This window comes from Caloranaerobacter azorensis DSM 13643 (assembly GCF_900129995.1).
Classification (GTDB): Bacteria; Bacillota; Clostridia; order Tissierellales; family Thermohalobacteraceae; genus Caloranaerobacter; species Caloranaerobacter azorensis.
In genome coordinates this window covers 1-57,671 of sequence record NZ_FQXO01000008.1, presented here as the reverse complement: position 1 = coordinate 57,671, position 57,671 = coordinate 1, and the positions used below count along the sequence as shown (strand labels likewise).

General features: G+C 29.7%; 59 protein-coding genes and 1 other annotated feature (1 of these 60 running past the window's edge). Of the genes, 5 read left to right on the top strand and 54 right to left on the bottom strand.

What is annotated here, in order from left to right; all coding sequences use genetic code 11:
* The 13 genes from BUB51_RS01860 to BUB51_RS01800 all read right to left on the bottom strand — a co-directional run.
* A protein-coding gene (locus BUB51_RS01860; RefSeq protein ID WP_073194965.1) for a pilus assembly PilX N-terminal domain-containing protein crosses the window boundary here: on the bottom strand, positions 1-283 show its 5' end (the start). The gene continues 1,745 nt to the left of window position 1, outside the view; the window shows 283 of its 2,028 coding nt (coding positions 1-283); the start codon lies at positions 281-283; the stop codon falls past the left edge of the window.
* A 12-nt stretch (positions 284-295) separates the two neighbouring features.
* Positions 296-1,090, bottom strand: a complete 795-nt coding sequence (locus tag BUB51_RS01855; RefSeq protein ID WP_073194963.1) for a type IV pilus modification PilV family protein — start codon at positions 1,088-1,090, stop codon at positions 296-298.
* Between the two features lies 1 nt (position 1,091).
* On the bottom strand, positions 1,092-2,309 hold the full coding sequence (locus tag BUB51_RS01850; RefSeq protein WP_073194961.1) for a hypothetical protein: 1,218 nt from the start codon (positions 2,307-2,309) through the stop codon (positions 1,092-1,094).
* Positions 2,309-2,866 (bottom strand): PilN domain-containing protein, encoded by a 558-nt coding sequence (locus BUB51_RS01845; RefSeq protein ID WP_073194959.1) that lies wholly within the window; start codon positions 2,864-2,866, stop codon positions 2,309-2,311. The genes BUB51_RS01850 and BUB51_RS01845 overlap by 1 nt, the downstream gene beginning before the upstream one ends.
* An 11-nt stretch (positions 2,867-2,877) precedes the next feature.
* Positions 2,878-3,936 (bottom strand): type IV pilus assembly protein PilM, encoded by a 1,059-nt coding sequence (gene pilM / locus BUB51_RS01840; protein WP_159430370.1) that lies wholly within the window; start codon positions 3,934-3,936, stop codon positions 2,878-2,880.
* A 5-nt stretch (positions 3,937-3,941) separates the two neighbouring features.
* Entirely contained in the window at positions 3,942-4,694 is a 753-nt protein-coding gene (locus BUB51_RS01835) for a prepilin peptidase (RefSeq protein ID WP_073194956.1), read from the bottom strand.
* A gap of 19 nt (positions 4,695-4,713) precedes the next feature.
* Positions 4,714-5,070: a type II secretion system protein gene (locus BUB51_RS01830; RefSeq protein ID WP_159430369.1), complete on the bottom strand. Its 357-nt coding sequence runs from the start codon at positions 5,068-5,070 to the stop codon at positions 4,714-4,716.
* A gap of 18 nt (positions 5,071-5,088) precedes the next feature.
* Positions 5,089-6,300 carry a type II secretion system F family protein gene (locus tag BUB51_RS01825; protein ID WP_035161214.1) on the bottom strand — a complete coding sequence of 404 codons (1,212 nt, stop codon included), beginning with the start codon at positions 6,298-6,300 and terminating at the stop codon, positions 5,089-5,091.
* Positions 6,301-6,325: 25 nt separating this feature from the next.
* Positions 6,326-7,381, bottom strand: coding sequence for a type IV pilus twitching motility protein PilT (locus tag BUB51_RS01820; protein WP_073194953.1), 1,056 nt, complete (start codon positions 7,379-7,381; stop codon positions 6,326-6,328).
* A gap of 8 nt (positions 7,382-7,389) precedes the next feature.
* Positions 7,390-9,069, bottom strand: coding sequence for a type II secretion system ATPase GspE (gene gspE, locus BUB51_RS01815; protein WP_073194951.1), 1,680 nt, complete (start codon positions 9,067-9,069; stop codon positions 7,390-7,392).
* A gap of 62 nt (positions 9,070-9,131) precedes the next feature.
* Positions 9,132-10,007 carry a shikimate dehydrogenase gene (aroE, locus tag BUB51_RS01810; RefSeq protein WP_200791869.1) on the bottom strand — a complete coding sequence of 292 codons (876 nt, stop codon included), beginning with the start codon at positions 10,005-10,007 and terminating at the stop codon, positions 9,132-9,134.
* Positions 10,007-10,501: a YqeG family HAD IIIA-type phosphatase gene (locus BUB51_RS01805; RefSeq protein ID WP_035161222.1), complete on the bottom strand. Its 495-nt coding sequence runs from the start codon at positions 10,499-10,501 to the stop codon at positions 10,007-10,009. Before BUB51_RS01805 ends, aroE begins: the two co-directional genes overlap by 1 nt.
* A gap of 107 nt (positions 10,502-10,608) precedes the next feature.
* On the bottom strand, positions 10,609-11,889 hold the full coding sequence (locus BUB51_RS01800) for an aminotransferase class I/II-fold pyridoxal phosphate-dependent enzyme (RefSeq protein ID WP_073194948.1): 1,281 nt from the start codon (positions 11,887-11,889) through the stop codon (positions 10,609-10,611).
* Positions 11,890-12,047: 158 nt separating this feature from the next.
* On the opposite strand from BUB51_RS01800, the gene BUB51_RS01795 reads away from it, so the two are divergent.
* Positions 12,048-12,875, top strand: coding sequence for an SDR family oxidoreductase (locus BUB51_RS01795; protein ID WP_083599466.1), 828 nt, complete (start codon positions 12,048-12,050; stop codon positions 12,873-12,875).
* Positions 12,876-12,912: 37 nt separating this feature from the next.
* Here BUB51_RS01795 and sigK read toward each other — a convergent pair whose 3' ends face one another.
* The 24 genes from sigK to BUB51_RS01680 form a co-directional block, all read right to left on the bottom strand.
* Positions 12,913-13,617 carry an RNA polymerase sporulation sigma factor SigK gene (gene sigK, locus BUB51_RS01790; RefSeq protein ID WP_035161226.1) on the bottom strand — a complete coding sequence of 235 codons (705 nt, stop codon included), beginning with the start codon at positions 13,615-13,617 and terminating at the stop codon, positions 12,913-12,915.
* Positions 13,618-13,687: 70 nt separating this feature from the next.
* Positions 13,688-15,334 (bottom strand): peptidoglycan D,D-transpeptidase FtsI family protein, encoded by a 1,647-nt coding sequence (locus BUB51_RS01785; protein WP_073194946.1) that lies wholly within the window; start codon positions 15,332-15,334, stop codon positions 13,688-13,690.
* A 62-nt stretch (positions 15,335-15,396) separates the two neighbouring features.
* Positions 15,397-16,035, bottom strand: coding sequence for a uridine kinase (udk, locus tag BUB51_RS01780; RefSeq protein ID WP_276716890.1), 639 nt, complete (start codon positions 16,033-16,035; stop codon positions 15,397-15,399).
* Positions 16,032-17,261 carry a peptidase U32 family protein gene (locus BUB51_RS01775; protein ID WP_073194944.1) on the bottom strand — a complete coding sequence of 410 codons (1,230 nt, stop codon included), beginning with the start codon at positions 17,259-17,261 and terminating at the stop codon, positions 16,032-16,034. The genes udk and BUB51_RS01775 overlap by 4 nt, the downstream gene beginning before the upstream one ends.
* 4 nt (positions 17,262-17,265) lie before the next feature.
* Positions 17,266-17,919, bottom strand: a complete 654-nt coding sequence (locus BUB51_RS01770) for an O-methyltransferase (RefSeq protein WP_143153538.1) — start codon at positions 17,917-17,919, stop codon at positions 17,266-17,268.
* A gap of 83 nt (positions 17,920-18,002) precedes the next feature.
* Positions 18,003-19,043, bottom strand: coding sequence for an endolytic transglycosylase MltG (mltG, locus tag BUB51_RS01765; protein WP_073194942.1), 1,041 nt, complete (start codon positions 19,041-19,043; stop codon positions 18,003-18,005).
* A 184-nt stretch (positions 19,044-19,227) separates the two neighbouring features.
* Positions 19,228-19,698 (bottom strand): QueT transporter family protein, encoded by a 471-nt coding sequence (locus tag BUB51_RS01760; RefSeq protein WP_035161235.1) that lies wholly within the window; start codon positions 19,696-19,698, stop codon positions 19,228-19,230.
* Between the two features lie 47 nt (positions 19,699-19,745).
* Positions 19,746-20,099 (bottom strand): YlbF/YmcA family competence regulator, encoded by a 354-nt coding sequence (locus BUB51_RS01755; protein ID WP_035161238.1) that lies wholly within the window; start codon positions 20,097-20,099, stop codon positions 19,746-19,748.
* Between the two features lie 58 nt (positions 20,100-20,157).
* Positions 20,158-21,828: a ribonuclease J gene (locus tag BUB51_RS01750; RefSeq protein WP_073194940.1), complete on the bottom strand. Its 1,671-nt coding sequence runs from the start codon at positions 21,826-21,828 to the stop codon at positions 20,158-20,160.
* Positions 21,829-21,958: 130 nt separating this feature from the next.
* Positions 21,959-22,396: a Fur family transcriptional regulator gene (locus tag BUB51_RS01745; RefSeq protein WP_035161243.1), complete on the bottom strand. Its 438-nt coding sequence runs from the start codon at positions 22,394-22,396 to the stop codon at positions 21,959-21,961.
* Between the two features lie 100 nt (positions 22,397-22,496).
* Complete coding sequence (locus BUB51_RS01740; RefSeq protein ID WP_073194938.1) at positions 22,497-22,754, bottom strand: DUF1292 domain-containing protein; 258 nt, start codon at positions 22,752-22,754, stop codon at positions 22,497-22,499.
* Positions 22,751-23,179, bottom strand: coding sequence for a Holliday junction resolvase RuvX (ruvX, locus tag BUB51_RS01735; protein WP_073194936.1), 429 nt, complete (start codon positions 23,177-23,179; stop codon positions 22,751-22,753). The genes BUB51_RS01740 and ruvX overlap by 4 nt, the downstream gene beginning before the upstream one ends.
* A gap of 12 nt (positions 23,180-23,191) precedes the next feature.
* A complete protein-coding gene (locus BUB51_RS01730) occupies positions 23,192-24,142 on the bottom strand; it encodes an aldo/keto reductase (RefSeq protein WP_073194935.1) in 951 nt (316 codons plus the stop codon).
* The gene (locus BUB51_RS01725) at positions 24,114-26,309 is read right to left on the bottom strand and encodes a hypothetical protein (RefSeq protein WP_073194933.1); all 2,196 of its coding nucleotides are present in this window, start codon (positions 26,307-26,309) and stop codon (positions 24,114-24,116) included. The genes BUB51_RS01730 and BUB51_RS01725 overlap by 29 nt, the downstream gene beginning before the upstream one ends.
* Positions 26,310-26,325: 16 nt before the next feature.
* Positions 26,326-26,556 (bottom strand): IreB family regulatory phosphoprotein, encoded by a 231-nt coding sequence (locus tag BUB51_RS01720; protein WP_431188439.1) that lies wholly within the window; start codon positions 26,554-26,556, stop codon positions 26,326-26,328.
* 414 nt (positions 26,557-26,970) lie between these two features.
* A complete protein-coding gene (alaS, locus tag BUB51_RS01715; RefSeq protein WP_073194932.1) occupies positions 26,971-29,607 on the bottom strand; it encodes an alanine--tRNA ligase in 2,637 nt (878 codons plus the stop codon).
* Between the two features lie 81 nt (positions 29,608-29,688).
* Positions 29,689-29,894, bottom strand: a binding site (T-box leader).
* A 55-nt stretch (positions 29,895-29,949) separates the two neighbouring features.
* Positions 29,950-31,128, bottom strand: coding sequence for an AI-2E family transporter (locus BUB51_RS01710; RefSeq protein WP_073194930.1), 1,179 nt, complete (start codon positions 31,126-31,128; stop codon positions 29,950-29,952).
* A 40-nt stretch (positions 31,129-31,168) separates the two neighbouring features.
* Positions 31,169-31,330 (bottom strand): YtxH domain-containing protein, encoded by a 162-nt coding sequence (locus tag BUB51_RS12825; RefSeq protein WP_143153537.1) that lies wholly within the window; start codon positions 31,328-31,330, stop codon positions 31,169-31,171.
* Between the two features lie 44 nt (positions 31,331-31,374).
* A complete protein-coding gene (locus tag BUB51_RS01705; RefSeq protein WP_073194928.1) occupies positions 31,375-31,914 on the bottom strand; it encodes a PRC-barrel domain-containing protein in 540 nt (179 codons plus the stop codon).
* Between the two features lie 57 nt (positions 31,915-31,971).
* A complete protein-coding gene (gene mnmA, locus BUB51_RS01700; protein ID WP_073194926.1) occupies positions 31,972-33,066 on the bottom strand; it encodes a tRNA 2-thiouridine(34) synthase MnmA in 1,095 nt (364 codons plus the stop codon).
* 116 nt (positions 33,067-33,182) lie between these two features.
* Positions 33,183-33,605 carry a Fe-S cluster assembly scaffold protein NifU gene (gene nifU, locus BUB51_RS01695; RefSeq protein ID WP_035161262.1) on the bottom strand — a complete coding sequence of 141 codons (423 nt, stop codon included), beginning with the start codon at positions 33,603-33,605 and terminating at the stop codon, positions 33,183-33,185.
* Complete coding sequence (gene nifS / locus BUB51_RS01690; RefSeq protein ID WP_073194924.1) at positions 33,605-34,783, bottom strand: cysteine desulfurase NifS; 1,179 nt, start codon at positions 34,781-34,783, stop codon at positions 33,605-33,607. The genes nifU and nifS overlap by 1 nt, the downstream gene beginning before the upstream one ends.
* A gap of 110 nt (positions 34,784-34,893) precedes the next feature.
* The gene (locus BUB51_RS01685; protein WP_073194923.1) at positions 34,894-35,343 is read right to left on the bottom strand and encodes an RrF2 family transcriptional regulator; all 450 of its coding nucleotides are present in this window, start codon (positions 35,341-35,343) and stop codon (positions 34,894-34,896) included.
* Between the two features lie 169 nt (positions 35,344-35,512).
* Positions 35,513-36,151 carry a hypothetical protein gene (locus tag BUB51_RS01680; RefSeq protein ID WP_073194921.1) on the bottom strand — a complete coding sequence of 213 codons (639 nt, stop codon included), beginning with the start codon at positions 36,149-36,151 and terminating at the stop codon, positions 35,513-35,515.
* A gap of 111 nt (positions 36,152-36,262) precedes the next feature.
* Between BUB51_RS01680 and BUB51_RS01675 the strand changes: the two genes are divergently transcribed.
* On the top strand, positions 36,263-37,828 hold the full coding sequence (locus BUB51_RS01675) for a hypothetical protein (RefSeq protein ID WP_073194919.1): 1,566 nt from the start codon (positions 36,263-36,265) through the stop codon (positions 37,826-37,828).
* On the opposite strand, the gene BUB51_RS13660 is transcribed toward BUB51_RS01675, so the two are convergent.
* Complete coding sequence (locus tag BUB51_RS13660) at positions 37,821-38,081, bottom strand: putative Se/S carrier protein (protein ID WP_423230302.1); 261 nt, start codon at positions 38,079-38,081, stop codon at positions 37,821-37,823. The two genes, BUB51_RS01675 and BUB51_RS13660, sit on opposite strands and share 8 nt — an antisense overlap.
* Positions 38,082-38,249: 168 nt before the next feature.
* Between BUB51_RS13660 and BUB51_RS01665 the strand changes: the two genes are divergently transcribed.
* Positions 38,250-38,969, top strand: a complete 720-nt coding sequence (locus tag BUB51_RS01665) for a glycosyltransferase family 2 protein (protein ID WP_073194918.1) — start codon at positions 38,250-38,252, stop codon at positions 38,967-38,969.
* Between the two features lie 63 nt (positions 38,970-39,032).
* On the opposite strand, the gene BUB51_RS01660 is transcribed toward BUB51_RS01665, so the two are convergent.
* The 15 genes from BUB51_RS01660 to BUB51_RS01590 all read right to left on the bottom strand — a co-directional run bounded on the left by BUB51_RS01660 (position 39,033) and on the right by BUB51_RS01590 (position 55,948).
* Positions 39,033-40,646: a Spo0B domain-containing protein gene (locus BUB51_RS01660; protein ID WP_073194916.1), complete on the bottom strand. Its 1,614-nt coding sequence runs from the start codon at positions 40,644-40,646 to the stop codon at positions 39,033-39,035.
* A gap of 35 nt (positions 40,647-40,681) precedes the next feature.
* Positions 40,682-42,007 (bottom strand): AAA family ATPase, encoded by a 1,326-nt coding sequence (locus tag BUB51_RS01655; protein WP_073194915.1) that lies wholly within the window; start codon positions 42,005-42,007, stop codon positions 40,682-40,684.
* A 124-nt stretch (positions 42,008-42,131) separates the two neighbouring features.
* Positions 42,132-43,085, bottom strand: coding sequence for an NAD-dependent epimerase/dehydratase family protein (locus BUB51_RS01650; protein ID WP_035161277.1), 954 nt, complete (start codon positions 43,083-43,085; stop codon positions 42,132-42,134).
* A 78-nt stretch (positions 43,086-43,163) separates the two neighbouring features.
* The gene (queC, locus tag BUB51_RS01645; protein ID WP_073194913.1) at positions 43,164-43,826 is read right to left on the bottom strand and encodes a 7-cyano-7-deazaguanine synthase QueC; all 663 of its coding nucleotides are present in this window, start codon (positions 43,824-43,826) and stop codon (positions 43,164-43,166) included.
* A 17-nt stretch (positions 43,827-43,843) separates the two neighbouring features.
* Entirely contained in the window at positions 43,844-44,476 is a 633-nt protein-coding gene (locus BUB51_RS01640) for a radical SAM protein (protein WP_073194911.1), read from the bottom strand.
* 6 nt (positions 44,477-44,482) lie between these two features.
* Positions 44,483-44,851: a 6-carboxytetrahydropterin synthase QueD gene (gene queD / locus BUB51_RS01635; protein ID WP_242844192.1), complete on the bottom strand. Its 369-nt coding sequence runs from the start codon at positions 44,849-44,851 to the stop codon at positions 44,483-44,485.
* Between the two features lie 166 nt (positions 44,852-45,017).
* Positions 45,018-46,091: an ornithine racemase Orr gene (gene orr / locus BUB51_RS01630; protein WP_073194909.1), complete on the bottom strand. Its 1,074-nt coding sequence runs from the start codon at positions 46,089-46,091 to the stop codon at positions 45,018-45,020.
* A 30-nt stretch (positions 46,092-46,121) separates the two neighbouring features.
* The gene (locus BUB51_RS01625) at positions 46,122-47,489 is read right to left on the bottom strand and encodes a GlmL-related ornithine degradation protein (protein WP_073194908.1); all 1,368 of its coding nucleotides are present in this window, start codon (positions 47,487-47,489) and stop codon (positions 46,122-46,124) included.
* The gene (gene oraE, locus BUB51_RS01620; RefSeq protein WP_073194906.1) at positions 47,479-49,707 is read right to left on the bottom strand and encodes a D-ornithine 4,5-aminomutase subunit OraE; all 2,229 of its coding nucleotides are present in this window, start codon (positions 49,705-49,707) and stop codon (positions 47,479-47,481) included. The genes BUB51_RS01625 and oraE overlap by 11 nt, the downstream gene beginning before the upstream one ends.
* Positions 49,707-50,072: an ornithine aminomutase subunit alpha gene (locus BUB51_RS01615; protein ID WP_073194904.1), complete on the bottom strand. Its 366-nt coding sequence runs from the start codon at positions 50,070-50,072 to the stop codon at positions 49,707-49,709. Before BUB51_RS01615 ends, oraE begins: the two co-directional genes overlap by 1 nt.
* Before the next feature lie 16 nt (positions 50,073-50,088).
* Positions 50,089-51,507, bottom strand: a complete 1,419-nt coding sequence (ortB, locus tag BUB51_RS01610; protein ID WP_073194902.1) for a 2-amino-4-oxopentanoate thiolase subunit OrtB — start codon at positions 51,505-51,507, stop codon at positions 50,089-50,091.
* A complete protein-coding gene (gene ortA / locus BUB51_RS01605; protein WP_035161290.1) occupies positions 51,500-51,814 on the bottom strand; it encodes a 2-amino-4-oxopentanoate thiolase subunit OrtA in 315 nt (104 codons plus the stop codon). Before ortA ends, ortB begins: the two co-directional genes overlap by 8 nt.
* 8 nt (positions 51,815-51,822) lie before the next feature.
* Positions 51,823-52,869 carry a 2,4-diaminopentanoate dehydrogenase gene (gene ord / locus BUB51_RS01600; protein ID WP_073194900.1) on the bottom strand — a complete coding sequence of 349 codons (1,047 nt, stop codon included), beginning with the start codon at positions 52,867-52,869 and terminating at the stop codon, positions 51,823-51,825.
* 193 nt (positions 52,870-53,062) lie between these two features.
* Positions 53,063-54,472 (bottom strand): sigma-54 interaction domain-containing protein, encoded by a 1,410-nt coding sequence (locus BUB51_RS01595; RefSeq protein WP_073194895.1) that lies wholly within the window; start codon positions 54,470-54,472, stop codon positions 53,063-53,065.
* 243 nt (positions 54,473-54,715) lie between these two features.
* Positions 54,716-55,948, bottom strand: coding sequence for a serine hydroxymethyltransferase (locus tag BUB51_RS01590; protein WP_073194893.1), 1,233 nt, complete (start codon positions 55,946-55,948; stop codon positions 54,716-54,718).
* Between the two features lie 238 nt (positions 55,949-56,186).
* On the opposite strand from BUB51_RS01590, the gene BUB51_RS01585 reads away from it, so the two are divergent.
* Both BUB51_RS01585 and BUB51_RS01580 read left to right on the top strand, forming a co-directional pair.
* On the top strand, positions 56,187-56,963 hold the full coding sequence (locus BUB51_RS01585; RefSeq protein ID WP_035161298.1) for a threonine/serine exporter family protein: 777 nt from the start codon (positions 56,187-56,189) through the stop codon (positions 56,961-56,963).
* A gap of 2 nt (positions 56,964-56,965) precedes the next feature.
* Positions 56,966-57,415, top strand: a complete 450-nt coding sequence (locus BUB51_RS01580) for a threonine/serine exporter family protein (RefSeq protein WP_073194891.1) — start codon at positions 56,966-56,968, stop codon at positions 57,413-57,415.
* A gap of 70 nt (positions 57,416-57,485) precedes the next feature.
* Here the strand turns inward: BUB51_RS01580 and BUB51_RS12965 are convergent, their stop codons facing one another.
* Positions 57,486-57,632, bottom strand: a complete 147-nt coding sequence (locus BUB51_RS12965) for a hypothetical protein (protein WP_159430368.1) — start codon at positions 57,630-57,632, stop codon at positions 57,486-57,488.
* Positions 57,633-57,671 lie beyond the last annotated feature (39 nt).

Below are 57,671 nucleotides of genomic sequence, written 5' to 3'. Positions count from 1 at the left end.
ATATGCTGCCCTCTTCTAAATCTAAATCCATTATAAAATCATCTACTGATTTATTCCCTTCTTCTATAGCTTCTATAATTAAATTTTTTACTATAATATACGCCTCATCTAATCCCGCTTCTGTCATGTAAAAATTCTTTTTTACTTTACTATTAATCATTTTAAATTTGAAATTGGTTACTGAAATAGTCAGTATAGTAACACCAAGTAAAATTAATACTGTCATAATTATCATTAAAAACACTAAACTCGAACCTTTATTATTATTTATATATTTAACCATAAGTTTCACTTCCTAATTAGAAAGTAACCTGTATCCTGTAATTTTCTCTAGTGTATGCCCTTCTTTTTTCACTTCTACATTTATTTGATATAATCCTTTAAAATCACTATTATTATTTGAAATTAAAATTTTTTCATATCTAGTTACCTTACCACCTAAATTATGAAAACTATATTTCGAATTTGAATTATCACTTTTGCAGAAATATAAAATCATATCCTTTTCTGTATGATTTCTACTTTTTACTGTAAAATCCATATCGCCTAATATATCTAAAATTAAACTTCCTTTATTCCCATAATTTTTTAACTCTGTAGTACTTACCACTTTATCAGCATCAAAGATTTTAATAATTATAGATGATTCTAACATTTCAACATATATTTTAGGTTTTGCAGCTATATAATCATTTGCCAGCAAATTGTCTTTTCTATCATATATTGAGATATAATTTTCATCATTTTTATCAATTTGGATTTTGATGTCATAATCAATTGTATTATAGAAACTGCTATTTTCATATCCTGATAAATCTGAAACACTAGTTACATTTACTATGACATCATAATTTTCAACATTATATTGGAATTCTCCTTCTATTATGCTATCTGATAATTTTATATCTTCCAAAAATTCCTGAGCTATTAATGTAGCTTTAAATTTATCTCTTGACTCATTATTTATCTTTGCTGAAGTTATAAAAAATGAAGATAATGGAACGATTATTATTCCTAAAATTGCTATAGTTATCAATACTTCTATTAAAGTTAGACCTGCTTCTTTATTTATCCTATTTTTAAGCCACATATTAATCCCTCACTATATCTACCAATCCAGATTCACCTACAACATTAACTCTCGGTCTATAACGATCATCACCAACAATTTTAATAAAAACACGTTTATTAGTTTCATTATATAATTTAATATTTACTCCAGACATATCATTTTCGGAATTTCTCTTATGAGTATATATAATAATATTTATTGAATTACTCAACGGATTAAATTCTACCCATTTATTAAAATCTCTAGGATATTTATCCCTACCAGTTTTATATTTATAAAAAAATTTTCCTTTTGTTTCTGAAAAATAAATTTCTACATCTTCAACTGAAGGATTATCTGCATATACATAAGTTTTTCTTTGAAAATCATTAGTTTTACCTAATGTAACTGTTGGTAAATCTGAATTGTATGGCTTAACATTCATTGCAAAATCATAAGACACTTTATTAGATTCATTAGTTTTTTCTATTCTAGTATCAACTTTACTTGAATAAAAAGGATTTTGTTTCCCATAGTTTTCTTCAAAATTCCAAACTGTAAAATCGTCATAAACTAGATTTAATAAAGGTACGGCAAAAAAGTCAATCTTTATATTCCCTGAAATTTCATTATTTGAATTCCTTATAATATTCAAATTCTTAATAAGTAATTTTTTATCATAATTCTGTATTAAATCAATAAATTTTATTAAATTTTCATATCTACCGGTATAAAAAATATCCAACGACATTTTTTCTATTTTACTTTCATTAGCTTTATCATCAGTTTTGGTACTTTCATTTTTATTTTCTGTATCTTTGTTTACTTTCTCATTTAAATTATAATAATCTTCTACTAACTTTTTCATTAAATATTCATCATTTTCTTTATTCTCTACTTCTCTGCTAATAATATCAATATTAGGACCATTAAAACTTAATATATTACCATTAATATTCGATTTTTTTATCATCTCGTCAATGCTAATTATAATTTTCTCTTGAAACATTTCAGGTAACAGCATACTAGACAAATTAACGATTTTCTCATTTAATATTTTATATTCAATATCTTGATTTGCTTCACTTTCCAACTCTTCTTTTACACTCTTCACTTTAGCTCTATAAATTTTAGCAGTTTGTTCTAAATTATTTATTTTCTCCAACTGACCATTAATAACTAATTTGTAATACATAGCTATTAAAATAGTAAAAAATAGTATTAATAGAAGGTACTTTTCTCTTTTACTCAGTTTCATTAACCTTCACTTCCCTTTAAAATACATTTTAGAGAAAAAATATATCTATTTTGTGATTTTTCCTCATTTATATTTATTACTACTACTTTACTGAATAAACCAAGTTCTCTTAAATTATGCTGCAATTTAGCGATAGAAACTCTAGAATTTGCAATTCCCTGTATCTGTAAATTATCTAAACTTATATTCATGACATTTAAATATACATCATCAGGTAATGTCGAAGCAATTTTTTCCAAAAAATCAGTATTTATAATGTCTTGCTTCTTTAATTCCTCGTTAATATCAACTAAAGTATTATAATATTGTTTCATAATTTTAAATCTATTATTTTTACTTTCTATTTCGGCTAACTTTTCTTTCGTATTTTCAGATTCCAAATAGCTCTCTAACATTTTTATTTCATTTTTCAGACTTTTAATTTTATATATATTAGTTAAAGTCACTGTAGTCAGCAAGATAAACATTGTTGCAGCAATTATACCTATATATAAAAACTCTTTCTTATAAAACTTCTTATTGCCAATATAATGAGAAAACAAATTTATATCTTTCATTAGCTCACCTACTATCTTCTGATAATAGCACTTACACTATTTAAAAAATTCGAAATTTCTTTATCATTCACATCATCTTTTACCTTTACTAGACTCACGTCTGATATCTTTTCAGTGATTATATTTAATTTTTTTGCAAAATAATTTTCTATTCCTTTTATATTAGAACTACCACCATATAGATATATGCAATCTATCTTATTCCCCAATCTTCTACTTGTATAATAATTAAATACCTTGTCAATCTCATCTATCCAGACATCTATAGTATTCTTGACTATATTATTAAGAACTTGTGAAGAAGTAATATCTATTCCACTTTCAAATAAGTCTGCTGTCTCAATTTTTCTCTTTTCTGCTTCATCAAGATTTAAATTAAATGAATTTGCAATATTTATATCTAATTCTTTACCACCACTATTTATCAGCCTGCTAAACGACAGAATTCCATTTGATATAATATTCACATTAATTTGCTCACTGCCCAAATCTATAACTGCAACAGTCTTATCAAAACTGTAATTTTCACCATTTATTAATAAATCTGAACTAAATAATTTAGAAATTGCATTAGAATTAATATCTAAAACATATGGTTTTAATTTTAATTCTCTTATAAGTTTTAAATATTTTTCAACTAAAACTTTTGGAGCTATAACTACTAATACTCTTACTTTCTTTACATTATCCTCATCAATATCTTCTAATAATTTATAATCTATCAAATAATCGTTCAACATAATAGGTAAATATTGTTCTATCTCAATATTGATAATAGAATTTAGCTCTTCTTCTCTGACTTTAGGAAGTATTAACTCTCTCTTTATTATAGACGAACTCTGTACTGTAATAATTGCTTTCTTAGCTTTAATCTTTTCTTTCAGTATTTTACTGCTAATTGAATTCTTAATAGAATTTAAATCTAATATATTGCCATCTTTAATAGAGTTCGAAGGTGTATCAATTTTAAAAATATTATTAACAACAATGCAGTTATCTTTCTCCCTGCCTACAGCAATCTTAATATATCTCGTTCCTATGTCTATCGAAATGACTTCTCTAGTAAACAATATTTTCACCCCATATAATTAAAAAAGTAATTTATATAATATGAAATTAAAGTATCACCATAGAATATAGTAATAATAGCGGCAATAGAAATAAAAGGCCCAAATGGTATAAAATCTTTCATACTTTTAATTTTTAATAATAATAGCATGATGGAAAAAAATGCACCAATCACGAAAGATAACAACATTAATAAGAGCAGATGTTTCCAACCAAAGAAAAATCCTAATAAAGCAATAAGTCTAATATCTCCTCCACCCATTCCTCCACGAGATACAATTACAATAATTGAAAATATTAAGCCGCCAATCAATAGTCCTAAAATACTATTTAATAATTCAGCTTTTGAATAATATAATAGTTTAAAGATAAGTATGGTAAAAAAACCAAATAATAAAATACTATTAGGAATAATTTGATGTTTGTAATCGATAACACTAATAACTATAAGTAGACTTGTTAAAAATAAATATTTTATTAAATTAAAACTTAACCCAAATTTATAAAATAATAATAAACAAATTAGTCCATTAAATATTTCTATAAATGGATACTGCAGGGAAATACGCTCCCCACAGTATCTACACCTTCCCTTATTTAACAAATAACTGAATACAGGTATCAAATCAATTGCTTTTAACCTTGTATTGCAGTTTGTGCAATGAGAAGGTGGATAAACTATTGATTCGCCTTTTGGTATTCTATATATACATACATTAAGAAATGAACCTATAATTAGGCCTGTGATAAATATATACATAATAATCTCACCTAAGATATTATTTTATTTCAAACCCACTATGACCTTCTGGAAGTGATTTCACTACTTTTTCATCAGTTGTATCAAACCAAAATGCCCCTCCACCACTCTGCTCTGGGAATTCAGATAAATAATCTTCAAAATCTGAAGCTTTGGTAGGATAATTTCCATTATGCTGGGCAGCATAGAGTTCAGCTGCATTTTGCAATAGTTTCATATTTGATTCATCAACTGCTTCTTTAGCTTCATCTTGAATTCCAACCATTTTAGGTATAGCTATTAGAGCTAATATCCCTAATACAGCTACTACCACAATTAGCTCTATTAAGGTAAATCCTTTTTTATTTCTTAATCTTTTATTTATAGCCTTTATCACTTTTTTCACCTCCTTTCATTAAAACCTCACAGTATTAATCATATCGAACATAGGCAATACCATTGAAATTACTATAAAGCCTATTATTAACGCCATAATTATAATCATTAATGGTTCTATTAATGAAGTCAATCTATGCAGGGAATCTTCAACTTCTTCATCATAAAAATTTGCAGTCTTGTCCAATATTTCATCAAGAGAACCAGATTCTTCACCAATTCTTATCATAGATACAACCATAGGCGGAAAAAGCTCCAATTTCTCTATAGGTGATGCTAAATCTAATCCTCTCCTTACTTCATCTTTAACTACATTCAATCCTTCCTCTACCACTCTATTCCCAACTACTTTCGAAACTATTTCCAAAGCTCTTATTAAAGGAACTCCACTAGATAATAATGTTGACAATGTCCTTGTAAACCTACTCGTAGTAATTTTCCTTATTAATTTATTTAAAACGGGAATTTTAAGTTTCAGCTTGTCAATATATGCCTTTCCTTTTTCGGTCGCATAATACTTTTTAAAAAGATATATTAAAATCATAATTAATGTTATAATTAAATACCAATAACTTTTTATTATATTACTAATACCCAATAAAACCCGTGTCGGAACAGGTAATGCTGCCCCACTTTGTTGAAACATCGATACAAATGTAGGCATTACTACTGTTAATAAGAAAACTACTACTATTATTGCTACAATGCTTAATATTATCGGATATATCATCGCATTTTTTATTTTATTATTAATCTTATTCTCTTTTTCGTAGTGAACAGCCATTCTATCCATTATCGTATCTAAATTACCACTTACTTCTCCTGCTTCAACCATGTTTATCAATAGTTCTGGAAACACATCTTTATGTTCTTTTAAGGATTCAGATAATGTCATTCCTTTTTGAACTGATTCGAAAACTTGTCCTAAAGTTTTTTTCAACTTTTTATTTTCAGTCTGATTTTTAAGCACTTCTAAACAGTTTACAATAGTAACGCCAGAATTCAGCATTGTATAAAATTGTCTGCAGAATACAGCAATATCTTTAGTCTTTATTTTATTAAATATTTCTAAATCCTTTATATCCTTACTACCTATTACTTCATTAATTTCGATTGGATAAATGTTATCTAACTTCAGCATACTAATAACTTCGTTCTTAGAATTTGCATTATACTGTCCTTGTATTTTCTTACCATCAGAAGTTACTGCCTTATATCTGTAGATGGGCATATATTCACCCCTAACCTAAATGTTATTAAAATCCTATAAATCTACTCACAAATTCTCTATCAACTGCATAATCTAATGCCGTATTTCTACTTATTAATCCCTGTTTAAATAGATTTATAAGTGAATTGTCCATTGTCTGCATACCAAATTTCATTCCTGTTTGTATTGCTGTCTGTATCTGATATGTTTTCCCTTCTCTGATTAGATTTCTTATTGCAGGTGTCGCTATCATTATTTCTAATGCCAATACTCTTCCTTGAGTATCTGCTCTAGGCAACAATTGCTGCGATATTATCCCCTCTAATACAGTAGATAACTGTATTTTAATTTGTTGCTGCTGATGAGGAGGAAAAACATCTATAATTCTATCAATAGTTTTAGCTGCCCCTATCGTATGCAGAGTCGAAAGCACAAGGTGCCCTGTTTCAGCAGCTGTAATGGCAATCGAAATAGTCTCTAAATCTCTCATTTCCCCGACTAATATTACATCAGGGTCCTGTCTTAATGCAGCTCTTAAAGCACTAGCAAAGTTTCTAGAATCGCTGCCAATCTCTCTTTGATTTATAATACTTTTATTATGTTTATGTAAATATTCAATAGGGTCTTCTAATGTCAAAATATGACAACTTCTTTCTTTATTTATACAGTCTATCATTGAAGCTAATGTCGTTGACTTTCCACTACCAGTAGGTCCCGTTACTAATATCAAACCCCTTTGCTTCCTTGATAATTCCCTTACAATCTCAGGTAGTCCAAGTTCTTCAATTGTAGGAATTCTCAGCGATACTGCACGTATCGCCATTCCATATGTACCCCTTTGTTTATATATATTAACTCTAAATCTTCCCAATCCTGCTATTGAATAGGAAGTATCTATCTCGCCATTTATTTCTAATTGTTTAAACTTATCTTCGTCAAGTATTTGTTTTACAAGATCAATATTTTCTTCTGGAGTCAATGCTTCTTCTCCATGCTTTATAAGTTCACCATTAATTCTCATAACAGGCGGATAACCAACTGTAATATGCAAATCTGAAGCACCTAATTCAATAGTCTTTTTCAATAATTCATAAATATTCATATTATCACCTATTCTATAGTATATGTTACTCTCATTAGTTCTTCAAAAGTCGTAACACCTTCTAAAACTAAAGATTTGCAATTTTCCCTAAGCGTTACCATGCCATTTTTTAATGAATTAATCCTCAAAACATCATTGCTGGCATTTTCATCAATAAGTCTTCTTATCTCTTTATCTATAATCATAATCTCATGTATTGCAGTTCTTCCCTTATATCCTGTATTATAGCATTGACTACACCCTTTTCCTCTAAAGAGCCTAGTATTTTCATCTATATTAAGACTTTTCATTTCTATCTGATCAGGTGTGTAAGATACTTTACAATTATCACATATTTTCCTTACTAATCTTTGAGAAATAACTCCAACAAGTGATGAAGAAATTAAATATGGCTCTATTCCCATATCAATAAGTCTTGCTACCGTAGACGGAGCATCATTAGTATGCATTGTACTTATTACTAAATGCCCCGTTATTGCAGCTCTTACCGCCAATCTTGCAGTTTCTTCGTCTCTAATTTCTCCAACCATAATAATATCTGGGTCTTGTCTTAATATTGAACGCAATCCATTTGCAAATGTAAGCCCTGCTTTATTGTTTATTTGAACTTGATTTATTCCATCTAACTTATATTCAACAGGGTCTTCTAATGTAATGATATTTTTATCCATTGAATTTAACTCTCTTAATAAAGCGTATAATGTTGTTGTTTTACCGCTTCCTGTAGGCCCAGTAACTAAAATGATACCATTCGGATTTTTAACTATTTTTTCAAAACGCACTAAATTTTTATTAATAAATCCTAATTGTTCTTTATTAAACAAAAAGTTTCCTCTATCTAAAAGTCTTATAACTACTTTTTCTCCGTAAACTGTCGGCATTGTTGAAATTCGTAAATCTATTTCTTTTCCATCAATGTCTATTTCTACCCTACCGTCCTGCGGTATCCTCTTTTCAGCAATATTCATTTTGCCCATAATCTTTATTCTTGTTACTATAGCAGAATGAGTAGATATTGATGGAGACATAACCTCTTGTAATTGACCGTCTATCCTAAATCTAATCCTCAATCTGTTTTCAAATGGTTCAATATGTATATCACTCGCTCTACTATTAACAGCTTGTCTAATTATAGAATTAATCAATCTAACTACTGGTGCATTATTTATTTGAGTAATAATTTCCTCATCAATCTCATTAATGTCATCAACATTGTACTGCTTCTTAAAATCTTCTACAGCTTTTTCTGCTACTTCTTTACCATAATATTGTTCTATTGAATTTAATATATTCTTTCTAGTCGAAATAACTGGTTCTACTTCCAACCCAGTTGCAATTTTTATATCATCAATAGCAAAAATATTCAGCGGATCAGCCATTGCTACTATAAGTTTATTTCCATCTTTTTTTATAGGAATCAAAGTATGTCTTCTAGCCAATTTTTCTGGTATTATTTTAGGTATTTCAGGGTCTATAAAATACTTATCTAAATCCATATGAGGAATCCCAAGTTGGTACTCAAGTACCTCTATTATTTCCTCTTCTTTTATATACCCCTTTTCAACCAATAATTCTCCTAATTTTTTCCCTGTCTTTTTTTGTTCTTCTAAAGTATATTTTAACTGTTCTTCTGTTATTTTGCCCGCTGAAATTAACAACTCGCCTAAACGAAACTTACTTCTACTCATTAATTTCACCTTCTATATTTATTAACCTACTACCCCATTATATATTTTACCACAAAAATTATTTATATAACTTCTATATTTTCTGACAAAATCCTTTTTTTAATCTCATTTTTCATTTTTTCTATCTCTAGCTTCCTATCAAGCCATATTTCATCGCTTAATAAGGCTTGATAAATCAGCATATCTAGTCCTCCAATAGTAATCATACCCTTTTCTTTTGCAGATTTGATAAGCTTCGTTTCTAACGGTTTATATATTATATCATATACAATAATATTTTTGTTAAATCCATTTATTTCTATCGGTGTTTTATCAACTTCTGGATACATACCTATTGAAGTGCAATTTATGAGTACATCAATCTTTTTTAAATCTACATATTTTTCATTCAAGCCACCATAATTAGTTTCTATTTTGGGAAATTTGTTTTTGATTTTTTCAATAAGTTCTCTACTTTTACTGACTGTTCTATTCAATATAGTTAAACTTTTAACTCCTTCATTTGCAACTGTTAATGATATGGATTGAGCAGCACCACCTGCACCTAATATTAAAACATTTTTACCTTTTAAAGAAATATTTTTTTCCTTAAACGCCTTTAGAAAACCTAATCCATCTGTATTATAGCCTATTAATTTGCCATTGCAAATTTTAACAGTATTTACAGCACCTATTAATTCAGATTCATAACTCAATTCATCAACAAAATTTATAATGTCTATTTTATATGGAATTGTAACATTAAAACCTTTAACATTAATCGCTCTAAAACTATTAACTACACTTTTTAAATCTTCTTTTTCTATATTGAATGCCATATATACGGCATTTTCTTTCTCTTTATCAAACAAATAATTATGTATGGTAGGTGATAAACTCTTATTGACAGGATTTCCAATTAAGCAGTAAAGTTTTGTTTGAGAATTAATATCCATCATCAATTCACCTTCTCAATTTTTTTCAAAATCCTTTTTTCTAATTTACGAACAATTCTAGTCCAAAAAAATTCTTTTTTGCTAATTGGTACTACTAAAATCGTATAAGCTCCTAATCTATTTCCTCCTAAAATATCAGTAAAAATTTGATCCCCAATTACAACCGTCTTATCGGGTGTTGTATTCATAAACTTTATTGCCTTTAGAAATGGCTTTTTCCTCGGCTTAACAGCTCTATGAATTGCATAAACTTCTAAACTTTTATTAAATTTAACGACTCTATCTTTAGTATTGTTTGAAATAATACAACATTTAAAACCTAATTCTTTTATCTTTTTAAACCAATCGATTATTTCCTTTGATGCATATTCTGTTTCCCACGCTACAAGAGTATTATCAATATCGACTATAATCGAATCAATTCCTCTATTTCTTAATGCTATTAAATCGATATCAAATATGGTATTTACGTATAAGTCTGGCAAAAGTTTACTCATTAAATCACCTCTTTTCATTAAATCTAATATAACATATTCACTTTTATTTTTAAAGAAAACTATTAATATTAAACATCTGCATGAAAAAAAGGGAAGTCAAACTTCCCTTAAATTATCCCTAATTTTCTACCTGATTTTTCTAATACGTCTATAGTATAATCTAATTGCTCTTTCGTATGTTGAGCCATGATGCTTATTCTTAGTCTTGCAAGTTTTTTAGGTACCGCTGGATATAAAACTGGATTTACATATATCCCGGCTTCATGGCACATCCTGCACATCTCTTTTACCTTATAGTCATCTCCTATAATAATTGGGAATATAGCAGTTTCGGCATTGCCAATATCAAATCCCAAATCTAACAATCTTTTTCGCATATAATTAATATTTTCCCATAATTTCTCTCTAAGAGCCGGTTCATTTTCAATTACATCTAATGCAGCTATTAATGACCCCGTTACTTGTGGTGTAGGAGCTGTTGAAAACATATAAGTCCTTGAATAATAATGCAATAATTCAATTAATTCACTATTACTAGCAATAAAACCGCCTACACCACCTAGTGCTTTACTAAAAGTTCCTGCTACAATATCTACTTTACCTTCTATATGAAAATATTCAGGAGTACCCCTGCCATTCTCACCTATAACACCTGTTGCATGAGCTTCATCAACCATAACATATGCCCCATAAGTATGAGCAATTTCAACAATTTGATCTAGATGTGCTATATCTCCATCCATAGAATAAACACCATCTACTACTACCAGTTTTGTCCTATATTTATCTTTAACTCTCTTTAGTACCTTTTCAAGCGAATCCATATTGTTATGCTTGAAAAATTTTATATTAGTATTTTTACAACCATCTATTATACTCGCATGTACATATAAATCTAATATTGCAATATCCTTCTCACCTAATAAAGATAATAATGTACCTGCATTTGAACCAAAACCAGAAGTATAAAGTATAGCTGCCTCACAACCTTTAAATTTAGCTACCTTTTTTTCAAGCTCAATATGTAAATCTAAAGTTCCACCTAATAACGGTACACTTCCAGCACCTGCCCCGTACTTTAATAGTGCTTTCTTACCTGCCTCTACTACTTTTGGATGCTTTGTCAAATTTAAATAATCATTTGAAGCTAAATATATCATTTCTCTTTCTTTACCAGTATAAGGATCGATAATTTTCATTACCGGTCCCGATCCAGTTAATGATATTCTTCTGTAGTTTAAATGTCTCTTTCTATACATATCTTCTTGAAACAATTTAAACTCTTTAGCTCTTCCCATGATATCTTTATCAGGTATATCATAGTAATCAGCTAAACTTAAATAAGATGAATCAACTTGTCTCTTTATTTTTTCTTCAACTGTACTCATTTACATCCCTCCTAAGATTACTAAATATAGTATTCTATAAATTGTAAGTTTTTCCTTCCGATTAATAAAATTTTTTGCACAAAATTGTGCACGAATAAAAAGGATTTTTTTTCTAATTATAGAATACTTATTATGTATAAAACAAAGGAGGGAGTTTCGTGGAATACATATACGGAAAAGTTGCACTTGTAGTAGGAGCATCTTCAGGCATGGGTAAGGCATGTGCCGAATATTTAAAAAAACATGGATATATAGTTTACGGTACTTCTAGAAAAGCCATATTCCCTGATTCACTTACTAAAAATAGAGAAGGAACAATCCAAATGATACCTTTAGATGTAACACAAGAAAAATCTATTAAAGAAGCTATAGATTATATAGTAAAAAACGAAGGACAAATAAATATACTACTTAACTGTGCAGGATATGCTCTAGGTGGCGCCGTTGAAGATATATCTAATGATGAAGCTCATGAAATATTCGATACGAATTTTTTTGGGATGATGTCGGTTATAAGACATGTATTACCTATAATGAGAAAACAAAATAAAGGTTTAATTGTAAATATAAGTTCTGTAGCAGGGTTTATTGCACTTCCTTTTCAATCTATGTATAGTGCAACTAAATATGCAGTAGAAGCAATGACTGAATGTCTGCGAATGGAAGTTAAACCTTTTGGAATTAAAGTTTCTATAATCGAACCAGGTGATATAAAAACTAATTTTACTTCTTCAAGAAAAACTGCTAAAGCTGCTTTAATTAATCCAGCTTATAAAGAAAGACATAAAAAAGCCGTTGAAACTATGATAAAAGATGAATTAAATGGCCCAGGCCCGCAAATTGTAGTAAAAGCATTTGCAAAAATATTAAACAGCAAAAATCCGCCTGTTAGAATTGTTGTTGGATTTAAATATAAATGTGTAGCATTATTAAAAAGAATTTTACCTTCAAGAGTAGTTGAACATGTTTTAGAAAAAATTTATTAAATAAAAAGATAAACACTGTATCTCTGCATACAGTGTTTTATTCGTTATAATTAAGTGCTCTACTTAATTTTTTTATCGCTCTTTTTTCTATTCTCGATACATATGATCTTGATATTCCAAGCATTTTAGCAATTTCTCTTTGAGTTTTACAGCACCCATTCAACAAACCATATCTTAATTCAATAATTTGGCGTTCTCTAGATTTTAATATTTTATCCATTTTCTTATAAAGCTTATTTACCTGCATTTTTAAATCTACTTTATCAACAACTTCATCTGGATCAGTACCTAGTATATCTATTAATGAAATTTCATTTCCTTCTTTATCCATTCCTATAGGATCTTGCAGCGAAACTTCGGACTTGATTTTCTTTGATGAACGTATGCACATTAATATTTCATTATCTATACATTTCGCTGCATATGTCGCTAACCTTGTTCCCTTTTTTCTATCGAATGTAGTAATCGCTTTTATTAAGCCTATCGTTCCTATTGATATTAAATCATCAATTTCTTTACCTGTATTGTGGTATTTCTTCACTATATGAGCAACTAATCTCAAATTTCTCTCTATTAAAATATTTTTAGCATTCTCATCTCCCTGTTCGTACAAATTTAGATACTTCTCTTCTTCTTCAGGAGTTAAAGGATTCGGAAAAGAATTTGTATTAGTTATATAACCAACATATAAAATAACAGGTTTAAAAAGTACTCCTAAAATAGCCAGTAAAGCCGTAAACATAAAAAAGCACACCTCCACAAAAGGTCCTACTAGATTATATGTTTTTTCTAGTGAAGGTGTGCTAGTACATCTATTCGATTTTTTCTATTTCTTTAGCTATTTTTTCAAATATTGGTGCTGCCGTTTTTCCACCCGAAATGCCATTTTCTATTAAAACGGTAATTGCATATTTAGGATTATCTTTCGGAAAGTAACCTGCAAACCATGCATGTATAGTTTCCCTTTTATTATAAACAGCTTGAGCCGAACCTGTTTTGCCGGCAGCTCCTCCTATTTCCTCCATCGAAATATTTTTAGCTGTACCCATAGTAACTACTTTTTCCATATATCTCCGAATGAGTTTTGCATAATAAGAATTTAAAATTCTTTTCGGCTTATCTCTTTTTATCTTTTTTATAACACGCCCATCTTCAGTTACTAAACTGTCTACAATAGACATATCTTTCATAATGCCATTATTAGCTATTGTAACAATCATGTTGGTTATTTGAAGTGGAGTTACTTCAATACTCCCTTGTCCTATCGATATGTTTCCTATCGCTGGACCAAGTATATCATTTCCTTCCGGCAGATTACCCTTAACCTCCTCTAAAAGTCCAATATTAATCAATTCTCCAAAGCCAAATTTTTTCGCAATTTGAATTATATTTTTAGCTCCTACTATTTTCCCTATTTGAATAAAAACAGAATTACATGAGTTATAAAACGCCTCTTCTAGATTTATTTCGCCATGTCCACCTGTTTTATGTGAATGACAGGCTATCTTAATATTACCTATTTCCTCATAACCTTTACAAAAATATTTTTTATCTAAATCAACCTTTCCACTTTCTAATGCTGCTGCAAGCACTATTATTTTAAATAGAGAACCCGGTGGATAGGCTACTTGTACTGCTTTATTATACAGCTCCATATTATCGCTATTAAAATATTTTACAACATTTTCCTGATCAAAATTAGGTCTGCTAACCATAGCTAAAATATCTCCACTTTTTACATCAGCAACTATTACGGCTCCATTTTTCTTCTCGGAATCCATCACTCTTTCTACAATTTTTTGAATATTATAATCGATTGTCAATTTTATACCAGTAGCTTTTTCATTTCTCTTTTTTAATACATCTATCATTCCAATGCCTGGTATTAAATTCTTTCTCCCGTCAACAACTAAAGCTGATTTTCCATATGAATCTTCTAATTTTAATATATTATCAAATGCCCTCTCAATACCGCTTTGTCCCTTGTTTTCACTTTTATTAACGTATCCAATAACATGTGATAATACATTTTCCCCATCATATCTTTTTATCTTATCCTTAACATAAATTCCCTTTAAATTCTCTATTTTTTTTAAATCATCAGCTTCTTTATCTAATGGAATTTCAATTATATTTCCATTACTTAAAATCTTATATTTTTCAATAGAATTTTTACTATCTAAAATTTTTAGTATTTTCGATAATTCTTTCTCACTATACATGTTTCTAAATATGAACATAGTTTTAATTTTATTCTTATTCGTTAAAGGTATTAAATTCCTATCAAATATCATACCCCTAGAAGGTTTAAGTTTAATCTCTATAGTTCTTTGTCTTATTGCTGCCTGTTTGTATTCTTCCCCTTTAATAATTTGAATGTAAAACAATCTAACAATGATTAATCCAAAAATAAATAATGCAGCACAATAGAAAAATATTAATCTTCTTCTCATCTTCATAAAAATACCTCCAACAGATAACTAATATAAGTATTCCCATTATCTACTGGAGGTATAATTTATTATTTTTGTTTTTGCATTATTATTGATTTAATTTTTGTAACCATTAAATCTATCGCTACTTTATTATACCCGCCTTCAGGTATAATTATATCAGCATATTTTTTACTAGGTTCAATAAACTGCATATGCGCTGGCCTTACTGTTGTTAAATACTGTTCGATTACAGACTCTAGTGTTCTACCTCGCTCTTTTATATCTCTTGTAATTCTTCTGATAATTCTAATATCTGCATCCGTATCAACAAATATTTTTATATCTAATAGATTTCTTATTCTCTCATCATCTAGTATCAAAATTCCCTCTAATATAATTATATCTTTAGGCTCTACTCTTACCGTCTCTTTTTTTCTATTATGGGCTTCGAAATCATAAATCGGTTTTTCGATTGGCTTACCCTCAAGCAAATCTTTTAAATGCTTAATTAATAAGTCATTATCAAAAGCTAATGGATGGTCATAATTAGTTTTTATCCTTTCTTCAAAAGTTAAATGACTTTGATCCTTATAATACGAATCTTGTTCAATAATTACAATATTCTTTTCTGGCAATGAATTAAAAATCTCCTGAGCTACCGTACTCTTGCCTGAACCAGTTCCTCCTGTAATACCTATTAGAATTGGTCTTTGCAAATTTATCATTCCTTTCTCAATTTTCTTATTATATCCCACGGTTCTACTGGCTGATTTATTTTCATCTTTATTATCTGCTGTGGATGCGGAGCTACCTCAATCCGTTCTCCATTTTCATCCCACATATCTTCAATTATTTGTGTAAAATGCTTCTTATTAGGACCAAAAATCTCTATTTCGTCACCAACAAACATTCTATTTCGCTGTTGAACAGTCGCAATTTTTGAGTCTTTATCATATTCGAGAATCAATCCTGTGAAATCATAAGTCCTTATATACGAACTACTCCCATACACTTGATCTTCACTAGTCGGTTTTCCAAAGTAGAACCCTGTTGTAAAATCTCTATGGCTAGCCTTTTTAATTTCATCTAACCATTTATCATTATAAACATAATTTTCAGGATCAGCAAGATATTTATCAATAACCATTCTATAAGATCTTACAACAGTTGCTACATAATATGCACTTTTCATTCGTCCTTCTATTTTAAAACTACTAATTCCAGCATTTATCAGTTCAGGAATGTGCTTTAACATACACAAATCTTTTGAATTGAAAATATAAGTTCCCCTTTCATCTTCAAATACTGGGAAATATTCACCCGGCCTTTTTTCTTCCATAATATAGTATTTCCATCTGCAAGGATGAGCACATTCTCCTCTATTTGCATCTCTAAATATCATATAGTTGCTTAACAAACATCTGCCGGAATAAGATATACACATGGCTCCATGAACAAAGGCTTCTATTTCTAAATCATCGGGTGTTTTATCTATTATTTCTTTAATTTCGTTTAAAGACAGTTCTCTTGCTACAACTATTCTCTTAACTCCCTGTTTATACCAATAATTTGCAGTATGATAATTTGTTGTATTTGCTTGAGTACTTAAATGAATTTCAAAATCAGGAGCTGCATCTTTCACAATACTAAATACTCCCGGATCCGATACAATTACAGCATCTACTTCCATATTATACAAATCTTTAATGTATTCTCTTAACCCTTTAAAATCCTCGTTATGCGGTATTATATTTAATGTTACATAAACTTTTTTCCCTCTCTTATGAGCAAATTCTAATCCCTGTTTTAATTGTTCAATATTAAAATTTTTAGCTCCAGCCCTTAACCCAAATCTCTCTCCTCCAAGATAGACAGCATCTGCCCCATAGATTACTGCCATTTTAAGTCTTTCTAAATCACCAGCTGGTGCTAATAATTCTGGTTTCTTCATTACTCTACCTCCCGTCTTTTTTTATCGTTAAAGCAATTCCATCACCAATAGGTATTATGCTCGTTTCAAGTATTGGAGTATCACATATGTATTTTAAATACTCTCTCATTCTTCTAACTATTGTTTTTTTTCTTCTTATTACCAAGTCGTCATTAGCTACCATTCCCTTAAAAAGTATATTATCTGAAATTATAATTCCCCCATCATTCAGATTATCTATGCAATAGGGTAAAAATTCCATATATTTACCTTTAGCTGCATCTAGAAAAACTATATCAAAATTATCCTTTATATTAGGCAAAATTTCCTGTGCCTCACCATGTAATATTTTTATTCTATTATCTAAACCGCCTTTTTTAAAATTCTCTTTTGCCAATTTTACCATATCTTCTCTTCTTTCTATTGTTACTATTTCACAATTTTCATTAGAAGCTTCAGCCATTACTATTGCTGAATACCCTATAGCCGTACCAATTTCTAAAATTTTCTTAGGATTTTTTATCTTTATTATTACTCTAATAAACTGTGCAACTTCAGGATGTATTATTGGTACATTATAATTTTTAGCATAATCCTCAAGTGCTTTTAAAAATTCAGAACTTCTAGGAAGAATACTCCTTATATATTCTTCTATGTAATCCATATTTATACTACTCAAAACTATCTCCCCTTATAATTAATATTACACAAATAATACGTGGCTAACATACCACGTATTATTTTATCCAATATCAAAACTTATTACTTGTATTTATTTTTCGCTTTTATATGTTCATTAAAAGTCTTTGAAAAAATATGACCTCCATTTTCATTAGCTACAAAGAACAAATAATCGACATCAGCCGGTTCTACAGCTGCTTCCATCGATTTTAACCCAGGTGATGCAATAGGTCCCGGTGGAAGACCTTTATATAAATAAGTATTATATCTAGAATCAATTTTTAAATCAGCATAAGTTAATTTTTCTTTTCTTTCTCCTAATACATATTGAACTGTTGCACATGATTGCAATAACCATCCTTTTTTTAGTCTATTATGAAATACTGCTGATATCAAAGGTCTTTCATTATCTAGTTTAGCTTCTCTTTCTATAATTGATGCTAATGTAATTACTTCATTCATTGTCAAATTTAATTTTTTTGCTTTTTCTTTAATTTTATCATTGTAAACTTGCTCAAATCTAGCTAACATTTTATCTATAATATCCTCTTCTTTAGCATCCTTATATATCTCATATGTATCAGGAAATAGATAACCCTCTAAAGTCAAGCCTTCAGGAAGTTCATTAAGAAAATCAAACTTATTTTTAAATAATGAAACATTATTACAAAGCTCTAAAAATCTTTCTTTATCAACTAAATTTTGTTTACTAAGCTTTTCTGCAATCATTGATAATTCATAGCCTTCTGGTATTGTAAACGTTATAGTCTTTTTAGAACTACCTTTAATCAATGCATCTATAATCTGATATAAATCCATTTTATTGTTTAGCGAATATTCGCCTGCCTTTAATTTCCCATCAACATTTTTCATTTTAACAATAATTCTAAAGATATATCTGTTTCTTATTAATGAATTTTTCTCCAATATCTCTGCAATTTCTTCGGTAGTACTACCTAATGGAATCTCTATAGTAACATTATTAGAATCGCCTTCAATACCTAAAGGTTTTATTTGTTCTTTAATATAAAAAAATACTACAGTTATAAAAAAAACTAAAACAAATAATACTAAACCTATTCTTAGTTTTCTATTTCTTCCTTTAATCAGGACTTTAGGCATAGCTTGTCCTCCTTTATTTTGCTCTTTTAATTATATAATTTTACACCTTTTTTTACAAGATATAATAGTAATTTATGAATAAAATATTCTGTTAAATAAATAGAAAAAAGCGGGTAAACCGCTTTGAGCCTGTTGACAAAGTAAAATATAAGTCTGTCAACAGTCTGAAGGCGGACACACCGCTTTATCTTATTGCTCTTTCATAAATATATAGAACAATATTTCCAAACAATCCTACAGCTATTAATTCGCCTAAAGCAATTGTTGCAGCAGTAGGCCAATAAGGCATATTAAAAAAATAAGAAACCCATAACGAAACAACAATCCCATTTAAAATAACCGGCGGTAAAATTCCTAGAAATTTGTTAGGCATTTTACTTGTTAAAAACGCCGCAACTAATGTAACTAAACTTCCACCTATAATATCTATCAAACCAAAACCCGAAGTAAAAGTTAAAATTAAATTTGCAATTAAACATCCAATAAAAACTCCCGGTATTGCAGCTGTTTCTACTAATGGTAATAATACTAGCGCCTCTGCTACTCTTATCTGTATAGGTCCAAAAGCTAATGTGCCAAAAGGTATTTCTAATGCTACAAGTATGACATATAATGCAGCGATTACACTTGCTTTAGTTAGAAATCTTGTATTCATCAGAAATCTCTCCTTTGTTATCCTTTGTTATCCTTTGTTATTCTATGCTATTTTTCATTATCCCTAATTCCCCAATTCATATTTACAGCTTCTCCTAAAATTTCATAAATATCATTCATCATTTGCCCTAGTCTAATTTCTGCCATAAAAAAATCATATATAATAGGATTGCCCATAACTATCTCTTCTAACTTTTCAAACTTTTCCAATCTTTCTTTTGGCACTTCTTCACCTGTCATACGTTGCATTTGAATTTCTATAGCTTTTTTCTTAAAATCTAATACCATTTCTTTTATATTTTTGTCTGCAAAAACTCTCTCTCGTTTTTTCTTATAATCTTTATATTCCTCTGAATTCTTAATTGCTCTAGCCAAACTATGAGCTATATCATAAACATTCATAAAACCACTCCCCTTTTAAAAACAAATTTTAATATACAATTACTATATGACCACAATATTAAACTTCCATTATTATAGGTAAAATCATAGGATTTCGTTTAATTTTACTATATAAAAAGTTCCTTAATTCATCTTTAATACTAGCTTTTAAAGTAGCCCAATCAGTAATATGATTCTTCTCACATTCAGCTAAAACGACTCTAATTTTCTCTTTAGCTTCTTCCATTAAATCTTCGGATTCTCTTACATAAACGAAACCTCTTGAAACTATATCTGGACCTGCTATTACTTTACCGTTTTCTTTACTAATTGTTACTACTACTACAATCAAACCATCTTCAGATAGATGCTTTCTATCTCTAAGTACAATATTACCAACATCACCTATCCCAAGACCATCAACTAGAATATTACCTGCAATTACTTGCTGCCCAAATTTCCCTTTATCTTTTGTAAATTCAATTACCGAACCATTTTCTGCAATAAAAATGTTTTCTCTCGGCATTCCCAATTCTTCTGCTAATTGAGCATGCTGCTTCAAATGTCTGTATTCACCATGTACTGGAATAAAGAACTTTGGCTTTAATAGAGTATGTATTAACTTAAGCTCCTCTTGACAAGCATGCCCCGATACATGAACATCAGCTAACGCCTCATAAATTACATCAGCACCTTTTTTGAAAAGCTGATTTATTACTTTAGCTACCATTTTCTCGTTACCAGGTATTGGTGTTGCAGAAATAATCACTAAATCTCCAGGCATTAGTTCCATCTTTTTATGTTCAGAAGATGCTATTCTTGCTAAAGCTGACATCGGCTCTCCTTGACTACCCGTCGTTATAACTACTATCTCATTATCTGGATACTTATCTATTTCGTTAATATCTATTAATACTCCATCTGGTAGATCTAGATATCCTAAATCTTTTGCAACATTAACCACATTAACCATGCTCCTGCCAGATACAGCCACTTTTCTATTGAACATAATCGCCGCATTGATAATCTGCTGTATTCTATGTATATTCGATGCAAAAGTAGCTACAATTATTCTCTGTTTTGCTTTCATAAAAATATCATTAAAAGTATCACCAACAGTTTTTTCTGACATTGTATAACCAGGTCTTTCTACATTTGTACTTTCAGCCATTAAGACTAATACACCTTTTCGTCCTAATTCTGCAAATTTATGCAAATCAATGACCTCTCCATTTATGGGCGTATAATCTATTTTAAAGTCTCCAGTATGTACTACAATACCTACAGGAGTATGTATTGCTAAAGAAACCGAATCTGGAATACTATGATTGTTCCTTATAAATTCTATATTGAAACATCCTAATTTAACCGATTTCCCGGGCTTTACAACGTTTAATTTTACGTTTTTTATATTATGTTCCTTCAATTTGTAATCTACAAGTCCTAATGTTAACTTCGTACCATAAATAGGAACATTAATTTTTTTCAATATATAAGGTAAAGCTCCTATATGATCCTCATGTCCATGTGTTAAAACTATACCCCTTACTTTTTCTCTATTCTTCAAAAGATAAGTTATATCGGGTATTACTACATCTATCCCTAACATTTCATCCTCTGGAAATATTAATCCGCAATCGATAACTATTATATCATTATTATATTCTATTACTGTTATATTTTTTCCTATTTCAAATAAGCCGCCCAATGGAATAATTTTTAACTTACTTAACGCCTTTTTCGACACCATATCACTCTCCTCGTCTATGTTTCTTATATTATCATAATTATATTACGTTCATTAGATATTTTAACCAAAAAATATATTTACTTTTAATTAATCTTCAATCTTAATGAAAAAATAAATCCCTCTATGGGATTTATTTTTTACAATCTTTACAGTACCCAAAAAATTTCAAGTTATGATCTACAATCTTAAACTCCCTGCTCTTCTCAATTTCTTCTTCTAACGCCTCTAAAAGATCTAATTGAACTTCTATAACTTTCCCACAATTTAAACAGATTAAATGATGATGCTGGTGATCCCCATTATTGGTATTCAACTCATATCTACTACAACCATCATTAAAATTCAATTTATAAATTATATTTAATTCCTCAAATAATTGTAAAGTTCTGTAAACAGTAGCTAAACCTATTTCAGGAAATTTTCCTCTAACTTTTTCATATATCTCTTCTGGACTTAAATGTTTGCCCTGATTTTCTAATATTACATCAAGTATAATCCTTCTTTGTGTTGTCAATTTATATCCTTTTTCCTTGAGCTGTTCTTTTAAACTTTCTACCAAATTTTCCATCACTTCACCTGCTTTTCTTATTCTATATATTAGTCTATAACTATATTATGGAAAAGTCAACAAATATGTTAATTCAAAATTTCAATATTTTAATATATTTTTAAATTATTTCATCTATAATAGCTTCATATACAGCCGCAGCATCATCAAACTCCGATTTATCCTCTATATTTACCAAAATCATATTACCATCCTCATCATATTCAATCTTTAATATATACGCTTCGTCTTCCTCCTCATTAACAGGAAGTAATACTGCATACTCTCTTTCTTCAATATCAAATGTAGCTATTACCTCAAATTCTATCTCATTGCCCTCGTCGTCAATAAGTGTTATTGTCTCGTGTCTATCTGTCATTTTATCACCTTCCTATCTATTTTATCTAAATAAGATTGTAAAATAAAAACAGCTGCTAATTTGTCTATAACGTTTTTTCTTTTTTTTCTGCTTACATCGGCATTAATTAACGCCTTTTCAGCAATTACAGTTGTCAACCTTTCATCCTCAAACACTATATTAATTTTAAATCTTTCCTTTACCCTTTCTGCAAACTTAATAACTTTTTCACTTTGGGGACCTAATGAATTATTCATGTTTTTAGGTAACCCAATTACTATTTCATTAACTTCATAATTATTAATGATTTCTTCTAATTCATTTAAATCACTTTTAATACTTTTCCTCTTAATTGTTTTTACGCCCTGTGCCGTTAAACATAGAGGATCGCTAACTGCTACTCCAATAGTTTTATCACCAACATCAAGTCCTAATATTCTCTTCATAAACACCTCCAACTATATTACTTTTATACAAAATTCTGGGCATACTGCTGCACAATACCCACAAAAAATACATTTATCTGTAACTGCTCTAGCTTTACCTTCTACAATTTCAATTCCTCCATGTTTGCATGTCTTAACACATTTTCCGCATCCTATACACCAATCCTGGACTATAAGCCTTCTAGTCTTCTTGCCTAATCTTTCTTTTAGATACTTTGGTATATTCCCTTTTTCTAACAAACTAATATTGGCATCGACTTCATCAATCGATTGCATTCCTATAGCTATCGAATGAAGATATGGTATATTTTTGACATACTCAAAGGCTTCTTCTACTCTATTTATTAAATGTCCGCCCCCTAGAGGCTTCATCCCATATATACCAATACCTTTTTCATATGCCTTTCTTATAGCATCAATCATTTCTTCTGAACTTCCATCTTGTATTCCTAAACCAAACTTATTAATTATTGGATGTATAACTTCAATCTCTTTAAATTTTAACGAATCCAATACCGCACTTACTCTATGCGTTGAAATTCCAAAGGCTCTTATCAATCCTTTCTCTTTAGCCTTTAAAAAATATTCAATTGCTTCATAATGGCCTCTAATTGTATGTTCACTTTCTTGCTCATGTAATAAAAAAATATCGATATAATCTGTTTCTAATTTTTGTAATGCATTCAAAAGGCTTTTTTCTGCTGTTTCCTCTGAATAAGAATAAGATTTTGTTGCTATAATATATTTTTCTCTCGGTATAGTTTTTAGTGCTTCTTTAATATATTCATAATTATCATATAATTCAGCCGTATCTAGAAAATTAATTCCACGCTCATAAGCATATTTTATTATATTAGCACCTGTCTCTATTGGTAAATTAGCCTGAAGCGGCCCCATCGTTAAAGAACCGAAACATATTCTTGATACTTTAATATTAGTCTTCCCAAGATTTCTGTATTCCATTACAACACATCTCCAATGCTGATATTATTAGGTAAGTCAAAGCAGTTACGTTTAATAGAAGTATTAAAGCTGCCATAACAACACCAGAATCATTTAAAAGCAACCCAAAAATTGCACTAATTATAGAACATTTAAACCCAAAAGTTATATTTTTATTTTTAAATAAAATCTTCTTTACAATATTTTTTTGAGTTATTAATAAAATCGCAAACAATATAATATTTGTTCGGAGTGATTCTCCCCAAATAGATACTTTAAATAATTTGACATTCATCAATAACTTTCTAACTATTACATTGTAAATATAATTAATGTCTCCAGACAACATTCTACCAATAAAATCGCTTATATGCGTCGTACTATTACTTAATATAATATCAATAACTATAATTATAGAAACAATAGATAATAATATCAACAGCACTTTTAATATATTTATATTAAAATGATTCTTTTTAGCTTTAAAAAAATCATCAAATATTATATAAATAAATATGAATGCTAAAGTCAGCCCTCCACCTAGATTCGCCCCAAAATTTGAACTTATTAAAAGATATATATTAAAAATAAGTAGCATATATAAAAACAGTTTTTTCGGTTTATTTTTTAATATAAAAGTAAGCATAGTAAATAATGAAAAAATTAGAATACCTACTAACTCATTGCCTAATCCATAATATCTAGCCCCTATTATCGGATCATATCCAATAATAGACATTTTAGTTAATTCACAATTTGTAAAAAGATCTATTAGAATAGTCACACATGTTAATGCACCAATAAATTGTAATCTATTTTCAGAATTGAAAACCAAAGTCAATGCTAATATTGAAAAAGATATTATGATGATATGTTTTATATATTCCCAAGTATCCATTATATTGTAACTTGATACGATTAAAAAAACAAGAGGTATAATGATTATTAACATAAGTATTAATTTGATAAAAAACAATAATCTCTTTGTTAATAGCTTTTTAAATAATAAAACAAAAGTTACAGTTATAATAAAAATCATTTCACTGATTACATATATTTTTAAAAACTGTTTTCTAATATTCGAAACAAATTTAATTTTATAACTTAATTGCTTAATAAATGTTAGATTATTACTATGTCTTTTAAATTTGATGTCAGCTCCAGTAAAACCTTTATAATCAACATCTAAATATTTTGTAATTGAAGGTGCAATATCTATATTAGATACAATACCATTCTTCTTTGTAGTTTCTGAAAATAAAATTCCTTTAGATATTCCATCTCCCCAAAATATTAAAGGTGTCAACTCACTAGCACTTTCTATCTTATCGTCTCCCATATTTGGACTTATTACTATAAGTCTTGTCGAATTTCTATCAATACTATTTACTAAATTTTCTATAAACTCATCTGCTTTCTTCAATATTCTTTCTCTATGTAAGAAATACATTATATCTGTTAGGTTATCTCTACAAAAATAAAGCCTATCTAAATCGCCTGTTTCGATGACTATTAATGAAGCATTATTTTTTAAATTCTTCAACTCTATTAATATTTTTTCATAATCGGTACGTATTCCATATGGGTATAAATCATCTTTAATTAAAATATTATCTACATTCCCATAATCTATAAACCCTCTAAAATCAATAGCTATTAGACAATTTGTCCTAATAATATTATCAGCAGTATCTGAATTCCCAAATACTGCTGTTTTTAAACCCTCTTTATGTAAAGCGTAACCTAACGCTCCAATTTTAGCATTAAATCTATTCTTGTTATTTAACTTATTAAGCTTTACAACCTCAGTATTAACAATTTGATATCTATCTGGTATGATTCCTAATCTTCTTTTATAAATTTTAGATATATTATTATTCAAATTATAGCTCTTTGAGTTCAGATATGTTGCATTAGCTCTTCCAGATGCATTAATCGTTGCATAGGACTCTGCACCTTTATATCCATACAAACCTCTTGTGTTCATTACTCCTATACTTCCATCTTCAATTAAAGCTTGCAGGTTGTCCATATATTCTAAATCTTCAAATGTTAATCTGTTTAAAATTATCATAATCACTTTTTTTCTATTATTAGATTCAGAAATACAAAAACTTTTTCCGCTTATTATTAGTATAATAATCATAATTAAAATTCTAAACAAATTCTTCTTTAGTGTTTTAAACAAAGCAATCGCTCCACTTTTAGTTTTCCAAATAGTTTTTTAGCAATTCTTCTAATAATTCGTCTCTTTCTAGTTTTCTAATTAAAGTCCTTGCATTTTTATGACTTGTAATATAAGTTGGATCTCCAGAAAGAATATAACCTACCATTTGATTTATTGGATTATAGCCTTTTTCTTTTAAAGCATTATATACACTTATAATTATCTTTCTAGCTTCGGTAACATTTTCTTTTTCTACATTAAATTTCATAGTCTGATTCATCATATCTTTCACAACAATCCCTCCCTTTTATTTATATCATATATTCTACAATTATATACATATTCCTTTAAATTTATAATTAATATTGTGAAAACCTGACCCATAAGGGTCAGGAGAGCTTGTTGACAAAGTGAAATATTTTATGAAAATAACGCTCATGCAGACGAATTTAGAAAAAACTAAAGGTTCAAATTTTTAGAAAATCCTAACGCACCTAATCAAGACCTCCTGTCTTGTAGGATGCTGGTTTGACATCCTGTCAAACCTACGAATTTTCTTAAAAATTTTCACCTAGTTTTTTAACTAAATTCTTTCAAGCATTCGATTTCATTTTCATAAATATAAGTTCATCAATAGTCTGGACCTGACCCATAAGGGTCAGGAAAATATGGCTAAAAATTATTATAACTGTCCTTTTATTATATCTACAACTTTTGATAAAGCAATATCTATTTTAGATACATCTTTCCCACCGGCTTGGGCCATATCAGGTCTGCCACCTCCGCCACCACCAGTCTCTTTAGCTACCTCTCTAATTATATTTCCTGCATGTATACCTTTTGAAACCAAATCTTTTGTAGCCATAGCGACAAATGAAATTTTATCATTTTTAACTGAACCTAAAACAACTAAAACAGAGCCCATTTTATCTCTAATTCTATCCCCCAATTGTCTTAATTCATTTATACCCATATCATCTATTCTTTTAACTATCAAATTCAATCCATCAATTTCAACTTTTTCGCTAATAATATCATCTACTTTTGAACTCGCTATTTTAGACTTTAAATTATCAATCTCTTTTTCTAATAATTTATTTTGATCAATTAGAGCCTTTGTCTTGTCTAAAATTTCTTTTTTATTTGTTTTAAGCAGTTCCGCTAATGAATTTATTTTCTTCTCCATATTATTTAGATATTCAAAAACTTTTATACCTGTAATTGCCTCTATTCTCCTTATACCAGATGCTACTCCACTTTCACTTACAATTTTAAACATACCAATTTGACTTGTATTACTAATATGAGTACCACCACATAATTCTAGAGAATAATCTCCCATTTTTACAACTCTAACTTTTTCACCATATTTTTCACCAAATAAAGCTACTGCTCCCATTTTTATAGCTTCATCTAAAGAAACTTCAAAAGTTTCTACATTTAATGATTGTAATATCTTTTCATTAACTAATTTTTCTATTTTTTCAAGTGTATCTTTATTTAATCCTTCAAAATGCGTAAAATCAAATCTCAATCTATCAGGTTCCACTAAAGAACCGGCTTGATTTACATGTTCGCCTACAATATCTTTTAAAGCTCTGTGTAAAAGATGTGTAGCAGAATGATTTCTTGCTGCATCTAATCTCTTTTTCTCATCTACAATAGCCTCTACTTTATCCCCTTCTGAAACTTCTCCATTCTTTACAATTACTTTATGAAGAATAACACCTTTATTACCTTTCTTGGTATCGAAAACTTCACATTCAAAATTACTGTTTAACAATCTACCTTTATCTCCAACCTGTCCTCCGCTTTCAGGATAAAAAGGCGTCTCTTTTAGAACTAAAATACCCTCTTGTCCTTTTTCAAGTTTTTTGACTACTTTATTATCTTTAATAATATTCAATATTTCTGTCTCTAGTCTAATATTATTATATCCTTTAAAAATAGTTTTTCCTTTATCAATATCAAACCCTTCTATATCTATATCCCAAGCTTGACTATCTTTTTCTGCTCTTGCTTTTCTAGCTCTTTCTCGCTGTTTATCCATTTCTCTGTTAAAACCTAACTCATCTACTGTTAGACCCTCTTCTTCTAGTATTTCCCTAGTCAAATCTAATGGAAAACCATATGTGTCATATAATTTGAATGCACTTTCGCCGTCTAATTTAGTTTCTCCTCTACTTTTAATCTTTTCTATATATTCTCTTAAAATATTAATACCTTGATCAATCGTTTCATTAAATTTATCTTCTTCTATATCAATTACGCTTTTAATCTGAACCTGTCTTTCTTCTAATTCTGGATAAACCTCTTTCCAATTTTCAATAACTATATTAGACAATCTACTCAAGAACTTTTCATTTATTCCTAACAATTTCCCATGACGAGCCGCTCTTCTAATCAATCTTCTTAAAACATAACCTCTTCCTTCATTGCTTGGTAACACACCATCTCCTACCAAGAAAGTGATAGCCCTTATATGATCAGTAATTACCCTTATTGAAGTATCTTTCTTATAATCCTTTCCATAAACTACACCACTTATTTCCTCTACTTTATTCAATATACTTTTAATCGGTTCAATTTCAAAAATATTATTTGCTCCTTGAAGTACTGCTGTTATTCTCTCAAGTCCCATACCAGTATCTATATTAGGATTTGGTAAATCTTTATAATTACCATTCTCATCTTTATCAAATTGTGAAAATACTAAATTCCAAACTTCTACATATCTATCACAATCACATCCCGGTTTACAATCATCTTTACCACAACCGTACTTTTCCCCTCTATCTACATAGATTTCAGAGCAAGGGCCACAAGGACCAATTTCTAATTCCCAGAAATTATCCTCTTTACCTAATCTAATTATCCTATTACTATCAATACCTATAACCTTATTCCATATTTCAAAAGCTTCATCATCTTCATAATAAACCGACACCCACAATTTATCTTCACATATTTGCAGCCTTTTAGTTATAAATTCCCATGCCCATTTAATAGCTTCTTCTTTGAAATAATCTCCAAACGAAAAATTCCCTAGCATTTCAAAAAAAGTCGCATGTCTGTCGGTTTTTCCAACATTTTCTATGTCGCCAGTTCTGACACATTTTTGACAAGTTGCCATTCTTTTTCTTGGCGGTTCTTCTTTCCCTACAAAATATGGCTTTAATGGTGCCATTCCCGCATTTATGAGTAATAAACTTCTATCATTTTTAGGGATTAATGAGTAGCTTGGAACTATAAGATGTTCCTTCTCCTTAAAAAAATTTAAAAATTCGCTACGTACTTCGTGTAAACTTAACTTTTTCATTTAGTTCACCCTTTCTTTAAATTTTATATTATATTTTTATATAGTATTTATTTTCTGATTATAAAAAAACTCGCCCCTTGAATTAGGGACGAGAGAAAAACCCGCGGTACCACCCTACTTACTATAAAGTCGCTCAAATATGATAACGGAATAACCGTAGACTCCTACTCTAATTTCAAAGCCTCAACTTAAGGGCTGCTTCAGTACACTCGTCTAAATACCTTCCAGCCATGGGTATTCTCTCTATAAGACTCGTAATACCTACTACTCCCTATCATCGTTGTTAACAATATTTTCTTCAATAAGGATTATAAATAAAATATCTATTCTTGTCAATATAGCCTATAATCTAATAAGTTTATTAATTATAAAGTTTATTACTATCTTTAATATCGCTGTAATAGGAACTGCTAGTAAAAGTCCCCATATTCCAAAATAACTTCCTCCAATTAATAATGAAAAAATTACTACTACAGGATGTAATCCTACGCTTTCACCTACAATTTTAGGAGAAATTATTCCACTTTCAAATTGCTGAATCGCAGTAAATAAAATAATAACCCACAAAGCTTTTAAAGGACTTTCCATTAATGCAAATACAAGTGCAGGTATTATTCCTATTATAGGCCCAAAATATGGTATAACATTAGCTATCCCTGCTATTATTCCTATTATTAATGCAAAATCAATACCTAACATTAATAATCCAATAGTTGTAGCCACCCCGACAAAAACTGCAACTATAAGTTGTCCTCTAATAAATTTCCCTAATACCACATCAATCTCCCTGAATACATATAAAACATCTTGTCTATATACCTTCGGAATAATCATAATTATTTTTTTCTTAAAATAATCTTTATCTTTTAGAAAATAAAAAGTTAAAATCGGAATTAAAATAAAACTAACTGCCTTTGAAAAAATATGCATAATAGAATTTGTAAAGTTTTTCAAGGAATTTAATAATGTAACCTGTATTTTATCAAGATTCGACTTTACTACTTCGTTTATACCTTGTAACCCGGGTGGTAAATTTGCAATATTTTTCGAATAACTTATATAGATTTCATTAAAAAACTCATAGGCATCATTAAAATAGTTAGGTAAAACATCTATTAATTTTTTAAATTCATTTATGAGTTTAGGAAAAATAGAAAAAGAAATAATAAGTATAAATCCTATTAAAATCAAATATACTATAAGTACACCTAAAGCCCGCGGCACCTTTCTTTTTTCCAAACTATTAACCATAGGATTTAAAAGATATGATAATCCTATTGATAAAATAAATGGAGTAAATAATCCGGTTACATTTTTAGTGATTTTACCAATTATGTAGACAAACAAAACTATTAGCAAAGTCGTTACGATTTTAATAATTTTCTTTTTTGAAATTGAAATCCGTTTATTAGTTTCTACATATTTATTCCCGATATTAACTAAAAAATAAATTATAAATCCCAGTAAACAGACAATAAAAATCTCTCGTAAATAAATAATAAAATTAACTAAATTCCGCATGATAACCTCCTCATATATAAAGGCAGCAAAGCTGCCTTATTTAAAACCACCCCATATTATCCATCATAGTAAAAAGCATTTTTTTACCTGTCCTCATTAGCCTCTTTCTTTGCCTAGGAGTCATTCTACTTGCAGCATATACTCCTGCTGTTGCACCTATTATGCTTCCAGCAATAACTCCTTTTACAAATCTACTTTTCATTTTATACACTCCCTTATATCATTTATAATTAGTTTATTACTCTTTTACTGCTCTAATTCTAGAAGTTTTTTGAAGTATTCTTTATTTTTGTCAAACTCTGTTTTAATTTCATCCGAAATTATCATAGCATCTTTACCAAATGTAATTCCATATATATAAGGCAGTACATTTCTACCATCCATAATATCTTGGATTAAACCATCGGATAATATAAAACCTAATACTTTTCCACTGCCTTCATCTATTATTATATCCTTTATTATCCCTATATTTTCTCCAGATTCTGTTATTACATCCTCACCTATTATTTTTTCTCTTTCCTTTATTAATTGAAAAATATCAGGTATATTTGCTGCAGATTCAATAACATTTTCTTTATCAACTATAATAGCATCTTTCCCAACACTTATTACATTTTTATATTTTATTATTTTTGCTTCTTTAAAAACACTACCTTCATGTGTCATCAAAGCCAGAATTCTAAACTTCTTTCTCGAAAAAACTAAATCTTTTATAACAGCTATTTTCTTTCCAGAAGTTTTGCTCATTACAGGTAATCCAACTATTTCACTGGCTTTTTTCACTAAAAAAACCTCACTTTATAGTTTTATTTCTTATATATTTATTATTCCACAATTTAATTATAATATTTTCTTTAAAATTGTTCCACCACCAACAACAATGTCACCATCATAAAATACAATAGATTGTCCCGGGGTTATAGCTCTAACAGGTGCGTCAAATACAACTTTAACTTTATCTTCTTCAATAGGATATACAGTAGCATCTGTTTCTTTTGCAGTATATCGAATTTTCGCCTTAACTTTTAATGGTTTCGTTAATTTTTCAAATGGTATAAAATTTAAATCATTTGCAATAAGTTCAGTGCCAAAAACTTTTTCAGCATCACCGACAACCACTATATTTTTTTCAGGATCAATGTGTACGACATAAACTGGTTTTCCAAGTGCTAGCCCTAAACCCTTTCTCTGTCCAATTGTATAATGTGTTATTCCTTTATGCTTGCCTAAAATATTTCCATCAGTATCTACAAAATATCCCGGTTTAATTTCATAATCAGCATTTTCCCTTATAAACTTACCATAATCATTGTCTTCAATAAAGCAAATCTCCTGGCTTTCTGGTTTTTCAGCCACAATTAAACCTAATTCTCTTGCTATTTCTCTAACTTTTTCCTTATCTCCAATATTACCTAAAGGCATCAATATATGTTTTAACTGATCTTGTGTTAAATTATATAGCACGTAAGTTTGATCCTTACTTACTGCTTCCGAACGTTTTAATAAATACCTGCCTATTTCTTCATCGTATACGATTTTAGCATAATGCCCAGTTGCAACATAATCTGCACCGAGTGATTTAGCTCTTCTTAATAATTCTTCAAATTTAACAAATCTATTACAAGCTATACAAGGATTTGGTGTTCTTCCTTTACCATATTCGTCTATAAAATAATTTATAACTTTTTCTTTAAAGACATCTTTAAAATTCATAACATAATAAGGTATACCTAAATAATTAGCAACCCTTCTAGCATCTTCAACTGCTGAAAGTGAACAACATCCTCCTTCTTTTTCTATAACATTATGGTCTTTTTCCTGCCAAATCTGCATTGTAACTCCTATTACTTCATAACCCATTTCTTTAAGTAAATATGCTGCAACTGAACTATCAACACCACCACTCATACCTATTACAACTCTCTTTTTTTCCATAATCCACCTCTATCTATTTTATATATAATATATATTTTGCTTCAATTTTTCAAAGTATACAATTTATTAAACTTTTTATGAACTTTGAAAAAAGCTACTGTTTAGCAGTAGCTTTTTTAGTGTTCATGTGGGTCTTCATCAGGATTGAAATCTTCTAATCCCTCTATTGTTACATTATTTTTCTTAGCATAATCTAAAAGAGCTGCTTTAATTGCTTGTTCGGCTAAAACTGAACAGTGCATTTTCACAGGAGGAAGCCCATCTAAAGCTTCAGCTACAGCCTTATTTGTTAATTTAACTGCTTCCTCAATGCTTTTCCCTTTGATTAATTCAGTAGCCATACTTGAAGAAGCAATTGCAGAACCACAGCCGAATGTTTTAAATTTAACATCTACTATGATACCATCTTCTATTTTTAGGTATATTTTCATTATATCACCACATTTAGGATTCCCTACTTGACCAACTCCATCTGCATCTTCAATTTCACCTACATTTCTAGGATTCATAAAATGATCCATGACCTTTTCTGAATACATTATTTACCCTCCTTTACATTTTCATATAATGGCGACATCTCTCTTAATCTTTCTACAATCTTAACTAAACTCTCAACTACATAATCCACATCTTCTTCCGTATTAAAATCTCCTAATGTAAATCTTAGTGACCCATGTGCTATTTCATGAGGTAATCCTATTGCAAGTAATACATGAGACGGATCCAAAGAACCAGAAGTACATGCGGAACCACTAGATGCAGCTATTCCCATCATATCTAAACTCAATAATAGAGCTTCACCTTCAACAAATTCTATAGAAAAATTTACATTTCCCGGTAGTCTTTTTTCTGGATGCCCATTTACTCTTACATAATCAATCTTATTAGTAACTTCTTTAATGAGTTTATCTCTTAAATAAACTAATTTTTTATTATGTTCTTCTAAATTTTCATAAGCTAATTCTAACGCCTTTGCTAATCCTACTATCCCTGCAACATTTTCAGTACCAGCTCTTCTGTTTTTCTCTTGAGCACCACCATGTATATAAGGATGAATTTTAACACCTTCTCTAATATATAATACACCAACTCCCTTAGGCCCATAAAATTTATGTGCTGACATAGAAAGTAAATCTATATTGAGCTTATTAACATCGATCTCAACATTGCCAATAGCTTGAACTGCATCAGTATGGAAATAAACTCCCTTTTCTCTTGCTATTTTACCTATTTCCTGAATCGGCTGTATAGTCCCAATTTCATTATTAGCAAACATAATAGTAATTAAAATAGTCTTATCTGTTATAGCATTTTTAAGCTGCTCTAAATCCACTATGCCATATTCGTCTACATCTAAATAAGTAACTTCAAAACCATGTTTTTCTAGGTATTCACAAGCATGTAACACTGCATGATGTTCAATCTTACTAGTTATAATATGATTCCCCTTATCTCTATTAGCAAATGCAACTCCTTTTATAGCCCAGTTGTCAGATTCTGAACCTCCACTCGTAAAATAAATTTCTTTGGGTTTAGCCTCTATTATTTTAGCTACTCTTTCTCTAGCTTCATCAATTGCTGCCCTAGATTCTCTACCTATTCTGTATATACTTGATGGATTGCCATATTTCTCTGTAAAATATGGCATCATCTCTTCTAAAACTTCCTTTTTAACTGGAGTAGTAGCAGCATAATCCATATATACATATCTCTCCATAAAAAAACCTCCCATAAACGAATAAATTCCATTTTATTTTAACATAAAAAATACTTTTTTAATCTAGATAAATATAAACAAAATCTACTTTAACTTTATTAAAAAAATTTTTATATATAATACATATAACCTTTATTTTTATTCATCTTATAATGCTCATCAACCATGTCTTGTAAAGTTACTGAGTCAATTACATCATTTATGCTGTCTCTTATTTTAACCCAAATAGTTTTTGTTACACAAAAATCTTCTTTATCACATTTAAAAGCCTCATCCTTAATAACACAATCAGTGGGAGCCAAGTTCCCTTCCAAAGCTCTTAAAATCCTGCCAACCGTTATATCTTTAGGAGGTGATGCTAATAAATATCCTCCTTGTGCTCCTCGTACACTATTTACAATACCCTCTTTTTTCAAAACAGAAATAAGCTGTTCTAAATAATTTTCTGATATATCTTGACTATCAGCAATACTTTTTAAGGGTATCGGCCCTTCGCCATATCTCTTAGCTAATTCAAACATGGCTTTTAAACCATATCTTCCTTTTGTAGATAACTTCATATTTATATCACCTCTTTATAATCCCTAGTGATTCACTTGGAATTCTATATTAAGTATATTATACCCTACTAAATCTGTCAACATTCAATTTTTTCTCTTTTTTATTAATATATTATGCAGTTATTTGAACTAAAAAAAGAAGGTGCTATTTGCACCTCTTTTAGACAAATCATTCTGTTTCTGGGAATAGATCTTCAAATTGTGGTGGGAAGAAATCTGGGAATGGTTCATAATCAAATTGTTTACAAATGTCTTCTTCTTGATTAAATTCTTCACATTCTGGTGGTTCAGGACAGAATCCGAATGCTGGTATTAACAATTGTACTCTACCAACTACTTTGATGATTAAGAAAGTACCAACAGCAAACTTCAATAATCCGTCAAGTTCAGTTGGTGTATCTAATACCTGTGATCTTGTTTCAACTACAATTCTAAACTCAAACTCATCTCTTGCAGGTGGAATAAACATTACTATATCTTTAAGTATATCAGGTAAAAATCCTTCTATTACAGTTCCATCAGTTCTAGTTATTTCATATGGTATTCTTAAAGTAAATCTTACTCTTTTAAAATTAGGTCTGTTTGGTAATTCTGTTACAATCAAAGTTCCATCTACAATAAAACCTGGTTTAAATCTGATGCTTTTGAATTTTCCCCCTTCTAAATCTACTTCTACTTCAGGGAAACATTCTCTTTGCTGACAATGAGCATATACCTTATCAGCTATTATGCATACTGTTTCTGTAATATAACTTAGATCATTTTCCATTATTGGATCACCAGGACTTGGATCAAATCCATTTGTCATATATTTTCACCCCTCTAAATAATTAATTTAATAAATTCATCTTTACTTTCATATTATGAAATATAGCAACTTTGGTGCATATTTTTATAAATTTTTTGTGGGGTGAATGTTATGAGTTTACATTCTAAAGAAAGCTTTATAGTTAGAACTTCAACTGGTATTTATTACAACATTTTTTATAAAAACAATGCTATTTTTAGTAATACATATGACAAAAACAGGAAAATTTTAGAATCTAAAGAACTTATAAACCTAGACATCATAGATTATTCTGTAGACATCGATAATAATGATAAAATACACATAATTTGTATCACAAAAACAGGAAATATCATATACTATATTTACTTTAAAAATAAATTATCAAAAAAACATCTTACAACACTCGATGTAAAATCTAATAGATACGATTATTTCTATCTTAAAGTAATAAAAGATGAAATACACATTTTCTATGCATTCAGCAATATTATTAATTCTACTGTTTGGACTATTCAACATATTATTGGAAATAAACAGTCTTGGGAAAAGAAAAATGTAATAAGCATTACACCCGGAAAATATATGAGTCCATATTATATAGACTTCGATAAACTCGGAAATATTCATCTGATTTATAAAAATGTAGAAAGTAGAACCCAACAAATATATTACACACATTATAGTTCTTTCTTAAAAAGTTGGTCAAAATATCCTATAAGAGTATCTGATATATCAGTAGATAACCTTCACCCTTATATTTTCGTTGATAATAGAAATATAATACATTTAGTCTGGTCTAAACTCGATAATAGCAATTTACGCTTTGTTTATAAACAACGTCCAGTGATTACCAATCAGAAAGGTAAATGGAAATCTGTTGAATTACCTTTATCTCGCAGCACATATACACATCCTGTAATCTATGAAGATTTTGGTCTTCTGCGTATATTATACAAACAAAATGATTCAATTAAAGGCTTATTTTCTAAAGACTTCGGTTCTTCATGGGTAAATGACACGTCTTTAAATAATTTTGGAAATCAAGACTGGAAATATTACAGATATACATCTAATAATCATAACGAAAAAAGTAAAATAAAAATTAATCATATATATGCCAAAATTACTGATACCATAGAATTATATTGTAAATACCTTAATACGATTACATTGGATACAAAAAACTCTACAAATAATGATATAAAAATTTCTAGATTAAATCTAGACACAATAGAACAGAAAAATAAAATTATAAATAAACCTGAAAAGTCAATTGCAATTGATACTGCAGATAAATCCTGTAGTGTTGAAGATAATAACATAGAAGAATTTGTCAATAATACAAATCAACAAATAAAAGACATTTTTTCAAAAACATATAATATTGACTTAATAAAAAAAGAAATAGAAACACTATTGTTAAATAATACGAAAAATTTAGAAAATAAGATAAAATCAAATAAAAACGATTTAGATTCAATTTTAACTAGATTAGATAATTTAAATGATCTAGTAACCGAATACAAAAAGGAAAATCAGGATATATCACAGATAATAAAATCTATAAATGAAAAATATGAAGAAAACCTACTTTATATAGAAAATTTAGAATCAGAAATAAATGATTTAAAAAATATAATTAAAAACACACCTAAAAAAAATTTAATTAATAAATTAAAAGAATTTTTTAAATAATACCTTTAACCTGTTTAATTTGCTTTTTACCATTAATTCTTTCTACTCTATATACTTTGCAAATATGCTTTTTATACTTGACTGCTTCTCTATTAAGTATTTCAAAATCTTCTATGTTATTAAACTTGATTGAATAACTACAACCAAAACTAAGTTGGCAAGGAGTCGAAATAAGTTGAAACTTATTTATGCCTTTTTTTTCTAAAATATAATATAACTGAATTGCATTATTTTTTGTATCAAAAACTGCTATATAATATTTATCATTTTTGAAGTATTTCCTTTTCGTAATTATTCCCCCTTACTTTATTTAATGAAGATTTTATTCTATATAATACTAGTATATTTAAAGTTATAGATTATGTTACTACTTTATGAATGGTAAAAATATAATAAATTTCAGTCAAATGAGGTGTATTTTATGGGTCTTTTTGATGAATCGATTAACATTGGGGTATCTGTCATAACATGTACTAACAGGCCAAATTATATGAATAATATTTTCGAAAATTTTAATAGACAACTCTATAGAGTAAAAGAATTAATTATAATCTTAAATAAAAATATAATGGATATTAACAAGTGGAAACTAAAAGCTTCCGATTTTCAAAACATAAGTATATATCAACTTGATGAAAACATAAGTCTTGGAGAATGCTTAAATTTTGCAGTAAATAACTGCAAACATGAAATCATAGCAAAATTTGATGATGACGACTACTATTCTCCTTATTACCTCAACAGTTCAATTATGGCTCTATTAAAAACGAATGCAGATATAGTTGGAAAATCTACAACTTTTGTCTATTTTGAAGCTAGTAAAACATTAGCTATTAGAAATCCTAGAAAAGAAAATCGCTACCTCACAAGAATTGAAGGACCAACTATGATAATAAAAAAGGATGTCTTTAATAAAGTAAAGTTTAGAAATATTACTTTAGGAGAAGACGTTAATTTTTGCAAGGACTGCATCAAAAAAGGTTTTAAAATTTACTCTCATGATAAGTATAATTATGTTTATATAAGACATGGGAAAACCAGTGCTCATACGTGGAAAATTACAGATGAATATTTTAAAAAGCTATGTATTAAAATAGGAAAAATTGAAGATTATAAATCTTATATTGAAAAAATTGAATAATATAATAGCTGAGGGTTTAAACGTTCCTCAGCTATTACATTATTCATAACTAAACTATAGTTATTAATTTTTCAACATAGGAAAATAAACGAGAAAGTGATTTCCTTTTTCATCTACCTTCAATTCTATGTGCCCACCATTTTTGTTAACTAACTGCTTAACTATATATAATCCTAAGCCCTTTTCTTCTTTATTATCGCTTGAAAAGCCTTTTTCAAAAATTCTATCTCTGATTTCCATAGGAATTATGGGAATGTTATTACTAACTTCAAAAACTATTTCATCTAATTCACTAAATATCCTGATAACAAGTTGTTTATAATTGCCCTGTGCATTCTCAAGAGCATATACAGCATTCTTTATTAAATTAACCAAAATCTTTATTAAATCATATAAATTTACTGGCAATTCTTCTGGTAATTCCTGAGACTCTATTTTTATATCTATACCATACTCTTTGGCTTTTGAAATCGTCGTAAATATAGCTGCTTCTAGCTCTGGAATTCCAATTGCACAATTTTGTTTAATAAGTTTACCTTCCTTTGATACGTTATTTAAATACTCGTAAGCTCTATCTGGTTTTTTTAGTTCCAATAACCCTTGTATAATCTGTAAGTGATTCATAAAATCGTGCTTATACATTCTCAATTTTTCATTCATCTCTTCTGACAAATAAAGTCTATATTTTGTCATTTCTTTCTCCGAAACCAATTTAGAAATAATATAGATAACGATAAGTATCCATAGAAATAATATAATTCCTATGACGCTTAAAAATATATTGCTTCCTTTTAACGCTTTTTTAGTTGAACAGTATAATTCTTCCAACGGAACAACTCCAATTAAGTATCCTTTAAATTCTGATATGGGCATTAAACTAATAACAAAATTTTCATCTTCTATATTTATGGTATTTATTACTAATGTTTCAGCCTTTTGTATATCCTTTAATTTTTCTTTAGGTACTTTATAATTAGGTTTACTGATAATAGGCTTCAAATCATTATTTATTATATAAATCTCACCTGTTTCTGCTATTTTTATATTTGTATACTTATTTTTAAATCTATCTAAATCAATATATGCTATCAAATATCCTAATACAGATTCGTTGTTTACATCTTTTATTTTATGCACAATATAAAATATATTTTCTAAATTAGAATTAAGTTTCTGACCTGTAAAATCATAATCCCATAACATATCATTTGTATTTAAGTTTATTTCAGAATAAACCTGACTTAACTTAAAATTGTTTATATCTAATCTAACAATTCCATTCGTATATATTCTGTCATCTTCCGTAATACATACAATTCTACTAATATATGGATTATCCTTTGAGATTTCATTAAGTTTTTTCTCAATATACACATCAATACTATGTTGATATTTGGGCTTTAGATTATAATACTCCTGTAGTGATTTTCTCAATCCCATAGAAGTAGCAAATTCGGTTACACTATTTTCAATATCATCTATAGTTAATTGCAAAGATTCAAATGTCTTTATAATTAGCTGTTCCATAGATTTTATTTTTTCTTTTTTGATTACATTTAACGTATGTTTATAAACGATAAAAATATTCAAAAAAATAGGTATAATTATAAAAAATATAAGTAAAATTACTACAAATATAGTTAATTTCTTTTTATTTGTAATTACTGTATACTCCATACACTGCACGCACCTCATAACATTACTTGTTTAAATCATTTATTATTTCGAAGATCTTCCAACCTCTTCTTAATTATTTTTTCATACCCATTTTCAGTAGGAACATAATATTTTTTCCCTATTAAATCATTTGGCAAATACTGCTGACTTACATATGAATTTTTATAATTATGAGGATATTTATATTGACTGCTTATATTAAGTTTTTCTTCTTCTAATCTCTTAGATGTAAAATCTCTTAAATGCTGTGGAACTTGTCCGTCTATCAATTCCACATCTGCTAAAGCCTTTTTTATTCCTAGATAACTTGCATTACTTTTAGGAGCAGCCGCTATATAGGTTACAGCTTGTGCTAAAGGTATCTTACCTTCTGGCATTCCTATGAAATCTAATGCCTTAAAAGCAGCTACAGCTACAGTTAATGCATTTGGATCAGCGTTTCCTACATCTTCTGAAGCACAAATTATAATTCTTCTTGCAATAAATTTTGGATCCTCTCCAGCATGTAGCATTTTAGCTAACCAATAGAGTGCTGCATCTGGATCTGAACCTCTCATACTTTTTATAAAGGCCGATATTGTATCATAATGTTCATCACCATTTTTATCATATTTAACAGCTCTTTTTTGAATACAATCTTCAACTATATCTAATGTAATATGTATTATTCCGTCTTCGCTAGCAGAAGTAGTTAAAACTGCTAATTCCAATGCATTAAGTGCAATTCTTGAATCCCCATTAGCCGTATTAATTATATGCTCTAATGCATCCTTTTTTATTTCAATATTTAAATTTCCTAATCCTCTCTCCTTATCTTTCAATGCTCTTAATAAAATTACTTTTATTTGTTCTTTAGTTAATGGTTCTAGCTTAAACACCATTGATCTAGATAGCAGAGCTTTATTAACTTCAAAATACGGATTTTCTGTAGTAGCTCCTATTAAAATAATTGTACCATTTTCAACATACGGTAGTAATGCATCTTGTTGTGATTTATTAAATCTATGTATCTCATCGATAAATAAGATTGTTCTTTTATTATGAAAACCTAATCTTTCTTTTGAATTTTCAATTACTTCCCTTATATCTTTAATACCTGAAGTTACTGCATTAATCTGCTCAAAATATAATTTAGTTGTATTTGCTATGATTCTTGCAAGGGTCGTTTTACCAGTACCAGGTGGTCCATGTAAAATTAGAGAAGTTAATTTATCAGCCTGAATAGCTCTATATAACAATCTGCCTTTTCCTATAATATGTTCTTGTCCAACAAATTCTTCTAAAGTTCGAGGCCTCATTCTCTCTGCAAGCGGACTCTGTTTTTTCAATATATTTTCTGCATTTAAAGTAAATAAATCCAAGCTACCACACTCCTAATAATTCTTTAAAATCAACATAAAACAAATTTGTTTAAATACATATTTAGACATTTTTCATTAACTATTATCTAATAACGTCATTTAATAATAGTATATAATATAATTTTTATTTTTTTAAGTTGTATAAACTTTTAATATAACCTATCTCCTTTTTCAATCCTTCATATATATCTGTTTTTTTATTCAATGTAATAATATCTTGCAATTTTTCAACTGAAGCATAAGTAATAACTTGCTCTTCTATTATAGGCTCAATATATTTAACTACAGCCTTTTTATTTAATAACTTTTCAATAATTTCAATGGATTCATTTACACTTAAAGTAATGCCACCACCAACATTTAATATTTCATTTTTTAAATCTAATTCTAGTAAATTAAGTATTATCTCACAAATATCTTCTACATAGATAAAATCTCGTCTCTGTTCCCCATCTCCATATATATAGATTTCTTCTCCATTTATAATTTTTTTTATGAAATTATGAAATGCCATATCAGGTCTTTGTCTAGGTCCATAAACTGTAAAAAATCTTAATATAGATACACTTATATCATATACTTTTCCATAATAATGGCACAAAGTTTCACCAGCTAATTTAGTAACACCATATAAAGAAATTGGTCTAGGATTGTGTAATTCTGACATCGGAAAACCTTCATTTTCCCCATAAACTGTTGAAGAAGAAGCATAAATCAATTTTTTTACTCCTTTATTCTTAATTGCATCTAACATTCTTTGAGTTGCAACAATATTATATTTTATATATTCATCAAAATTAATTTCATTACATGCAGTTACCCCCGGTATATCAGCAAGATGAATAATACAGTCAATTTTTAATCCTTCGATGAGCTTCATTATATTTGGTTCTAAAATATTATACTCTAAAAAAATAAAATTCGGATTTCCTAGGCAATATTTCAAATGGTATTCTTTAATCCATCTTTCGTAATTATTATAAAAATTATCAATGCCTATAACCTCATATCCTTTTTCCAACAGCAATTCACATAAATTACTGCCTATAAAACCCGCTGCACCGGTAACTAAAATCATGCAAAAACCCCCTTCATCATTATATAATCAATATATGATAAAAGGGGGATAATTGTTATGATTATATTCCTTTATGAATTACTTCTCATATTCTATTGGATCTTCTATTCCTGCTTCTGCAAATCCTTTTAATCTTAATACACAACTATCACACACTCCACAAGCCTTTTCTTTTCCATTATAACAGCTAGTTGTAAGATGATATGGAACACCATACTTAGTACCGAGTTTTATTGTTTCTGCTTTTGACAAATTTATAAGAGGTGCAATTATCTTTATAGATTTACCTTTAACTCCTGCAGCCGTACCAACATCGACTACTTTTTGAAAGGCCTCTATAAATTCAGGTCTGCAATCAGGATAACCACTATAATCAACCGAACTTACACCTATAAATATCGCTTCTGCCCCTATTACTTCAGCATAACCTAAAGCATAGCTTAAAAATAAAATGTTTCTAGCCGGTACATAAGTAACTGGAATTTCTCCATCACCTTTATACTCGGGTACATCTATATTTTTATCTGTAAGAGCACTACCACCTACATTATCTAATGAAATAATCCTGTGCTCTTTTACATTATAATACTCTGCTATTTTTTTTGCAGCTTCTAATTCTTTTCTGTGCCTTTGTTTATAGTCAAAAGAAATAGGATACAATTCATATCCTTCATTTTGAGCAATCCCCATACAAGTAGTACTATCTAATCCTCCAGAAAGCAATATAACCGCTTTTTTCATATTACATCCTCCTTGTCTTATACTCCTCTTTCATCTGGATTCCATATAATCTTATGCAATTGAAGCTGAAATCTGACATCTAATTTATCTTTTAATATCCAATTAACAATCTCCTTTGGTTCAATCATGTTATAGATTGGCGAAAATGTAATAATACCTTTATTGTAATATTTTCTTATAATTTCTTTAGACCAATTATAGTCCTCAAAAGTCCCTATTACAAACTTTATCTCATCATTGTCTCTCAAATAGCCAAAATTACTTAATCTCATTTTACTATGTTCATTTGAAGTAGGGGTTTTAACATCCATAGTAAACCTATGTTTTTCAATAAGTTTATACTTACTTATATCTATTGAACCATTTGTCTCTATATTTACTTCATAATCTGTTAGCTTTTCTAATAAATTTATAATATCTTTTTGCAAAAGAGGTTCTCCACCAGTTATACATACTCTTTTATAACCATAACTTTCAATTTTATTAATTACCTGCTGAATAGTCATATGATTACCATAATTATAAGAATAAGTTGTATCACAATAACTACATCTTAAGTTACATCCAGTCAATCTTACAAAAATAGTAGGTAATCCTGTTGAAATACCTTCTCCTTGTATACTTAAAAATATCTCATTCACTTTTAACATATACAACTACCTTTCTAAAGTCGCATAACTTGTTGGTGTTTCCCAAAGAACAACTTTTTTAAGCCAACAATTATCTTTTTTTATTGCATTGTCAATTTCATTAAATATCCAAAACAAAATATTTTCACAAGTCGGATTAAAATCAAATATTTCATTTAAATATTTGTGATCTAGAACATTGATAACTTTCTCTTTAACTATCTCCTTCAATTCATTAAAATCAATTACAATACCTCTGTTATCAACTTCTCCTCTTATCGTAATTTCAAGTTTATAAGTATGTCCATGTAAAAATCTACACTCTCCATCATAATCTTCTAACTTATGTGCACTATCAAAAGTAAATATCTTTGTTATATCTATTGTTCTGTTCATCGGATTTCTCCTTTCATATCTATAAGTTCTAAAACATTCTCACAATCAATAATAATAAAAGGCCACTTGTTAACAGCAGCCTATTTAAAATCATTATAATATACAAAATTTAAGATTTCATTTTATATTATTAATTTAACACAGTATATAAATAAGTTCAACTATTTTATACAAAATTCTTTTTCACATATTCAGATGTCATAACCTTTAATATTCCACCATAAGTTAACTTAAATTCTACATTATCTCCAATTTCATAATTCTTTTCACACTTCGTAATATCTAAAATCAAATGGTCACTGCTTTCTCCTAATATTTCAATATTCTTATCATAAGGTATTATATCTCCTAAATCAACATCTTGCTTTCCTATAGCACAAATAGCCCTTTTCATAATGCCCTTGTCAATAAATTTAGGCTTATTACCAAAAGCATCCATACCTATTTCTCCTATTGGAACTGAAGGTTTCTCTTTAATTTCAATAATTTCGACAATAAGTTTAAAACAGTCATCATATGTATTTTCAATACTTTCACCATATGCTGTTTCTCTTCCCAAAACTATCGATTCACCTAATCTTAATTGATTTATTTTCTTTGGCATTTCACCAGCCTTTAGTAAATATAAGCTACTCGAATTTCCACCTGAAATAATATCTAATTCTATATTAAACTTTTTTTCAATGTTCATCTTTATTTTAACCAATTTACTTAAATTTTCATACTTTGGTATTACTCCTCCATAGCAAGTCAGATTTGTACCTATACCTATTAGTTTTATACCATCTAGTTTTAGTATTTCCGATACTACAAAAAAAATTTCTTCTTCATCAAATATTCCTTCTCTTAAATCGCCTAAATCAACCATTAAAATTATTTTATGCTCCTTATTTTGCTCTACAGCTTTTTTGGACAGCTCTTTTATTGTATTTAATTCAGAATTTAAAGATATATCAGAATATTTTATAACTTCATCTGCTTGACTTATCATAGGAAGTCTGAGTAGCATTTTAGGAACATTGATTTCTTTTAATTTAATTAAATTTTCTATTCTTGAATCGGCTAATATTTGCACTCCACCCTCTACCATTGTTTTAGCTATTTTAGGCTCTCCACAAAATACCTTTGTTACGCCGGTTACATTTATATTATTTCTTTTACACAATTCAACAATTTCTCTGGTGTTATGCTTTATTTTATCCAATGAAATCTCTACACATGGATACCGCACTTTTATCATCTCCTTAAAAAATACGAGGGCAATAGCCCTCTAATTTATTTCTAGACTTTCTTTTAATAATTTAATTGCAGTATCAGGGTATTTTTTAGATAATACACCTAATGAAGCCATAATGTAATTATTATCTATTAAGATTCTTGCTTCTTTTGTTGGTAACAATTCATCACCTTTATTACTTAGAGCTATTTTTCTTAAAATCTCAATTCTATTTGGAAGTTTCGTTAATGCTCCTCCTGTACCAACAATATACTTTACATTTGTTAAGTCTTTCCCTTCAGCAATAGTTTTTTTACCACTCGGACCATATAAATGTCTAAAACGTCCGCAATGTCTCTTTACAGCTGTTATAACTGCCTCTAATGTAAGCTCTTCAACTAATCTTTTTTCTAGTTCAGTTTCTGGAATAGGTTTATAATTATTTATCAATGTATTTAATGTTTCTTCATCTATTTCAAGATTATTACATAGTTTTTCTACACCTACTCTTTCCACAACATTTTTCATATTTACATATACACCTAGATCTCCTTCAACAGTTCTCTTAGCTAACGGCTCTGGACTTATTAACATCCTATTTACTTCATCACTACCTTCTGTTACTGAGTGAACATCGGTTGTAGCACCGCCTACATCAATGGTTATCAAATCTCCTATTTCATCATATAATAATTTTGAAGCTATCATTACAGCACCTGGTGTCGGTATAATATTGCCTGTTACCATCTCACGCATTTTCTTCATTCCAGGAGCATTAGTTATATGTTCTTCAAATACTTCCTGAATAACTTTCCTAGTTGGTTCTATATTCAATTGGTCGATTTTAGGATATACGTTTTCAACAATATATAGTCTTGTACCAGTACCCTCGAAAATATCTCTAATATCATCATGGTTTTCTATATTACCTGCATAAATAACAGGTATTCCCAAACCTAATTCTGCAATCAATTCAGCATTATATATAGCCGTATCTCTCTCTCCATAATCTACTCCACCTGCTATAAGAATAATATTAGGCTTTATAGCAACTAATTTCTTTAAATCACTTTTCCTTAGTCTGCCTGCTGTAATCTGATGAATATTAGCACCTGCTCCTAAAGCAGCTTCTTTAGCGGCTCTAACTGTCATGTCATAGACAAGCCCATGTACAGTCATTCTCAAACCGCCCGCAGCACTGCTTGTGGCAAGTAATTCATCATATTCAATCTCACTTGCTCCAATATTTTGTCTTAAACTTTCAATAGCACCTTTCAAACCAATCTTAACATCGCCTTCAAGCACAGTTGTTGGAGCTTGCCCTTGCCCAACAAAAGCCGGATTTAAGCTGTATATTCCATTGAATGCATTTACTACAGTCGTTGTACTTCCAATTTCCACTACTAAAACATCAATCCTCATTTCTCAATTTCTCCTTTAATTCTCTGCGTTTTTTAACTAAAAAAGTAGCCACATGAACTCCTTTAGTTCCTCTACCAAATCCTGCATCAACACCTTGCTGTACTGCTAATTCATTTGAAACTTGAGTTCCACCACAAGCTATTATGATTCTATCTCTAATCCCTTTTTCAACGCAGAGCTCATGTAATTTTTTCATATTTTTATAATGCACATCATCATGACTAATAATCGTTGAAGCCAAAATTGCATCTGCATCCAATTCTATAGCGGCGTCTACTAATTTCTCAACAGGTACCGATGTGCCTAAATAATGACACTCAATACCATACTTTTCAATTCCACCATGTTTAATATCTATTATTTCTCTTAATCCAACTGAATGCTCATCTTGTCCTACAGTAGCTGCCACTATTCTCATTGGATTAGCTTCTATTTCGGCTCTTATTTCTTCATCAGACATTACTTCCGGTTTTGGCGGAATAACCAACTCGCTAGTATCAATCGTGAATGGAACTCTACCCTTTAATTCTATTCTTGTACCTTCTGCTAACTGCATAATTTCTTTATGAATAACTTCAACATCTTCTAATCCCATTCGTTTTCCTATCTCGATAGCAGCAACTTCTGCAATTCTCTCTTCAGTAGGTAGAAATAAAGTAATCTGAATAATTCCATCTCCCTGCCATTCCATTTCAGGTTTTATTTTGCTAGTTTCTCTAAATTCTCTCGTTTCCTCTAGTCGCTTATATACATTGTCATTTTCATCTAATTCATCTATAAAAACGATTTTATCTGGGTCTTCAAATGTACATCCACCAATTAATTTTGAAGGATTATCTACGGCACTCTCATCATATTGAGCTATATTATTATAGCCAAAATGTGCTGTTACAGGCGCCATATAATCTTCTTCTCTTTCAACTACTGTACCAGCACCTATGCCTCCATCAATTTTCCTTGCTATACCATCACCATTTCTTTCCGGATAATATCCTGAATCGACAAAAAAACCTAATTCAACAGCTTTAAAATATCCTCCAACTTCTAAAATTTCTTCCATAAATAATATTGCTCTCTCTTTTAATTCTCTAACCTTACGAGCCAATTCACCTTCATGTCTCCTGATTTGTACCATTTCCTTAAGACCATCCATACCAATAAGAGCTTGTTTAGCTGTATCACATGCTTCTATATTATAGATATGCCATGGTACATTTCTACCTTCATCAGGAGTAATAGTTGATTGTATATCAGCTCTTGTCAATTTAGAAATAAGCAGGTTCAAAACATGTGTTACAGTTGCCTCTCTAGTTGATGATTCCATATATTTTGTATTCATCTGTGCTCTCATTTTATAATCTCTAAATAACTCCCTTAAAGCAACTGCATAAGGTAAATCTAATCTCATACAAGGTGCAGGCGGAGCCGTTGGTGGTACTGTTGAAAGACAAATATTTTCTTTCTTCATCCCCACTTTCACAGAAAACATCGAATTAATAGCATGCTGAACCATAAGTTCTGGCATAACCTTCCAAGCCTTAATAGCTGTCGCATTGGCATTATGTGCACCATCTATCTGTGCCATATCCGCCCAAGCCATTACTCGTTTTGCAACTGCCGCGTCTACAAAAGACCTTATCATATTTATATTTCTATAAAGAACATTATATTGAGGGTCCTGATGTGCACCATTTACTCCTTCTTCAGCAAACATAACAGCTATTTCAGGACCGGCCACTCCACTTACATATGAATGATAGTTTATAGGTCTTCCAACTTCTTCTTCAATAATATCAAGGGCCTTTTTCTGTGCTCTAACTTGTTTTCTTGTAACAGGTATACCCCCAATCCCCTGTGGAGTACCTTCAATAAGCCCGTCAAAATGGCTCTGTCCAGCAGTTCTTATCACCATTATATGATCAGCACCATGCCAAGCTGCCATTCTCATACGCCTAATATCGTCTTCAAATCTTCCAGATGCAATTTCTGTTGTTATAATACTGTCAGGCTGTGGATCTATCTCATCAAAACTCTTTGCAGCAGGCAATGGTTGGCTCTGCTTTAAAGATTCTGAAGTATCATAATACTCAAACTCACCTATTTTTCTTCTCTGCCCTGTTCCCTTTCGCCAAGTCCATCCTCTTCTTTTAGGCCTATATTTATCCAAATCTTTCAAAATATTTTCAATATCTAATTTTTCATTTGGCTTAAGCTGCATTAATGCTCACCTCCTCTAAAGATATTAACAACTTCATCCCACATTTCTCCTTCAACAAGTTTTAACCCGGCCTCACGAATATCCATACCTTTTTCTTTGGCAAGCCTATAGACCAAATGCCCTGCACCTTTACCTAATAGTCCTCTATCAACCGCTCCTTCAACAATAGCCTTAGCTTCTATACTTGAAAATCCCATTCGTAATAATACAGACCTTTCAATCGAAGGAGAAGTATGCTTATACGCTAACTCTATTAAAGGATCAACTATTTTTTCTGCTAATTCCCAAAACCTTCTTTCTAATTCTTCTTCAGTTAAATCTTTCAAATGCTGTCTTCTAGTTTCAAAATCATCTGGTCTTTTCATTTTTGCACCTCCGATATTAATATTTAACTCCCAATTCATCCAAAATTTGTTTTACAAATTTTTCATTTGATTTTGTATCTTCTACCAGAAAATCTATGTCTTCTCTAGTTACATAATCAATTTTTGTTGTCTCAATACAGTTCTTAATATATGACTTTTTAATCCTATCAAGGTCTAAATCCCTAGCTTTTATTTGACTTGGATGGCTTGGTAGAATAATGTTTTCCCCGGGTACTTCTTCATCTGGATTACCGATAATAATATCTACACCATTCTCCCTTGCAAAAGTCAATTGAGGCTGAATGTGTTTTCCAGCACCAGTATATTCTGTTTCTTGTGCAACTATGATTTTATCTTCATCCAATTCTTGAGCCAATGCAAAAGCAGCAGCTAAAGATGTATTCCCAGCAGGTCCTCTTTCTAATCCCTCTAATTGTGCTAGTGCCTCAGTAATGTAAAATACCTCACCCTGATTTACTGTTACATATCTATCCATATATCTTAAAGGTCTTGCAGCAGATCTAGGTACATCCGATCTATCAGGCCATGTAGCAAAAGGTATCCCAAATCCCGTATGTCCAGTAGTGAAAGACTTTTTATTAAACTGTGTATCACTGGCCATATGAAGTCCTTTTAAATTCACACTTGCTCCTACTATTTTTACGTTATAAGCTCCAGCCTTTTTAAGTCCTCTTGCAGTACCTGTCAAATTGCCACCCCCTGCATTTGTTGCAACAACAACATCAGGGTCCTTACCTACCAACTCTCTGAACTGCATTGCTAATTCATATCCTAAAGTTTCTACACCGGCAATCCCGAAAGGAGTATACAACGATGCATTAAAATAACCTGTTTCCTCTAATAATTTTAAAAATGTATAAAACAATTCTGGCCCTACCGTTAATTGCACTACTTCAGCGCCATACGCTTCACATTTTCTGGCTTTCTCTATTATTTCAGGTTGTCCAATCCCTCTTGAATCATAACACTCTTGAACAATTATACATTTAAGTCCATTCATTGCTGCTTGACTCGCTACTGCTGCTCCATAATTACCACTAGTAGCCGCTATAACACCTTTATATCCTTTCTTTTTAGCATGATAGATGCTAGTTGCCGCTCTCCTGGCTTTGAAACTACCAGATGGATTACATGCTTCATCTTTAATGAATATTCTAGCCCCCTTACCTTCGGGTGCCAATTTTCTGGCCAATGCTGTTAAGTTCTTTAATTCATATATAGGAGTATTCCCTACACCTGTTTCACTTTGTATTTTTTGTATTTCCTGCAATGTGTACCCAGTTTCTCTCATCATTCTTTCATAATCAAATGCTATACCTTTACTTTCAAAACGTTCATAATCAATACCGACAGCTTTTTTCATTATTTCATTTCTTCTAGACATAACACTTTGATAACTCATATCTCTATTCATTATCTTCACCGCCTTCAAGAATACCACGCAACTGTTTGCCAATAAATAATAGTTCAGGTATACATTTTCCATAATCGTGATTATAATATGGATTTATTTCTACCAACTTACCTTTAATTTTTCTGCCAATATAAGTTTCTATTTCTACCTCGTCGCCAATTCTAGCCTCCTCATTTAGTAAAAAGCCTTTTACCCACATTTCTAAAGGAACTTTTTTAGTGTCATCAGGAACCTGTGGAGCTCTTTCCTCAGGTTTAAGAACTACATTATAAATCCTCACCCAATCTCCTTTTTTAGCCTTATTCATATACATCCCTACCTTTTTATAAGTTTTCTCATATCTCCCATAATTGCTCTTGGAACCGGTAAATCTAACATAGTTTTTAATCCAGAGTCAGCATTAATAACATGAGGTATCATATTCACGCACATGGCTATTGTACCAATGCCTCCTGGAATTTCAGGTTTAATTTGCATATTGATATCAGGTATACCTTTTATCCAAATATAGTCGCCAGTTTCCACTCCTTCTTTCTCTGGCAATATTTGTTGTGGATGTTCCATTTCAATCTTTAATTCATTACCCACATAGCCATATCCCATTTGTCTACATCCTGCTACATTTCCGGGCTGTACTTCCGCATATTTAGTCTTTCTATATACATTTGAAACTATTGGCTCCTTAGTCTGTTCAATTTTATTAACTTCCCAACCTACTGCATCAGCTATCATATTTATTGATTCTGGGAACCCAACATGTCCAGCTAGTGTACCATTTTCAACGCCCTTATTAAACTCTTCTACCGTAGTTCCAACCCCTTGTTCTGTCATAACTGCTGGCCCAAAAGGTGATAAATCATTAATCCTCGATGCTTTTATATGATGAACTTCTTCACATGCACCCGTTAATGCTATAACTAATAAATCCATAATAAATCCAGGATTTATCCCTGTACCTAAAACGGTAACACCGTTTTCCTTTGCGATTCTATCCATCTCTTTAGATAATTCTGGTGATTGTGCCATTGGATATGCCATTTCTTCTGCTGTTGAAATTACATTAATCTTCTTCTCCAAACAGAATTTAATCTTATCAAAAGCATTTTTTGTAAATGAATCTGTTGCTAAAAGAACTACATCAGCACATTTTTCAGTAATTACATCTTCAATATTTTCTCTGATAATAACTTCTGGTCTATCTCCTCTTTCTATTCCTAAAACTTCATACATACTCTTATTTACTCTCGTTTCATTTCTATCACAAATCCCTACTATTTCAACTCCTTTCTTTTTAAGCAACATTTTAGCCATTCCACTTCCCATAGCACCAAAGCCCCAAATTATAACTTTCACATTTTCCATAAAAGACACCTCCAAGTTATATTTATTTTATCGATATTAACATCATGCAATTAACTTGCCAATCTTCTTGCAATTTAAATATTTTTTATTTTTGCTAATTTTCAGTATATTTTTTCTTTTAAATTAAATTTTTCTTTTATTGCAAAAACAAAAACGCAAATAAATTTGCATATATGTGCAAATTTATTTGCGTTTACAATCTTATTTTATATTTTTTTATTTTATGCTGTAGGGTCTGCCGTCTAATATTTAATTTATTTGCAGCTTTAGTAATATTATTTCCAGTTGATTTTAATGCATGTATTATTAGTTTTTTCTCGATTTCTGATATAATCTCTGGCAATGAATTCTCTAATTTTATAATATCTTTAATATCGACAGTTCCCATACTTTCCTCAACAATATATGAAGGGAAATGTTCTTTTTTAAGTACATGCTCATCCTTAGATATAAAATTTATAGCTCCTTCTATTAAATTCTCTAATTCTCTTACATTACCAGGCCATGTGTAATTTAAAAAAAGTTCATAAACATGCTCCGACAGCATCCATACATCTTTATCAAGCTTCTTATTATATTTTCTAATGAAATAATCACACAACAATTTTAAATCTTCTTTTCTCTCTCTCAAAGCAGGAACTTTTATTGAAATTACATTCAAACGATAATATAAATCTTTTCTTAAAGTACCTTTTTCTATAGCAACTAATGGATCTTCGTTTGTAGTTGCAATTATTCTCACATCTATAGGAATATCTTTAAGACCACCTACTCTTCTTATATATCCTTCCTGCAATACTCTCAAAAGTTTCGATTGCAGCATAAGTCCCGTCGAATTGATCTCATCTAACAATAGAGTTCCGCCATTAGCCTGCTCAAATAATCCCGGTCTGTCAACGGCTCCAGTAAAACTGCCTTTTACAGTACCAAATAAAATACTTTCGAGTAAGGATTCTGGCAATGCTGCGCAATTTTGAGCTATAAAAGGCTTATTTTTTCTTTTTCCACAATAATGTATGCTCTGTGAAAATAGTTCTTTACCTGTTCCTGTTTCACCATATATTAATACTGAAGAATTCGACATAGCAGCCTTTCTAGCTATATCAATCGCTTTCTTTATTTCTCTACTATTGCCTATAATATTTTCAAAAGTATATCTTTTAATACGAGGTTTTATCTCTTCTCTATCTTTTTTAAATAGTTCCTGTTGCAAGTTGATTACTTGTTCAGATAATGCTTTAATTTTAGTAATATCCTTAGCAATTTCTAAAGCTCCAACCTTTTCATCATTAATAAATAACGGAATAGTAGTATTCATTGTTGTAATCTTATTTCCTTTATAATTTAAATATGTTTGATTTCTATTGAATATTGGCCTTCCCGTATTCATAACTGTAAATAAAGTACTTGAATTTTCATCTAAACTAGGAAATATATCCAATATATTCTTATTTAATACTGATTCCTTATCCAATCCCTCTAATCTAGCCATTACATCATTATATAATATCGTATTACCATGATTGTCTATAACGTGAATTCCCTCATCTATATAGTGCAAAATATTTTGCAGTACTAATTTCAATATTTCTCCTTTTATCATATTATCAATCCTCTTTTATAAAACTAACTAAAAAGATACTGCATAATAATATGCAGTAATCTTATAACAGCAATTAGTCTCTAGTCAATAGTCGATAGTTTTTAGTTTATTGACCATCAACTGTCAACTATCGACTAATTTTACATTTTTAATTTAGTACTTAGTACCTATATTAACAATTATCAGCTACTAGCTGCTAACTGGCAGCCAATAGCTGATATCTCATTTTTATTTAATTAGATTTTATTCATACAATGGAAAACTATCGCATAATTTTTTTACTCTTTCTTTAATCATGTTTCTGTCATTTGACTCATCTAATGTTAGATTGATTATTTCAGCAATTTCTACCATCTGTTCTTCTTTCATTCCTCTTGTAGTGACAGCAGGTGTACCTATTCTTAGACCACTAGTAACAAAAGGACTTTCTGGATCGAAAGGTATAGTATTCTTATTAGTAGTTACTCCTACTTCATCTAATAATGCCTCAGCTTTTTTACCAGTTAATCCTTTATTCCTTAAATCTATTAAAATTAAATGATTATCAGTACCACCAGAAACTAATCTAAAACCTCTTTCAATCAAGCTTTCAGCCAATACACTTGCATTTTTAATTATTTGTTTTTGATATTCTTTGAAATCGTCTTCAAGAGCTTCTTTAAAACTTACCGCTTTTGCCGCAATTACATGCATCAATGGTCCACCTTGTAATCCTGGGAATATAGCCTTATCAATTTTTTTCGCATACTCTTTTTTACAAAGTATTACTCCACCTCTTGGACCTCTTAAAGTCTTATGTGTAGTAGTTGTTACAAAATCAGCATAAGGAACTGGGCTTGGATGTAATCCAGCTGCTACTAGACCTGCAATATGAGCCATATCTACCATAAGATAAGCTCCAACTGCATCTGCTATTTCTCTAAACTTTTTAAAATCTATTATCCTCGGATATGCACTAGCACCTGCAACAATTAGTTTTGGCCTTTCTCTTTTAGCAATTTCCATTACTTCATCATAATCTATCATTTCTGTCTCTTTATTTACTCCATAAGAAACAAAATTAAAATATGTACCTGATATATTAACAGGACTTCCATGAGTTAAGTGGCCACCATGAGATAAACTCATACCTAAAACTTTATCACCAGGCTCTAACACTGCAAAATAAACTCCTAAATTCGCATTTGCTCCAGAATGAGGCTGTACATTGGCATGCTCAGCACCAAATAATTTTTTTAATCTCTCTCTTGCCAAATCCTCAACAATATCTACAAACTCGCATCCTCCATAATATCTTTTTCCAGGATATCCTTCTGCATACTTATTTGTTAATTGGCTTCCCATAGCCTCCATAACCTGTGGAGAAACAAAGTTTTCTGAAGCTATTAGTTCTATTTTACTACGTTGTCTGCCGATTTCCTGCTCGATAGCTTGCATTACTTCAGGATCAAATTTTTTCAAATTATTAAAATCCATATAACTTCTCCTTTCTATAATAATTTTAAATAAAGTATTGATATTTTTATTTTTTCTTATATAATACTTTTATAAATATATAGTTAACTACACATTTAGTTAACTATACCACTTAATAAAATCTATCAATATATATTATACTAGAATATTTTCAAAATAGGAAATTTTTCTACAAATTTTTAAATTTAAATAAAATTTTTGATTAAAATAAACTAATGAAACAGAGGTAGGTGTCATCATGGAATCTTTAAACGATGTAAAAAGACTACTAGTTATGGCTATTTTAGCTGGCAAAGTTATGCTTAAAAATGGTGCAGAAACCTATAGAGTAGAAGATACTATAAAGAGAATTTGTAAATCACGAAATATAGATTTTGCAGAAGCTTTCGTTACTCCAACTGGCATATTCCTTTCCGTAGAATATAAAGGTGAAGTGTTAACTTATATAAAAAGAATTAAAAGTATTAAATTTGATCTTAATAAGATTGCTCTTGTTAACGAGTTTTCAAGACAATTTGTAAATTCTAATATGTCTATTGATAAGGGATTCGAAATACTAAATGATATTGATAATATCAAAACATATCCAAAAAGCTTAAGGCTTATATTTGGCGGCTTTGCAGGTAGTTTTTTTACTTTATTATTCAAAGGAAGTTTTACGGATTTTGTTTCAACTTTTATTATAAGCTCTATTCTAGTTATTGTAATGGAATTTTTAAACAGGAAAAACTTCACTTTTTTTCTATCTAACATTATAGGTAGTTCTATAGTAACAATATTGTCTATCATATCAGTTACTTTAGGTTTTGGCACGGATATGGATAAGATTATTATAGGCTCAATAATGCTTTTAGTTCCCGGTGTCGCAATAACTAACGCAATCAGGGACTCAATTAGTGGAGACTTTCTCTCTGGTATTTCTAGAGGATTAGAAGCTATAATTGTTGCAACAGCGATAGCATTTGGTGTCGGTGCTACTTTAAAAATATCTTTCATATTATTCGGAGGGATGTAAAATTGATATATATAAAAGAATTCATTTATGCCTTCTTATCTACTTTAGGTTTTTCAATTATTTTTAATATACCAAAAGATTCTATCGTAAAATCAGGAATAACTGGTGCATTAGGATGGATAATCTATATTTTTGTAAACAACAACTATTATTCAAAAGTCGCAGGTGCATTTTTAGGTGCTATAGTCGTTGGTATGATAGGTGAAATAATGGCTAGACTTTTTAAAAAACCTGCCACTGTATATATAATACCCGGAATAGTACCACTTGTACCAGGAGCTGGCATGTATTATACAATGCTATCAATTATCGAAAAAAATTTTATTGAAGCTGCTAATTTTGGTACTGAAACACTATTTATAGCAGCAGCTATATCAAGCGGTGTTATTATTTCTACTACTTTAAATAAAACTATATTTAATTTTAAGAAAAATCGAGTAGGAGGTAGATGATTAATTCATCTACCTACCTCTCACACCACCGTACGTACCGTTCGGTATACGGCGGTTCATTAGGTTAAGTTCAAACTTGAACTCTGGCTTTCGCTATTGATGATGCCGAAGGTATACTACACGCTTCCTTCCTATCTTGGACTTCCAGTCCTACTTCAGTCGGAGAGCCTTCATATGAAGTTTTCTGTGGTCTTTGCATACCTCTCGAATCTTTCAATGCTACTTACCTCCCTAATGTTCGGTCCTTCCCTATCTA

Coding starts and splice junctions, on each gene's coding strand:
- BUB51_RS01590 (WP_073194893.1), bottom strand. CDS start 55,948: ATGGATTTTAATAATTTGAAAAAATTTGATCCTGAAGTAATGCAAGCT.
- mnmA (WP_073194926.1), bottom strand. CDS start 33,066: ATGGAAAAAAAGAGAGTTGTAATAGGTATGAGTGGTGGTGTTGATAGT.
- BUB51_RS01855 (WP_073194963.1), bottom strand. CDS start 1,090: ATGTGGCTTAAAAATAGGATAAATAAAGAAGCAGGTCTAACTTTAATA.
- BUB51_RS01585 (WP_035161298.1), top strand. CDS start 56,187: ATGGAATCTTTAAACGATGTAAAAAGACTACTAGTTATGGCTATTTTA.
- nifS (WP_073194924.1), bottom strand. CDS start 34,783: ATGGAGAGATATGTATATATGGATTATGCTGCTACTACTCCAGTTAAA.
- BUB51_RS01755 (WP_035161238.1), bottom strand. CDS start 20,099: ATGAATGTTTATGATATAGCTCATAGTTTGGCTAGAGCAATTAAGAAT.
- BUB51_RS01750 (WP_073194940.1), bottom strand. CDS start 21,828: ATGGTGTCGAAAAAGGCGTTAAGTAAGTTAAAAATTATTCCATTGGGC.
- udk (WP_276716890.1), bottom strand. CDS start 16,035: ATGATAAATTTGCAAAGACCAATTCTAATAGGTATTACAGGAGGAACT.
- BUB51_RS01850 (WP_073194961.1), bottom strand. CDS start 2,309: ATGAAACTGAGTAAAAGAGAAAAGTACCTTCTATTAATACTATTTTTT.
- gspE (WP_073194951.1), bottom strand. CDS start 9,069: ATGAGTAGAAGTAAGTTTCGTTTAGGCGAGTTGTTAATTTCAGCGGGC.
- BUB51_RS01760 (WP_035161235.1), bottom strand. CDS start 19,698: ATGAATACAAGATTTCTAACTAAAGCAAGTGTAATCGCTGCATTATAT.
- BUB51_RS01740 (WP_073194938.1), bottom strand. CDS start 22,754: ATGACAGATAGACACGAGACAATAACACTTATTGACGACGAGGGCAAT.
- BUB51_RS01825 (WP_035161214.1), bottom strand. CDS start 6,300: ATGCCCATCTACAGATATAAGGCAGTAACTTCTGATGGTAAGAAAATA.
- aroE (WP_200791869.1), bottom strand. CDS start 10,007: ATGATGGATATTAATTCTCAAACAAAACTTTACTGCTTAATTGGAAAT.
- BUB51_RS01710 (WP_073194930.1), bottom strand. CDS start 31,128: ATGCGGAATTTAGTTAATTTTATTATTTATTTACGAGAGATTTTTATT.
- BUB51_RS12825 (WP_143153537.1), bottom strand. CDS start 31,330: ATGAAAAGTAGATTTGTAAAAGGAGTTATTGCTGGAAGCATAATAGGT.
- queC (WP_073194913.1), bottom strand. CDS start 43,826: ATGAAAAAAGCGGTTATATTGCTTTCTGGAGGATTAGATAGTACTACT.
- mltG (WP_073194942.1), bottom strand. CDS start 19,043: ATGCCTAAAGTCCTGATTAAAGGAAGAAATAGAAAACTAAGAATAGGT.
- sigK (WP_035161226.1), bottom strand. CDS start 13,617: ATGTTTACGGCTTTACTGGCTATTTTAGGAGTACTTTTTAAACCTGTT.
- alaS (WP_073194932.1), bottom strand. CDS start 29,607: ATGAAAAAGTTAAGTTTACACGAAGTACGTAGCGAATTTTTAAATTTT.
- queD (WP_242844192.1), bottom strand. CDS start 44,851: ATGAACAGAACAATAGATATAACAAAGATATTTACTTTTGATAGTGCA.
- BUB51_RS01650 (WP_035161277.1), bottom strand. CDS start 43,085: ATGATTTTAGTTACCGGTGCAGCGGGTTTTATAGGCAGTAATTTATGT.
- BUB51_RS01665 (WP_073194918.1), top strand. CDS start 38,250: ATGGGTCTTTTTGATGAATCGATTAACATTGGGGTATCTGTCATAACA.
- ortA (WP_035161290.1), bottom strand. CDS start 51,814: ATGAATAAGGCTAAAAAAGGAGATTGGGTGAGGATTTATAATGTAGTT.
- BUB51_RS01845 (WP_073194959.1), bottom strand. CDS start 2,866: ATGAAAGATATAAATTTGTTTTCTCATTATATTGGCAATAAGAAGTTT.
- BUB51_RS01820 (WP_073194953.1), bottom strand. CDS start 7,381: ATGAATATTTATGAATTATTGAAAAAGACTATTGAATTAGGTGCTTCA.
- BUB51_RS01660 (WP_073194916.1), bottom strand. CDS start 40,646: ATGGAGTATACAGTAATTACAAATAAAAAGAAATTAACTATATTTGTA.
- BUB51_RS01720 (WP_431188439.1), bottom strand. CDS start 26,556: ATGAAATTTAATGTAGAAAAAGAAAATGTTACCGAAGCTAGAAAGATA.
- BUB51_RS01835 (WP_073194956.1), bottom strand. CDS start 4,694: ATGTATATATTTATCACAGGCCTAATTATAGGTTCATTTCTTAATGTA.
- BUB51_RS01730 (WP_073194935.1), bottom strand. CDS start 24,142: ATGGAATACAGAAATCTTGGGAAGACTAATATTAAAGTATCAAGAATA.
- BUB51_RS01640 (WP_073194911.1), bottom strand. CDS start 44,476: ATGTTAAAAGTGAATGAGATATTTTTAAGTATACAAGGAGAAGGTATT.
- BUB51_RS01745 (WP_035161243.1), bottom strand. CDS start 22,396: ATGGAAAATTTGGTAGAAAGTTTAAAAGAACAGCTCAAGGAAAAAGGA.
- BUB51_RS01615 (WP_073194904.1), bottom strand. CDS start 50,072: ATGAAAAGACCAGATGATTTTGAAACTAGAAGACAGCATTTGAAAGAT.
- BUB51_RS01680 (WP_073194921.1), bottom strand. CDS start 36,151: ATGACAAATGGATTTGATCCAAGTCCTGGTGATCCAATAATGGAAAAT.
- BUB51_RS01685 (WP_073194923.1), bottom strand. CDS start 35,343: ATGAAGTTATCTACAAAAGGAAGATATGGTTTAAAAGCCATGTTTGAA.
- BUB51_RS01675 (WP_073194919.1), top strand. CDS start 36,263: ATGAGTTTACATTCTAAAGAAAGCTTTATAGTTAGAACTTCAACTGGT.
- BUB51_RS01625 (WP_073194908.1), bottom strand. CDS start 47,489: ATGAGGATTGATGTTTTAGTAGTGGAAATTGGAAGTACAACGACTGTA.
- BUB51_RS01775 (WP_073194944.1), bottom strand. CDS start 17,261: ATGAAGAAACCAGAATTATTAGCACCAGCTGGTGATTTAGAAAGACTT.
- ruvX (WP_073194936.1), bottom strand. CDS start 23,179: ATGAAGAGAATATTAGGACTTGATGTTGGTGATAAAACTATTGGAGTA.
- BUB51_RS01785 (WP_073194946.1), bottom strand. CDS start 15,334: ATGAAGATGAGAAGAAGATTAATATTTTTCTATTGTGCTGCATTATTT.
- oraE (WP_073194906.1), bottom strand. CDS start 49,707: ATGCAGCTTAAGCCAAATGAAAAATTAGATATTGAAAATATTTTGAAA.
- nifU (WP_035161262.1), bottom strand. CDS start 33,605: ATGTATTCAGAAAAGGTCATGGATCATTTTATGAATCCTAGAAATGTA.
- orr (WP_073194909.1), bottom strand. CDS start 46,091: ATGATAAAAGTGCGGTATCCATGTGTAGAGATTTCATTGGATAAAATA.
- BUB51_RS01800 (WP_073194948.1), bottom strand. CDS start 11,889: ATGAGTACAGTTGAAGAAAAAATAAAGAGACAAGTTGATTCATCTTAT.
- ord (WP_073194900.1), bottom strand. CDS start 52,869: ATGGAAAATGTGAAAGTTATAATTTGGGGCTTTGGTGCTATGGGAAGT.
- BUB51_RS01805 (WP_035161222.1), bottom strand. CDS start 10,501: ATGAGTAAACTTTTGCCAGACTTATACGTAAATACCATATTTGATATC.
- BUB51_RS01595 (WP_073194895.1), bottom strand. CDS start 54,472: ATGATAAAAGGAGAAATATTGAAATTAGTACTGCAAAATATTTTGCAC.
- ortB (WP_073194902.1), bottom strand. CDS start 51,507: ATGAATAGAGATATGAGTTATCAAAGTGTTATGTCTAGAAGAAATGAA.